Here is a 56,979-nt window from a genome sequence, read left to right as displayed (position 1 = left end):
GCTGGATACGCAGGTCGGCAATGCCCGGCACATGTTGCAGGCGGCGCTCAAGCTCTATGGCATACGCACGGTTTTCGGCATCGTTGCGCCCGGAAATTTTCACGTCCAGCGGGGCGGGTGCGCCGAAGTTGAGGATCTGGCTGCTGATGTCGGCGGGCAGGAAGGCGAAGTGGCTGCCGGGGAAGCTTTGCGGCAGCGCTTCACGCAGTTTTTTCACGTAGTCGGCGGTGGGCGCGTGGTGTTGTTTAAGGCTGACCTGGATGTCGCCATCCTGGGGGCCGATGGTGCCGCTGCTGCTGTAGGCCATGTCGATGCCGCTGAGCGGGATGCCGATGTTGTCGACGATGGTATCCAGTTCTGCGGCCGGGATTACTTCGCGGATCCGCGCTTCTATGCGGTCGAAGACGGCGGCACTTTCCTCGATGCGCGTGCCCAGCGGCAGGCGCACGTGAAGGGCGAGAGCGCCGGCGTCGGTGGCCGGGAAGAAGTCCTGGCCCAGGCTTGGCAGCAGCAGGAACGACGCCAGCACGCAGGCCAGGAAGCCGATGATAAAGCGCTTGCGATGACCCAGTGCCAGGGTCAACAGGCCGTGGTAAGTGTCGCGGGTATTCGAGAAATGGCGCTCGAAACCCTGCTGGAAATTCAGCACTGCTTGCAGCGCGCGATGGCGTGGTTGGGTGTGCTGCTCGCCCTCATGGTGATTGATGAAGTCGTCTTCCGGATGATGCCCGGCACCTTGCTCCGGCGTGTGTGGCTTGAGCAGGAACATCGCCAGCGTCGGCACCAAGGTGCGCGAGAGGACGAAGGAACTGGCCATGGCAAAAATCACCGCCAGGGCCATCGGCCGGAACAGGTAACCGGCGATGCCCTGCAGCATGAACATCGGCACGAACACGATGCAGATGCACAGCAGCGACACAAACGCCGGGCCGACAATTTGCGCGGCGCCGTCGAGGATCGCGGTCTTCACCGCCTTGCCTTGTTCCAGGTGCCAGTTGATGTTCTCGATGGTCACCGTGGCGTCATCCACCAGAATCCCCACCGCCAGCGCGAGACCGCCGAGGGTCATGACGTTGAGGGTTTGCCCGCTGACAGCCAGCAGCGCGATTGCCGAGAGCACTGCCAGGGGAATCGAGGCGGCAATGATCAGGGTCGAGCGCCAGCTGCCGAGGAACAGCAGGATCATTGCACTGGTCAGCAGTGCGGCGATGATGCCTTCCTGGGCGACGCTGCCCACCGATTGTTTGACGAATACCGAGGCGTCGCCCAACAGGGACGTCTTGAGCGACGGTGGCAGCGTCTCATTGATGCGCGGCAGCATTCCACGGATACCGTCGATGATCGACAGGGTGGAGATGCTGCCGTTCTTCAGCGCCGGCATCAGCACGGCGCGATGGCCGTCGACACGCACGATGTTGGTCTGCGGGGGCGAACCGTCGCGCACGTGGGCGACCTGGCCGATGGTGATCAACGCGCCGTCGACGGTCTTGATCGGCAGGTCGTTGAGTTCATCGATGGCCTTGGGGCTGTTGTTGAGCAGGATCGTGTATTCGTTGGGGCCGAGCTTGGCGGTGCCCACCGGGATGATCTGGTTCTGCAGGGCCAGGGCATTGCCCACGTCCTGCGCCGACAGGCCTTTGGCCGCCAGCGCCTGCGGGTCAAGGTCGAGGGTAATCTGCCGCTGCTTGCCACCCATCGGCGTGGGCATCGCCAGGCCGGGCAGGGCGCTTAACGGCAGGCGAATGTTGTTCTGCACCAGGTCGCGGATCCTGGCTTCCGACAGGCTCGGGCTGGAAAAGGCCATTTGCAGGATCGGCACCGTAGATGCGCTGTAGTTGAGGATCAGCGGCGGCGTGATACCCGGCGGCATCTGCTTGAGTACGGTTTGTGACACGGCGGTCACTTGGGCATTGGCGGTGCGAATATCGACGCCGGGTTGGAAGAATATTTTCACGATGCCCATGCCGGGCAGGGATTGCGATTCGATATGTTCGATGTCGTTGACGGTGGTGCTCAGGGAGCGTTCGTAGGTGTAGATCACCCGGCCGGCCATGGCGTCCGGCGACAGGCCGTTGTACTGCCAGACCACGGCGACCACAGGGATACCGATATCGGGGAACACGTCCGTGGGGGTACGCAGGGCCGCCATCGGCCCGATGATGCAGATGAATATGGCCAACACGATAAACGTGTAGGGCTTGTGCAGTGCGGTCTTTACCAGCCCGAGCATGCGTGAACCTCCGAGGGAGCAGGATTGCAAACCCCGGCAGTCTTGCCCGACCCACCTAACACGCACCTTTCAGCCAGGTGAAGGAACATTTAGGTACGGGCTGAAGATCGTTTCATATGGATTCATTTGTTCTACACAGGGCTGCTGGCCAAGCTTGTCACCCATCGGACACATCGTCTTTTTTGGAGCCCTGCCATGTCACTTAAACCACTGTTGTTGATCCCTGCTCTAGGTGCCGTATTGCTGTTGTCGGCGTGCGCCGGCCCGATCCCCAAGGCGGACCCGAGCGAGGCCTGGATTGGTCTGAGGGAGGAGGCGCCGAATGATTTGCTGGCCGAGCGCGTGGACGGCAAGCGCGTGGATGACGGGCGCTATTTCGAAGTGACGCCGGGGGATCATCGTCTGGACGTGACGCTTTACGAAGAGGAGCCGGGCGACGACAACCAGCGGGACTGCCAGGGCCGGGTCGAGTACCAGGGCTTCAAGGCGGGTGAACACTACACGCTGGTGGAGTCGAGCCTGGGCACGACCGTGCGCGCATCCTTGAAGGATGACCACGGCAAGGAAGTCGCGGCGACTCAGGACTTCAATTGCATGCCTGGCTAGGCGTGGTGTATCGCAGCCTTCAGCGGCTTGGCCGGTTTGACGTGGGGATGATGGTGCCGACGGGTAATGCGTAACACCCCCCACAACATGGCGCCGGCTACCGCCAGCCAACCGCAGATCAACATCACAATCGTTGTTGCAAGGCTCATTCAGGCCTCCTTTTACCCCGCAGGGGGCACACACAGTCTTCTCAATGGACAGTCTAGCTACCCGGCGGTTGCCTGCTATTGACCAATGGTCGTGTTCGTCCAACTTGTTTGCTCTATCCCAGGCGCCAGACCCCGGTTTTGGGCTATACCCGCGTGGCGTGGCGCCCTATGATCAGGACCCTTACCGGCAGTTGATCAAGAGAGTACAAAATTGCGGTTACGGTCGAACGTTAAATCATCCCTGTTGCTGGCCTGCGCCATGGGCCTTGCGGCCTGTTCCGGGCATCCGTCGAAACTGCCGGGCTTGCCGGAGCGCGTCGAACTCAATGGTGTGCCGACCTTTCGCAGCGAGGCTTATCAGAGCGGACCTACGGCGTTAGCCAGCATGCTGTCGCAACAAGGCATTGTCATGACACCGGGCTTGCTGGATAAACCACTGCGGTTACCGGGCGGCGAAGCGGACCTGGAGCGCAACATGCAGGTGCTGGCCCGTGAGTACGGGCTGATGGTGTATCCGCTGGATGCCAGGCTGACGGCCGTACTGGCGCAGGTGGCGGCGGGTTATCCGGTGATGGCGCGCGTCGGCGGCGGGCTTTGGTCGGATGCTCACTATGTGGTCGTGGTGGGCTTCAATCAGCAGAAAAGCACGGTGCTGCTGCGCTCGGGCATGGACCGGCGCTTGTTGATGAGCTTCAGCGACTTTGAATCGAAGTGGGCAAGCGCGGGGCATTGGGCGATCCTCACCCAGCGTCCGAGCCAGTTGCCGGCGAATGTGGATACCCAGCGCTGGCGCGACGCGGCGAATGCCACCGCCCAGGCCGGGCAGGAACGGGCGGCGGCGCAGGCGCTTAAAGTGTTGTCAGAAAGAAAGTAAAAAAAACGGCGCTCGATGCGCCGTTTTTTTATGCGCGGGTTATCGACGCACTTCTGCGGCGTTCGGGCGGTTCTTCAGATTCTTGTCGGCCTTGTAGCGCAACGCCACGTCCGGCACCGAGCCGCCTTTGCCGGTCTCGACCCAGCTGCGAATACGGCTGGCATCGGCGAAGTGGGTGAATTTGCCGAACGCATCCAGGATCACCAGCGACACCGGGCGATTGCCCATGCTGGTCACCAGCACCAGGCAATGGCCAGCCTGGTTGGTGAAGCCGGTCTTGGTCAGCTTGATGTCCCAGTTGGCGCGGTTGATCAGGTGGTCAGTGTTGGAGAAACCCAAGGTGTAGTTGGGCTTGCGGAATGCAACGGTCTTTTCCTTGGTGGTGCTCAACTGGCTGAGCAGCGGGTAGTGGCGTGCGGCAGCCAGCAGCTTGCTGAGGTCGCGGGCGGTGGACACGTTGTGGATCGACAGGCCAGTGGGCTCAACATAGTGAGTGCTGGTCATGCCCAGCGCCTTGGCCTTGGCGTTCATCGCCGCGATAAACGCCGGGTAGCCGCCCGGGTAATGGTGGGCCAGGCTGGCGGCGGCGCGGTTTTCCGAGGACATCAGGGCGATCAGCAGCATTTCCTTGCGGGGCATTTCGCTGCCGATTTTTACGCGAGAGAACACGCCTTTCATTTCTGGCGTGTCCTTGATGTTGATGTCGATGTACTCGTCCATGTTCTGCTTGGCTTCGAGCACGATCAGGCCGGTCATCAACTTGCTTACCGACGCAATCGGCACCACTACATCGGGGTTGCTGGCATAGATGACTTTATTGGTTTGCAGGTCGACCAGCATGGCGCTGCCGGACGCGATCTGCAGTTTGGACGGATCGCGCGGTGCCTGGGTGGATTCGGCGGCGTGCGCAAAGGTGCCTGTGAAAGCAAAAAATAGGCTGACGATAGAAAGACGAATTTTCACGCGGATGAACTCGCTAAAAAGTAGGAAATACCGTTGAGTAACGGTTTTTTTGATAAATGCCGTTACATTTTAGGAGTATGGACGATGGACTGTCGAATGTTCTTCTAAAACCAGACGAAAGTGCTTAAAAACTAAGAAAAAACAGGTTTTTTTCGGGCAATAAAAAGCCCTGCGATAAGGCAGGGCTTTTTCAGTACGCCTGGTTATTAACCGTGGAGGGTTTCTGCGGCGTACAGGGTATTTTCCAGCAGGCAGGCACGGGTCATCGGGCCAACGCCGCCGGGCACCGGGGTGATCCAGCCGGCGCGGGGCAGGGCAGTTTCATACACCACGTCGCCTACCAGCTTGCCGTCTTCCTGGCGGTTGATGCCCACGTCGATAACAATCGCGCCTTCCTTGATCCACTCACCCTTGACCAGGCCCGGCTTGCCGGCGGCCACGACGACCAGGTCCGCGCGACCAACGTGGCCGGCCAGATCCTTGGTGAAGCGGTGGGTCACGGTCACGGTGCAGCCGGCCAGCAGCAATTCCATGGCCATTGGGCGGCCGACGATGTTGGAGGCGCCCACGACCACGGCGTCCAGGCCATAGAGGTCGACACCGGTGCTTTCCAGCAGGGTCATGATGCCTTTTGGTGTGCACGGGCGCAGCAGCGGGATGCGCTGGGCCAGGCGGCCGACGTTATAAGGGTGGAAACCGTCGACGTCTTTGTCCGGGCGGATGCGCTCCAGCAACTTGGACGCGTCCAGGTGCTCGGGCAGTGGCAGTTGCAGAAGGATGCCGTCGATCGCCGGGTTGTCGTTGAGGCCATCGATCAGGTCGGTGAGCGCCTCTTGGGTGGTGGCGGCAGGCAGGTCGTAGGCCTTGGATATAAAGCCGACCTCTTCGCAGTCTTTACGCTTGTGCGAGACATAAACCTGAGAGGCAGGATCGCTGCCGACCAGGATCACCGCGAGGCCCGGTGTGCGCAGGCCTTGCTGGCTGCGCTCGGTGACTCGTTTGGCGATCTGCTGGCGCAGGCTGGCGGCGATTGATTTGCCGTCGATAAGTTGTGCAGTCATTACGCGTGATTAACCATCGAGAGGGGGAGGAAAAGTGCGCGCATTCTCGCACGCCACGGCGCGAGGGCAAAGGCGCTTGGTCTGCAAATTGGCCTAACCCCTTAAATAAAATGAATTTTTTTCAAAAAAGATTTGACGGGTTTCCAGGCCCTCTATACTATTCGTCGCACTTGTCGGGCACAGCCTAGCACTGGTTAAGAAGGTCGAGCAGAATTGTTGTACTGCGAGGCTGGAAGCACTTAGTTTGTAATCCTCCAAGAGTACAGATTAATAAGGCGCCCGTAGCTCAGCTGGATAGAGCATCCGCCTTCTAAGCGGATGGTCGCAGGTTCGAGTCCTGCCGGGTGCGCCATTAGGCAGCTTTGGCACAAGTAGCGTTATATGGTGGGCGTAGCTCAGTTGGTAGAGCACGGGATTGTGACTCCCGTTGTCGAGGGTTCGATCCCCTTCGTCCACCCCATATTTTGAAAAGGCGCCAGATTAATCGTCTGGCGCCTTTGCTTTAAGAGCTTCAAGCGCGGATGTGGTGGAATTGGTAGACACACTGGATTTAGGTTCCAGCGCCGCGAGGCGTAAGAGTTCGAGTCTCTTCATCCGCACCAATTAAAGCTTTGCCAGGCCGTCAGGCGAGGTAGGGTTCAACAAAGAAGATGTTCGAGTTCTTTGTTAATGCAATATGGTGGGCGTAGCTCAGTTGGTAGAGCACGGGATTGTGACTCCCGTTGTCGAGGGTTCGATCCCCTTCGTCCACCCCATATTTGAAAAGGCGCCAGATTAATCATCTGGCGCTTTTTTTTGCATCCGAAAAAGCTGGGGCTCGTTTCTGCGGGCATTTGCGGGCATTGAGCCGCGTGAGGATTCGCGGATTCCGGGTGTCAAGAAAAAAACAAGCATTCTCAATGCCTTGGCGTTAGAATCGTTGCCGGTTTTGAACGTGTAGAACTGATGCTCGGCTATATAGAGGTCAGCACCGCTATTAAATAGCGATAACGGCGCAGTACCTGAAAAAGGGCTGTGCCGTTTTTGTTTGAGCGTTTCGAGTTTCCAGGGCAGGGCGCTTCGTCGTATTTGTGTTTCGCGATGCTGCGGCCGGCCTGTCGGTCTTGCTTGCAAGGTCGGCGGTCAGGGTTTGTTTGCGCACCCTTCTATATATAGAAGGGCTGGCGCAGAGCCCTGGCTTGATGAGCTGTATTTGCTAATGGGCGCAGGTGCATGCGTGCACTTGAACCTACAAATGGCCTGCTGTTTTTTTACCCGTTTCCAGTAGGGTGACTTCTTGAGTTTGACCCTCTAGAATGCATGCCCTTGATTCTGGGGTCGGAAACGGCCGGCTAACGTCTGTGCAACGAGGAATATTCATGCAAGTTTCTGTTGAAAATACTACTGCTATTGAGCGCCGCCTGAGCATCACCGTGCCGGCAGAGCGTATCGAAACTGCGGTCAACAAGCGTCTGCAGCAGACTGCCCAAAAGGCCAAAATCGCTGGTTTCCGTCCGGGCAAAGTGCCAATGAGCGAAATCAAGCGCCGTTTTGGTGCCGATGCGCGTCAGGAAGCGGTAGGTGACGTGATCCAGGCTTCCTTCTACGAGGCCGTTGTTGAACACAAGCTGAACCCGGCTGGTTCGCCTTCGATCGAGCCTAAGTCCCTGGAAGCTGGCAAGGACCTGGAATACGTTGCCGTATTCGAAGTGTTCCCAGAGTTCGAAGTGGCCGGCTTTGACGGTATCGAAATCGAGCGCCTGAGCGCCGAAGTTGCTGATTCCGACCTGGACAACATGCTGGAAATCCTGCGCAAGCAGAACACCCGTTTCGAAGTGGCCGATCGTGCCGCCCAGAACGAAGACCAACTGAACATCGATTTTGTTGGCAAGGTTGACGGCGAAGTATTCGCTGGCGGCTCCGCCAAGGGCACTCAGCTGGTGCTGGGTTCCAACCGCATGATTCCTGGTTTCGAGGACGGCCTGGTTGGCGCCAAAGCCGGCGAAGAGCGTGTTCTGAGCCTGGCTTTCCCTGCTGACTACCAGAACCTGGACCTGGCTGGCAAAGCTGTCGAGTTCACCGTGACTGTCAACAGCGTTTCCGAGCCTAAGCTGCCCGAGCTGAACGAAGAGTTCTTTGCTCAGTTCGGTATCAAGGAAGCCACTCTCGAAGGTTTCCGCACCGAAGTTCGCAAGAACATGGAGCGCGAGCTGCGTCAGGCGATCAAGTCCAAGGTCAAGAACCAGGTCATGGACGGTCTGCTGGCCGCCAACCCGATCGAAGTGCCTAAGGCTCTGCTGTCCAACGAAGTGGATCGCCTGCGCGTTCAAGCGGTTCAGCAGTTTGGTGGCAACATCAAGCCTGACCAACTGCCGGCCGAGCTGTTCGAAGAACAAGCCAAGCGTCGCGTTGTGCTGGGTCTGGTCGTGGCCGAAGTGGTCAAGCAGTTCGACCTCAAGCCTGACGAAGACCGCGTTCGCGAAATGATCCAGGAAATGGCTTCGGCCTACCAGGAGCCTGAGCAGGTTGTGGCTTGGTACTACAAGAACGACCAGCAACTGAACGAAGTACGTTCGGTTGTGCTGGAAGAACAAGTTGTGGATACTGTTCTGCAGAAGGCTAAGGTGACCGATAAAGCGGTCTCTTACGAAGAAGCAGTCAAGCCGGCGGAAGCAGCACAAGCCGACTGATTGTCCAACTCGTTGGAAATTCAACCATAAGCCAGCCTCGCGCTGGCTTATGCGTTTTCAAGACATGACTATTTGGGAGTAACTGCAGAGCATGTTCCGTAATTCCTATATTCAGCAGAACTCTGATATCCAGGCCGCAGGCGGCCTGGTCCCGATGGTTGTCGAGCAGTCCGCTCGTGGCGAACGCGCCTACGACATCTACTCGCGCCTGCTCAAGGAGCGAGTGATCTTTCTGGTGGGCCCGGTAGAGGACTACATGGCCAACCTGATCTGTGCGCAGCTGCTGTTCCTTGAAGCGGAAAACCCGGACAAGGACATCCATCTCTACATCAACTCGCCGGGCGGTTCGGTAACAGCAGGCATGTCGATCTACGACACCATGCAGTTCATCAAGCCGAATGTCTCGACGACCTGCATTGGCCAGGCCTGCAGCATGGGCGCGTTCCTGCTGACGGCGGGTGCCGAGGGCAAGCGTTACTGCCTGCCGAACTCGCGTGTGATGATTCACCAGCCACTGGGCGGCTTCCAGGGCCAGGCGTCGGACATCGAAATCCATGCCAAGGAAATCCTCTTCATCCGCGAGCGTCTCAACACGCTGATGGCCAAGCACAGCGGGCATACCCTCGAAGAAATCGAGCGCGACACCAACCGCGACAACTTCATGAGCGCCGAAGCCGCACGTGCATACGGGTTGATCGACGCAGTGATCGAAAAGCGCCCCGCTTAATATAAGCCGCTCAAAATAGGGCTGGTCGGCGTGTCCGATCATCGGCGGGCTTGAAAAAGCCCGCATAAGCCTTCATCTTGTGTTGCAAGCCTATCGGATTTGGATCGAACGAATGACTGACACCCGCAACGGCGAGGACAACGGCAAGCTGCTCTATTGCTCCTTCTGTGGCAAAAGCCAGCATGAAGTACGCAAGTTGATTGCCGGCCCCTCGGTCTTTATCTGCGACGAGTGCGTCGACCTGTGCAATGACATCATCCGTGAGGAGGTGCAGGAAGCCCAGGCCGAAAGCAGCGCGCATAAATTGCCTTCGCCTAAAGAAATCAGCGGCATCCTTGATCAATACGTGATTGGTCAAGAGCGTGCAAAGAAGGTTCTGGCCGTAGCGGTGTACAACCACTACAAGCGTCTGAACCAGCGTGACAAGAAAGGCGACGAAGTCGAACTCGGCAAGAGCAACATCTTGCTGATCGGTCCTACAGGCTCGGGTAAAACCCTGCTTGCAGAAACCCTCGCTCGTTTGTTGAATGTTCCGTTCACCATCGCCGACGCCACCACCCTCACCGAGGCTGGCTACGTGGGTGAGGACGTTGAGAACATCATTCAGAAACTGCTGCAGAAGTGCGACTACGACGTAGAGAAAGCCCAGATGGGTATTGTCTACATCGACGAAATCGACAAGATCTCGCGCAAGTCTGACAACCCGTCGATCACTCGGGATGTTTCCGGTGAAGGCGTGCAGCAGGCCCTGTTGAAACTGATCGAAGGCACGGTAGCTTCCGTACCGCCACAAGGCGGCCGCAAGCACCCGCAGCAGGAATTCCTTCAGGTAGATACGCGCAACATCCTGTTTATCTGTGGCGGTGCATTCTCCGGGCTGGAAAAAGTTATCCAGCAACGTTCTACCCGGGGCGGTATCGGTTTCAGTGCAGAAGTGCGCAGCAAGGAAGAAGGCAAGAAGGTGGGCGAGTCCCTGCGTGAAGTCGAGCCTGACGATCTGGTCAAGTTCGGTCTGATCCCCGAATTCGTTGGCCGTTTGCCGGTCCTGGCCACGTTGGACGAGTTGGATGAGGCTGCTCTGATTCAGATCCTCACTGAGCCGAAAAACGCCCTGACCAAGCAATATGCCAAGCTGTTTGAGATGGAAGGTGTGGACCTTGAGTTCCGTACTGACGCACTCAAGTCGGTAGCCAAGCGAGCGCTGGAGCGCAAGACCGGTGCACGTGGTCTGCGTTCTATCCTTGAAGGCGTGTTGCTCGACACCATGTATGAAATCCCCTCGCAGTCCGAGGTGAGTAAAGTGGTGATCGACGAAAGCGTTATAGAAGGTAAGTCCAAGCCACTGTATATCTACGAAAACAGTGAGCCGACTGCCAAGGCTGCGCCAGACGCGTAAGCGTTTCGCAGTTTCGGTACAAACAAGGGGCCCCTAGGGCCCCTTTGTTTTTTGCGCGAGTTTTTATCCTGACGCGTTTACTGCGTTTAACTGCTGGCAATAAGCTTGTTTTTTTTGCATGCAGCCCCCATCTTGGTTTCAAGCTTATTTTTGAACTGTCATAGAGGCGAAATCATGAAGACAACCATTGAATTGCCTCTCCTGCCGTTGCGTGATGTCGTCGTCTATCCGCACATGGTTATCCCGCTGTTCGTGGGGCGCGAGAAGTCTATCGAAGCCCTTGAGGCAGCGATGACGGGCGACAAGCAGATCCTGCTGTTGGCCCAGAGAAATCCTGCTGATGATGATCCAGGCGAAGATGCCCTGTATCGCGTCGGTACCATTGCCACCGTTCTGCAACTGCTGAAACTGCCTGATGGCACCGTCAAGGTGCTGGTGGAAGGCGAGCAACGTGGGGCGGTAGAGCGTTTCATGGAGGTGGATGGTCACCTGCGCGCCGAAGTGGCGCTGATCGACGAAGTCGAAGCCCCTGAGCGCGAATCCGAGGTTTTTGTACGCAGCCTGCTCTCGCAGTTCGAGCAGTATGTGCAGCTGGGCAAGAAAGTCCCGGCTGAAGTCCTGTCTTCCCTCAACAGCATTGATGAGCCAAGCCGCCTGGTCGACACCATGGCCGCGCACATGGCGCTGAAGATCGAGCAAAAGCAAGACATCCTCGAAATCATCGACCTGTCGGCCCGTGTTGAACACGTGCTGGCGTTGCTGGATGCGGAGATCGACCTGTTGCAGGTTGAAAAGCGCATCCGTGGTCGTGTGAAGAAGCAAATGGAGCGCAGCCAGCGCGAGTACTACCTGAATGAGCAGATGAAGGCCATTCAGAAAGAGCTCGGCGACAGCGAGGATGGCCACAACGAAATCGAAGAGCTGAAAAAGCGCATCGATGCCGCCGGCCTGCCGAAAGACGCCCTGACCAAGGCCAATGCCGAGCTGAACAAGCTCAAGCAGATGTCGCCGATGTCCGCTGAAGCCACTGTGGTGCGTTCGTACATTGACTGGCTGGTGCAGGTGCCGTGGAAGGCTCAGACCAAGGTGCGTCTGGACCTGACCCGTGCCGAAGAAATTCTCGACGCCGATCACTATGGCCTCGAAGAAGTCAAAGAACGGATCCTCGAATACCTCGCCGTGCAAAAGCGTGTGAAGAAAATTCGTGGTCCGGTGTTGTGCCTGGTTGGTCCTCCGGGGGTCGGTAAAACCTCCCTGGCCGAGTCGATTGCCAGTGCCACCAACCGCAAATTCGTACGCATGGCCCTCGGTGGTGTGCGTGACGAGGCGGAAATCCGTGGTCATCGCCGGACTTACATCGGTTCGATGCCAGGAAGATTGATTCAAAAGATGACAAAAGTGGGAGTGCGCAATCCGCTGTTCCTGCTCGATGAAATCGACAAAATGGGCAGCGACATGCGTGGCGATCCGGCATCGGCGTTGCTGGAAGTGCTCGACCCTGAACAAAACCACAACTTCAACGACCATTACCTGGAAGTCGACTACGACTTGTCCGACGTAATGTTCCTGTGCACCTCCAATTCCATGAACATTCCACCGGCCTTGCTGGACCGGATGGAGGTGATTCGTCTGCCGGGCTACACCGAAGACGAGAAGATCAATATCGCGGTCAAATACCTCGCGCCCAAGCAGATTTCGGCCAATGGCCTGAAGAAGGGCGAGATCGAATTTGACATCGAAGCGATCCGCGACATCGTGCGTTACTACACCCGCGAGGCCGGTGTACGGGGCCTTGAGCGCCAGATCGCGAAGATTTGCCGCAAGGCGGTCAAAGAGCACGCGCTGGAAAAACGCTTCTCGGTGAAGGTCGTGGCCGACTCCCTGGAGCACTTCCTGGGCGTGAAGAAATTCCGCTACGGCCTGGCCGAGCAGCAGGATCAGGTAGGGCAGGTGACTGGCCTGGCGTGGACCCAGGTGGGCGGCGAGTTGCTGACCATCGAAGCCGCGGTGATTCCGGGTAAAGGCCAATTGATCAAGACCGGTTCCCTGGGTGACGTGATGGTCGAATCCATCACCGCCGCGCAGACCGTGGTGCGCAGCCGCGCCAGGAGCCTGGGGATTCCCCTGGACTTCCACGAGAAGCACGACACCCACATCCACATGCCGGAAGGGGCGACGCCTAAAGACGGCCCCAGCGCTGGCGTAGGCATGTGCACGGCGCTGGTGTCGGCATTGACCGGCATTCCGGTGCGTGCCGATGTGGCCATGACGGGGGAAATCACCTTGCGTGGTCAGGTATTGGCGATCGGTGGTCTGAAAGAGAAATTGCTTGCCGCACATCGGGGTGGTATCAAGACCGTGATCATTCCTGAAGAGAATGTTCGCGACTTGAAGGAAATTCCTGACAACATCAAGCAGGATCTTCAGATTAAACCGGTTAAATGGATTGACGAGGTCCTGCAAATTGCGCTGCAATACGCGCCGGAGCCCTTGCCGGATGTGGCCCCGGAGATAGTTGCCAAGGACGAAAAACGAGAGTCTGATTCCAAGGAAAGAATTAGCACGCATTAATGTGAATAAGCCTGGTGGCTTCCTTGACAGCTTTTTAGAGCCCTTGTTATAAAGCGGCTCTTAAGTGTCTGTAGGCCATTCAGCACTGATTTTTGCTGTTTACCAAAAAACTTAGAATCATACTCAATAGATATATAAGGGGACTTAGAGTGAACAAGTCGGAACTGATTGATGCTATCGCTGCATCCGCTGATATCCCGAAAGCTGCTGCTGGCCGTGCGCTGGATGCAGTAATCGAATCCGTCACTGGCGCTCTGAAGGCCGGCGACTCCGTGGTACTGGTAGGCTTCGGTACTTTCTCTGTGACTGACCGCCCAGCTCGCACTGGCCGCAACCCACAGACTGGCAAAGCACTGGAAATCGCTGCTGCCAAGAAACCAGGTTTCAAAGCCGGTAAAGCCCTGAAAGAAGCCGTCAACTAAGCTTCGATCAAGCCTTTGCTACCCGGGTCGGACGCAGGTCTGGCCTGGCAGCGGAGCGGCAGCTGACCCACCTATCCATTGGGTCGCCACGCCGGGGGTGCAGGTTCAAACCCCCGTCCGCTCCGCCAGTTACGAGAAGGCGCATCCTCGGATGCGCCTTTCTTCTATCCGGACTCTACCCACGCTCCACGGTTGCCAATTTTTGAAGTTCAACCGTTTCTGGGGGACGCATGCTGCAAAATATCAGGGACAATTCACAAGGCTGGATTGCCAAGACCATTATCGGGATCATCGTCGCATTGATGGCGTTCACCGGTATCGAGGCCATTTTCCAGGCTTCGGGTAATAACAAGCAGGACGTGGCCAAGGTCAACGGTGAAGAAATCACCCAGACCGAGCTGAGCCAGGCCGTCGACATGCAACGTCGCCAGCTGATGCAACAGTTGGGCAAGGATTTCGATGCTTCGCTGCTGGACGAAAAACTGCTGCGCGAAGCGGCCCTCAAAGGCCTGATCGATCGCAAGCTGCTGCTGCAAGGCGCCGCCGATTCCAAGTTCGGTTTCTCTGAAGCTGCATTGGACCAAGTGATCCTGCAAACGCCGGAATTCCAGGTCGACGGCAAGTTCAGCGCCGAACGCTTTGACCAGGTGATCCGTCAGTTGGGCTACAGCCGTCTGCAGTTCCGTCAGATGATGACCCAGGAAATGCTGATCGGCCAGGTTCGCGCAGGCATTGCCGGCAGCGGTTTCGTCACCGATGCCGAAGTGCTCGCATTCGCCCGTCTGGAAAAACAGACCCGCGATTTCGCCACCGTCAACATCAAGGCCAACCCTGCGGCGGTGAAACTCACCGACGACGAGGTCAAGGCTTACTACGACCAGCACGCCAAAGAGTTCATGACCCCGGACCAGGTGGTCATCGACTATCTGGAATTGAAGAAGTCTTCCTTCTTCGACCAGGTCAACGTCAAGGACGATGAGCTGCAGGCTGCCTACGAGAAGGAAACCGCCAACCTCGCTGAACAGCGTCGTGCCGCGCACATCCTGATTGAAGTCAATGACAAGGTCACCGAGGCGCAAGCCAAGGCCAAGATCGAAGACATCCAGGCGCGCCTGGCCAAGGGTGAGAAGTTCGAAGCCCTGGCCAAGGAGTTCTCCCAGGACCCAGGTTCGGCCAACAATGGCGGTGACCTCGGCTTTGCGGGCCCCGGCGTTTATGACCCGGACTTCGAAACCGCGCTGTACGGCTTGAAGCAAGACCAGGTGTCGGCGCCAGTGCGCACTACCTTCGGTTTGCATCTGATCAAGTTGCTGGGCGTTGAGGCGCCTGAAGTGCCATCGTTCGCCAGCCTGAAAGACAAGCTGACCCGCGAGCTCAAGGCACAGCAGGTTGAACAGCGTTTTGTCGAAGCGACCAAGCAATTGGAAGATGCGGCATTCGAAGCGTCGGACCTGGCTCAACCTGCCTCCGACCTGAAGCTGACCGTGCACACCTCCGCGCCGTTTGGCCGTGAAGGTGGCGAAGGTGTTGCGGCCAACCGTGCCGTGGTCACCGCAGCGTTCAGCCCGGAAGTGCTGGATGAAGGTGCCAACAGCACCGCCATTGAGCTGGACCCGGAAACCATCATCGTGCTGCGTGCCAAAGAGCACCGCAAACCGGCGCAACTGCCGCTGGAAAGCGTTGCCGCGGCAATCCGCACCCAGATGGCCAAGGAGCGCGCCAGCGCGGCTGCCAAGACTCACGCTGACGAGCTGATCGCCAGCCTGCGTGATGGCAAGACGCCGCTGAACCAACCGGTTGACGGCCAGGCGTGGAAAGTCACTGAAGCGGCTAGCCGCAGTGCGGAAGCGATCGATCCTGCCGTGCTGCAAGCCCTGTTCCGCATGCCTAAGCCTGCGGCCAAGGACAAGCCGACCTTCACCACCGTGACCCTGGCTGACGGTAGCCTGGCGATCGTGCGCTTGAACGGTGTGAATGAAGCTGCAGCCCCATCGGACGAAGAAAAGGCGCAATACCGCCAATACCTCGCTTCCCGTGTCGGCCAGCAAGACTTCGCGGCGTACCGCAAGCAGTTGGAAACCCAGGCTGACATCAAGAAGTTCTGATGGCGGTTTGAATAAAAAACCCCCGGCCTGAAAAGACCGGGGGTTTTTTATGTCCACTGTTTTATCGGTGCTTGGCCACGGCCAGGAGCATCAATCCCACCACCGCCCACGGGAACGCACTGACGCCCCAGCGCTGCAGCAGGAGGCCGCCTATCAGGCCGCCGCCAGCAATTCCCAGGTTCCACACGGTCACCAGCATCGACTGCGCGGCATCCGCCGATTCCCCTGCTGATTTGGCCAGCGCTGTTTGCAGCAAAGCCGGCAGACCGCCGAACGCCAGGCCCCATAACGCGACAGCGATGTAGACCGCCACCGGCACGTCGATCCAGACCACCAGCGCCAAGCCGATCAGGCCAAACAATGCGCAACTGATCAGCAGCAGTGTGCGCAGCCACCGGTCAATCAATACCCCGGTCAGCCAGATGCTCAGCAGCGCGGCGAGGCCAAACACCAGCAGCACCCGGTCGATGTCGGTGGCAAGTGCGGCGGGCACCAGCAATGGAGCGATGTAGGTATAGAGAATGTTGTGGGCCAAGACGTAGGTAAAGGTCACCCACAACACAGGGCGGATGCCGGGCAATGCAAGTACTTGGCGTAATCCCAGGCGCTTGCCCGTCGGTTGACCCGCGAAGTCGGGCAGTTGCCAGCGAGCCCATATCAGCAGCAGCAGCGTGAGGCCGGTCATGATCGCAAAGCTCAGTCGCCAGCCAACGGCCGCACCGAGCCAGGTTCCCGCTGGCACGCCCAGGGACAAGGCCAGTGGTGCGCCGAGCATTGCCACGGCGATTGCCCGGCCTTGCAAATGTGGCGCGACCATTCTGCTGGCGTAACCCGCCAATAGCGCCCAAAGCAGCCCGGCAAACACCCCGGCAAAAAAACGCGCCACCAGCGTCAGCCCATAGTGGCTGGAGAAGGCCGTTACGCTGTTGACCAAGGCAAAGCCGCCGATGGCGATCAGTAGCAGCGGACGTCTGCGCCAACCTCGGGTCAGCAGCGTGAGTGGGATGGCTGCCAATAACGATCCAAGGGCGTAGAGGGTGACCAGTTGGCCAACCAGTGCTGGCGACACGCAGAGGCCTTCGCCCATCTGCGGTAGCAGCCCGGCGGGCATGGCTTCGGTGAGGATGGTGATGAATCCCGCCGAGGCCAGGGCCAGCAGGCCGCCCAAAGGCAGGGATTCGTGTCGGGCTGTGGCGGCGGCATCAGCCAGTGAAGCGTTAGAGCTCATAGCGCTGTTTCCATGCGAAAGGGCAAGCCAGCAGAGTAGGGGGCTGTGACCGATGGAAAAACAGGCTAAGGTTCCGAACTTATCGGACGTGGATGTCCGTAATCAGCTGAGGCAGGATCATGGACAGTTTGGGCAGCCTGTCGGTATTTGTGCAGGTGGCGGAGACCCGCAGCTTTACCGTCGCCGGGCGGCTATTGGGTGTGTCGTCTTCGGCCGTGGGCAAAAGCATTGCGCGGATGGAAGAGCGTCTGGGTGTGCGGCTGTTTCATCGCAGTACACGCAGCATTACCCTGACGGGAGAGGGCGCGCTGTTCCTTGAGCGTTCACGGCGGATTCTGGCCGAAGTCGAAGCGGCGGAGCGCGAGTTGACCGAAGCCAGTGCCACGCCTCGGGGCAAGTTGCGCATCAGCGTGCCACAAGTGCGCGGCCTGCTGATGCCGGTGCTCAGTGACTTCATGCGTGCGTACCCGGATATCGAGCTGGATGTGGATTTTTCCGACCGCATGGTGGACGTGATCGAGGAAGGGTTCGATGCGGTAATTCGTACCGGCAAGCCGGAAGATTCGCGCTTGATGGCCCGTCATCTGGGGCATTACCAACTGGTGCTGGTGGGCACGCCGGCGTACTTCGTGCAGCACGGCACGCCGCAACAACCCCAGCATTTAAATGGACACGCCTGCCTGCGTCACAAGTTCTGCGCCACCGGTAAGCTGGAACCCTGGCCGTTGCGCCTGGAGCCCGGTGCTGGCGAACTGACGTTGCGCACTTCGCTGGCCAGCACCACTATTGAGTCGCTCAACCATGTGGTCCACGAAGGGCTGGGGATTGCTTGCCTGCCCGACTACATGGTCAACCAGGCGGTGCGCGAGGGACGACTGCAACGGGTGCTGGATGATTATCTGGAGCACCGTGGCAGTTTCTGGATGTTGTGGCCATCAAGTCGCCATGCTTCGACCAAGTTGCGCGTGTTTATAGATCATATGTGCGCAGGGCTTTTTCCTACAGTCGCCATGCTGTAGCCCTGTGACGTTTTACCGACAGGAATGTGCGCGCCAAGGCCTCGTTCTGTTGCACAATACCGCCCGGACTGTTTTCTTCAGGATTATCGATGTCGACATCATTTCACTTGCGTAGCCTCGGGCTGGCGCTGGTGTTGGCGGGCGCCGCGGGCTGCTCGTCACCCAAACCCGCTATTTATGAACATGAGAGTTTCGACGACTCCGGCACGTTTTCCAGGGATTACCCGGTCAGTGATGCCGCGGCGTGCGAAGCGGCCCGGCGTGCCTTGCTGAGCCAGGGCTACATCATCACCAGCAGCGATCCCAAGGTCGTCGTCGGTAACAAAAGCTTCCAGCAGACCGGCGAAACCCATCTGCAGATCAGCTTCAACGTGGTGTGTGCCGACGATGGCAAAGGCACCAACCATTCGACGATGTTCGCCAACGCCCTGCAGGACCGTTACGCGCTGAAGAAGGTCAACAACTCCGCGAGCCTGGGTGTGGGCGTACTGGGATCGGTGTCGATGCCGATCGGCTCCACCGATGACTCGATGGTCAAGGTGGCCAGTGAGACGGTGTCCGCGCCGAAGTTCTACGAGCGTTACTTCGCGCTGGTGGACGTGTTCCTGCCCCAGGAAGTGAAGAAGGCCGAGCATATTCCCGAGCAGCCCAAGGCTGACCTGGGTGTGCCGGAGCCCAAGGCGGCACCGCTGGTCGAGAAGGTCGAGGCGCCAAAGGAAGAGCCTGCTGCGTCGGAACCGGTGGCACCACCGGCAGAGCCTGCGCCCATTGCGCCGCAGGAAGAGCCGGCACCGACGCCAACGCCAGCACCGACCCATCCGGACCTGCCGGCACCGACCGAAGCCATTCCGCCCCTGCCGACGCCTGCGCAGTAGATCAGACTGCTACGGGGTCGGCCTTGTCGACGTTGATCCCGTAGCGCTTGATCGCCTCACTGACTTTATCGCGACCGATCACGTTGTCATCGGCCAGTGCCTTCAAGGCTGCCAGCGCGACGAAATACCGGTCCACCTCAAAAAACTCCCGTAGTGTTTCCCGGGTGTCCGATTGCCCGAAACCATCGGTGCCCAACGCGATAAAGCGCCGTCCCGGCACGAACGGACGAATCTGATCGGCGAACAGTTTCATGTAGTCCGTCGCCACCACCACTGGCCCCGTTTGCCCGGCCAGGCATTGCTCTGCATAACTTACGCGCGGCTCACTTTCCGGGTGCAGCAGGTTCCAGCGTTCGGCCGCATGCCCGTCACGGCGCAACTCGGTGAGGCTGGTCACACTCCACACATTGCTTTGCACGCCGAAGTCGTTGGCCAGCAGTTCAGCGGCGGCGATCACTTCTCGCAGGATCGAGCCACTGCCCATCAGTTGTACCTGTGCCTGAGGGCTGGCGCTGAGCAGGTACATGCCCTTGAGAATGCCGTGTTCCACGCCCTCGGGCATCGCCGGGTGCGGGTAGTTTTCGTTGAGCAGGGTGATGTAGTAGTAAATGTCTTCCTGCTCGACGTACATGCGCCGCATGCCCTCGCGAATAATTACCGCCAGTTCGTAGGCAAAGGTCGGGTCATAGGAGATGCAGCACGGAATCACCGACGAGAGGATATGGCTATGTCCGTCGTCATGCTGCAAGCCTTCGCCCATCAGCGTGGTGCGTCCGGCGGTGGCGCCCAGCAGGAAACCGCGTGCCCGTGCATCGCCTGCCGCCCAGGCCAGGTCGCCGACGCGCTGGAAACCGAACATCGAATAGAAGATATAGAACGGCACGGTCATCAGGCCGTGGTTGCTGTAGGACGTACTGGCCGCGATCCACGAGGAAATCGCGCCGGACTCATTCAGACCTTCCTGCATGATCTGTCCGTCCTTGCTCTCCTTGTAATAGCTCAACTGGCCGGAGTCCTGTGGGGTGTAGAGCTGGCCGACGGCGGAGTGGATGCCGATCTGACGGAACAGGCTTTCCATGCCGAAGGTGCGCGACTCGTCCGGCACGATAGGCACGATCAGCTTGCCCAGGTGCGGGTCCTTGAGCAGGGTGCCGAGGATGCGCACGAAGGCCATGGTGGTGGAAATCGCGCGCTCACCAGTGTCCTTGAGTTGAGTGGCGAAGGCGCTCAGTTCGGGGATCTGCAACGATTCGACCGCAGTGTGGCGCGCGGGTACATACCCACCCAGGGCCTGGCGCCGTGCGGCGAAGTAGCGGGCTTCTTCGCTGTCGGCTGGGGGCTTGAGGTACGGAATATCAGCGAGTTGCTCGTCCGGCACTTCCAGGCCGAAGCGGTCGCGGAAGGCCTTGACGGCATCGGCGCCCATCTTCTTAAGTTGGTGGTTGATGTTCTGGCCTTCGCCGGCTTCGCCCATGCCAAAGCCCTTTACCGTTTTTGCCAGGATCACCGTGGGTTGGCCACTGTGACGCACGGCGGCGGCATAGGCGTTGTAGACCTTGTCCGGGTCATGGCCGCCCCGTGAGAGTTTCCAGATATCGTCATCGGACAGGTCCGCAACCAGTGCCAGCAACTCCGGGTATTTGCCGAAAAAGTGTTCGCGTACGTAGGCGCCGTTCTGGGATTTGTAGTTCTGATAGTCACCGTCCACGCATTCCATCATGCGTTGGCGCAACAGACCGCTTGTGTCCTTTTCCAGCAATGCATCCCAGCCGCCGCCCCAGATCACTTTGATCACATTCCAGCCGGCGGCGCGGTACAGGCTTTCGAACTCCTGGATTACCTTGGCATTGCCGCGTACCGGGCCATCCAGGCGTTGCAGGTTGCAGTTGACCACGAAGATCAGGTTGTCGAGCTTCTCGCGGCCGGCCAGGGAGATAGCGGCCAGGGATTCTGGTTGGTCCATTTCGCCATCACCGAGAAATGCCCACACCTTGCGGCCCTGATGTTGCTTGAGGTCACGAAACTCCAGGTAGCGCATAAAGCGCGCCTGATAGGCCGCCGTGATTGGCCCGAGCCCCATGGACACAGTGGGAAATTGCCAGAAGTCCGGCATCAGGCGTGGGTGGGGGTAGGACGAAATACCTTCGCCACCGGCTTCGCGGCGGAAGTTGTCCAGCTGTGCTTCGCTGATGCGGCCTTCGAGGTAGGCGCGGCCGTAGATGCCCGGCGACGAGTGTCCCTGAATGTACACCAGGTCGCCGTCGAAGCTGTCGGTGCGGCCACGGAAGAAGTGGTCGAAACCGACGTCATACAGCACAGCGGCTGACGCATAAGTAGCAATATGCCCACCTACCCCGGAGTGTTTGCCTGCGCGCAGCACCATGGCCATGGCGTTCCAACGGATAAACGCATTGGTGCGGCGTTCGATGGCCAGGTTGCCGGGGTAGGGCAACTGGCGATCCACCGCGATGGTATTGACGTAAGGCGTGGTCACCCGCCCGTAGAAGTCGCCATGCCGCGCTACGTCGAAGTCCAGCAACTGATCGATCAGGTAATGGGCACGCGGGCGGCCTTCGGCGGACAGCACCGACTCGATGGACTCCAGCCACTCGCGGGTTTCCTGTGGATCTGCGTCGCGTCCGACTGCGTTATTCGGGGTCATGTGAGGCTCCAGGATAGGCGGATTTCAAGTGGCGGGCTCCTTGTGGGAGCGCCGCCAAAAGTTGTTGCAATTGCAACTACATGGGCGAATTTAGCGCGGGATGAGCTACTATTGCAACCTTCTTGAAATCCACCGGATGGTGTTGCATGTCGTCGAAAGAGCCCGATGTATGGTTCCGTTTTGTCAGGGCCCACAGGACGGTCATCCGTGAAATCGAGCGCCGGCTGGCCGCGGCGGACCTGCCGCCGTATGCCTGGTATGACGCCTTGTGGGGCATGGAAAGCGGCCCCGACGGCACCCGCCGCATGCACGAACTGGCCGATGTGCTGGCTATTGAGCGCTATAACCTCACGCGCCTGGTAGACCGCCTGGAAAAGGACGGCCTGGTGGTGCGTTCGCGCTCCGACGGCGATGGCCGCGCGGCATTTGCGTCGATCACCGATGCCGGCCGAGCGTTGCGCAAAAAAATGTGGAAGATCTACGAAAGTACGGTGGACGAATTGTTCCTGTCGCAGATCGAACCGGAGCAGCGCCAGGGGTTTGCAGATGCATTGGAGCGCGCCGCCGGAATGGCGATGGAGGCGGGTGTTCAAAACCGTGGCCGAGGTAAGTCCGAAACGTAATGCAGATCCAGTGTGGGAGGGGGCTTGCCCCCGATGGCAATCGCGCCTCAACACCTCAGTGCTAAATCCGAATAACGCTGCTACGTTTAATCCTGGAGTGCAGGAACGTCATGACGTCGACATTTTTTCGTCATGACGGCACTTTAGGCTGGCTGTGCAGGTCATTTACTGGCAGCCGCTTTTAATTCAAGACAAGGAGCCCACTATGGACGATTACCAGGAAGAACTGCTTGAGTACCACGCGATTGAGCTGGACCCGCTGGAACCTGCAGACGACGCAACAGAGCTGTAAGACCGACGTCAGGCGGAATGCCGCTGACTGCGGCGAAATTCCCCTGGGGTCTGGTTGTTCCATCGCCTGAAGGCCCGCTGGAACGCTTGGGCTGAGGCAAAACCGAGCAAGTAGGCGATCTCGCCGAACACCAGTTCCGTATCGCGAATGTAGGTCATGGCCAGGTCGCGGCGGGTATCGTTGAGAATCGCCCGGAACTGAGTGCCTTCTTCGGCCAGTTTTCGGCGCAGTGTCCAGGTTGGCAGCTTCAAGCGTGCCGCCACTTCTTCCAGGTCGGGTTCCCGACCGCCATTGAGCATCGGCCCGAGCAACCGCGTAATGCGCTCGCGCAGGCTGAGGGTGCGGGTCAACTGCTCCAATTCCCTTTCACACAGTTGCAGTAGCAGTTGCCAGGTACTCGGGCAATGCTGGGGGTTGCGCAGGCCCAGGGTCGATTGACTCAGGCGCACCTGGTTGGCTTCGGCGCCGAAGTGCACCGGGCTCGCGCCCAATTGGCTGTACTGCTCGCTGTAGTCGGGGGCGTCAAACTCGATCTCGATGCGTTGCGCCTGCAGCGGTTGTTGAGCCAGGCTGGCGAGTTGATGCAGCCAGCTGGAAATGATCGAGTCCACCACAAAGCGGTTGTAGGCGTTGTAGGGGCTGATGGAATAAAAACGCAGCCAGGCGCCTTCGGCATCCTCGTGAAAACTCGATTGCCCGCGATAGTTGGCGCCATACAGCGGCTCAAAGCGTGTCAGTGTGCGGGCGGCTTCGCGGACGTTGGGCGCCTGGGCGGCAGTGACGCCGGCCAGGCCCGCCTGGCTCATGCGGCTGAGTTGACCCATGCGCAAACCCAATCCAGGGTTGCCGGTCAGTTGGATGGCCGCATGGCCCAGGCGCATATAACGTGGGATCGACAAGCGCGCGCCGGCTTCGGCGAGGCGCGCCGGGTCGAGGCCGTATTGCAGCAATAGCGGCTGCGGATCCAGGCCGTGGCTGTGGATCGCATCGGCCAGGGTATGTACGAAGCCTACCGACAGATCCCCCAGGCGCACCGGCTTCACCGCGTTACAGCCAGATATTCAGCAAGCGCGCGCCACGGGCGTCGCCGTCGGCGCTGATCTGCCCGTTGTGGCTGAGGAAGCTTTGCCCGGCAGTGCCCAGGTCCCAGAACTGCCCGCGCAGGAATACGCTCATGCCGGCGCTGGCCTGGCTGATCGGTTGCTGGCTGATCAAGGTCAGGCGGCGCCACGCTTCGCCTTCGCTGAGTTCCTCGGGCTTGAGGCTGATTTCCTGGGGTGTGGAGACACTTTTAAAACCACGCCATGGACGTTCCCAGGTGTCGCGGCCGAGCACAAAGGCTGGCACCGCGATCAGCTGCGCGCCTTGTTCGTTAAGCTTGCGGTAGTTGTCCGGGTACCAGCTGTCACTGCCCACCAGCACGCCGAGGCGCCCGGCCGGGGTGTCGACCACGCTGATGACATTTTCATCACCGGGCTCGATAAAGCCGCGCTCGTCGTAGATCGGGTAGAGCTGGCGTTGCAGATCGCCGACGGGCAAGCCATCCGCCGCAAACACCACGCTGGCGTTGTACAGCGCGCCATGGCCGACCTGGAGTTGCCCCTGGCTCACACTCGGGTTGGGCAGGGCGATGGAGCCGGCCACCACCGTGACCCCGAACTCCTTGGCCAGGCCGCCGAACAGCACCTGGTAGTCACGCGCCATGGCCGGGGCTTTCATGCGCAGGTAGGCGTCGTTGGTGCGGTCATCGCCGGTGGCGCTGATCCAGGCTCGCAGGAACTGCAGCGGATTGCTGATCGACAGCCAATGCATCGCGTCCTTCACATGCAGCGCCTGGTACACCTCGTTTTTCTCGCCAGTGAGCATCAGCCAGGTGCCAATGTGTTCAGGTAACACCACGATGGTCTTGTCGTTGATCAGGCCTTGGTCACGGGCGTTTTGCAGGTAGGCCGCGAGCTTCAGGTGCAGGCGTTCCAGGCTCTGGTAGTCGGCGGGGAACAGCTCCGGCTGGATGCCCAGCAGGTTGCCGCGATCGGCAGGCTGGCCTTCGTTGACGGCGACGGTGCTGCGCAGGTCCGACAGGTAATGCGCCACGGGGCGCTCCTGGGTCCAGACCAGATAGGCGGCGATGGCGGCAACCAGGGCCAGGGTGACGGTAAAAGCTAGAAGTTTACGCATGGGGGAACAGACAACAGACCGGGTGCAGGGTTCGCTGACTAGGGTAGGGCCCCTGCAGAGGCTTGCCAAGGGGCGCTGTGCATTTGGATCAATAAGTTGTGAGTTTCGGTCATTGAGCGGTAGGGGATGGCCTCTTAGTCTGTGGGACATAAACCGATGGCAGGCCATTCGAGCCTTCCACGTCCCGTGATGATCCGTTGTGGAGCTGTACCATGACCGCTGCTGCCTACCCGCACCTGCTGGCCCCGTTGGACCTGGGTTTTACCACGCTGCGCAACCGTACCCTGATGGGCTCGATGCACACCGGCCTGGAAGAAAAACCCGGTGGTTTCGAACGCATGGCCGCTTATTTTGCCGAGCGCGCCCGTGGCGGCGTGGGCCTGATGGTCACCGGCGGGATTGGCCCGAATGATGAAGGCGGCGTGTACGCTGGTGCGGCCAAGCTGACCACCGACGAAGAAGCACAAAAGCACAAGATCGTCACCCACGCGGTGCACGAGGCGGGCGGCAAGATCTGCATGCAGATCCTCCACGCCGGGCGTTATGCCTACAGCCCCAAGCAGGTCGCGCCCAGCGCGATCCAGGCGCCGATCAACCCGTTCAAACCCAAGGAGTTGGACGAAGAGGGCATCGAAAAGCAGATTCAGGATTTTGTCACCTGCTCGCTGCTGGCTCAGGTCGCCGAGTACGACGGCGTGGAAATCATGGGCTCCGAAGGTTATTTCATTAACCAGTTCCTCGCCGCCCACACCAACCACCGCACCGACCGTTGGGGTGGCAGCTACGAAAACCGCATGCGCCTCGCCGTGGAAATCGTGCGCCGTGTTCGCGAAGCGGTCGGCCCGAAGTTCATCATCATCTTCCGTTTGTCGATGCTCGACCTGGTGGAAGGCGGCAGCACCTGGGAAGAAATCGTGCAGTTGGCCAAGGCCATCGAGCAGGCCGGTGCGACCCTTATCAATACCGGGATCGGCTGGCATGAAGCGCGTATCCCGACCATCGCCACCAAAGTGCCACGCGGCGCGTTCAGCAAAGTCACGGCCAAGTTGCGCGGTGCGGTGCAGATCCCGTTGATCACCACCAACCGCATCAACACCCCGGAAATCGCCGAGCAGATCCTCGCCGAAGGCGATGCGGACATGGTCTCGATGGCACGGCCGTTCCTTGCCGACCCGGAGTTCGTCAACAAAGCCGCCGCCGGCCGCGCCGATGAAATCAACACCTGCATCGGCTGCAACCAGGCCTGCCTGGACCACACCTTCGGCGGCAAGCTGACCACCTGCCTGGTCAACCCCCGCGCGTGCTATGAGACCGAGCTCAATTACCTGCCGGTCAAGCAGATCAAGAAGATTGCGGTGGTCGGCGCCGGCCCGGCGGGTCTGGCTGCGGCCACGGTGGCGGCTGAGCGCGGTCACCAGGTGACGCTGTTCGATTCGGCCAGCGAGATCGGCGGCCAGTTCAACATCGCCAAGCGTGTGCCGGGCAAGGAAGAGTTCTTCGAAACCCTGCGCTACTTCAAGCGCAAGCTGCAGACTACCCACGTTGAGCTGTGCCTCAACACCCGTGTGGATGTGGCGCAACTGGCGGCTGGCGGCTACGACGAGATCATCCTCGCCACCGGCATCGCACCGCGTACCCCGGCGATTCCCGGCGTGGACAATGCCAAGGTGCTGAGCTACCTGGACGTGATCCTCGAACGCAAGCCAGTAGGTAAGCGCGTCGCGGTGATCGGCGCAGGCGGTATTGGTTTTGACGTATCCGAATTCCTCGTCCACCAGGGCGTGTCCACCAGCCTGGATCGCGAAGCGTTCTGGAAGGAGTGGGGCATCGACACTCAACTGCAAGCCCGTGGCGGCGTGGCCGGGATCAAACCCGAGCGCCATGCGCCGGCACGTGAAGTCTTCCTGCTGCAACGCAAGGCCTCCAAGGTCGGCGACGGCCTGGGCAAAACCACCGGTTGGATTCACCGCACCGGCTTGAAGAACAAGCAGGTGCAGATGCTCAACAGTGTCGAGTACCTGAAGATCGACGATGACGGTCTGCATATCCGCATCGGCGCCGAAGGTGAGCCAAAGCTGTTGGCGGTGGACAACATCGTCATCTGCGCCGGCCAGGACCCGTTGCGCGAATTGCACGACGGCCTCGTCGCTGCCGGCCAGAACGTGCACCTGATCGGCGGTGCTGACGTGGCGGCCGAGCTGGATGCCAAGCGTGCCATCAACCAGGGCTCGCGCCTCGCCGCCGAGCTGTAAAACCCCGAGCGGGGCGGTGTTAGACTACCGCCCCGTTTTTCATACAGTTCCCGTCCGATGGGCCCCTTCGATTGGCTTCCCTATGCACCCCTTGAACCTTTGGCGCTGGATTGGCTGAACGGCGTCGAGTTGGCCGTGCTGCGCCTGGACCGCATCGACCCGCTGATCAGCGGCAACAAGTGGTTCAAGCTCACCGAACACCTGGCCCAGGCGCAACGGGCCGGGGCCAGCGGCGTTATCAGCCTCGGCGGTGCCTACTCCAACCATCTGCACGCACTGGCGGCGGCGGGCAAGCGTTTTGGCTTTGCCACCGTCGGCCTGCTGCGCGGCCATCCGCAAGACACGCCTACCGTCCAGGATTTGCAGGCGTTCGGTATGCAGCTGCATTGGCTCGGTTACGGTGGTTATCGCGCGCGCAATGAACCGGGGTTTTGGTTGCCTTGGCGTGAGCAATATCCCCAGCTGTATCCCGTGCCGGAGGGCGGCGGCGGGTTGGAGGGGGCAATGGGCTGCGGGGTGCTGGTCGAGCAGGCCCGTGCGCAATTGAGCAAGCTGGGCTGGGCCGATTACGACGGGTGGTGGCTGGCAGCGGGCACCGGCACCACGCTGGCGGGTCTGGTGCTGGCAGAGGCGGGCGCCCATCCGGTGTACGGCGCACTGGCCGTGCCGGATGGTCATGGTGTGGCGCAAAACGTGAGTGCCCTGGTGGCGGGCGGCTATCACTTGCTAGACGCCAGCCGGGGCGGCTTCGCCAAGGTCGACCCGTTGTTGCTCGACTTTATCGAGGCCACGCAACAAGCCTGCGGCGTGCCGCTGGAACCGCTCTACACCGGCAAGGCATTACTGGCCTTGAAACAGCAGATCGAGGCCGGCCACATCGCGCCCGGCACTCGCCTGATCTTCGTGCACACCGGCGGCCTGCAAGGCCGGCGAGGGTTTACAGACTAGCGCGCTTACCCGGCATCATCCGCAGCGCCGTGTTATCGCGCATCACATAATGATGAAAGATCCCCGCCACGGCATGCAGCCCGATCAGCCAGTAGCCGATCTTGCCGAACAGCACGTGCCAGCTTTCAATCTCTTTGGCCAGGGCCTTGTTCTCGCCAATCAGCGGCGGCAATTCCATGCCATAGAACATCACCGAATGCCCCTCGGCGCTGACAATCAGCCAGCCCGCAATCGGCATGCCGATCATCAGGGCGTACAGCGCGGCGTGCATCAGGGTAGCCAGCAGGCGTTGCCATTGCGGCGGTGCCGGTAGGATTTTCGGCGCTACCCCCAGGCTGCGCGCAAACAGGCGCAGCCACACCAGCACAAACACCGTGAGACCGAACATAAAGTGCATCTCGACGATCAGCGTGCGGGCGCCGCTGCCTTTGGGGAACTGGCCGCGTAACTCTATGCAGGCGTAGACCAGCGCCAGCAGCACCACCATCAACCAGTGCAGCGCAATCGACATAGTGCTGTAGCGCGTATCGGAATTTTTCCACGGCATCGCTGGGTTCCTCGTTCATCAGGGCAAGCCTCCGTTCTTTGGCGACGGAGTCCTTTTACTCTATGCCTGTTTTGAACGATTTGCCCTACGCGAATGCCGTTGTGTTGACCTCTATCAGTGGCTTTGCGGCATTTCACCGCGTGCCAGGCGCTGGTTGATATCGGCGATCACTGCCGGCAGGTCGGTGATGGTGTCGATCAGGTAATGCGGGCGCGAGCCTTCGAACATCGCTTCGATGCGCGTGCGTTCGCTGGCCAGGGTGGTGGCATCCAGGGCTTGGAACTGTTCATGGGTCAGGCCCAGGGCGTTGCCGGAGCAGGTCAGCGCGACGGTCCACATCCCGGCGCGACGCCCTTCAAGGATGCCGGGCACGGTGTCGTCGACCTTCACGCACGCTGCTACATCGTCAATCCCCAGTGCAATCACGTTGGCCAGGGCCTGGGCTGGCCAAGGGCGGCCGTTGGGCACTTCGTCGGTGGCGACGACATGGTCGGCGACGTAGCCATTGGTGGCAGCCAGGGCGACGACCTTGTCCATTACCTGCTTGGGATAGCCGGAGCAGGAGCCGATCCTGATGCCTTGCTTGCGCAGTTGCGCAAGGGTGTCGAGGGCGCCAGGAATCAGCACCGAGTGTTCGGCGATCTTCTCGATCTGCAACGGCATGAAGCGTTGGTAGATGGCGGTGACGTCGTCGTCAGTGGGCGTACGGCCGAACGCCTTGCGGTAACGCTCGGCAACTTGCGGCTGGTCGCAGAGGGTGCGGATGTGGTCCCACTTGCCCATGCCCATCGGGCCGCGGGCCTCTTCGATAGAGACTTGCACGTCGAACTCGGCAAAGGCCTCGACAAAAATCTGGGTTGGCGCGAAGGAGCCGAAGTCGACCACGGTGCCGGCCCAATCGAGGATGACGGCCTGGAGGGTGTTGGGGTTTTGATAGTTCATGCGGGCGCTCCAATGGATGTAAGGGTGATGCCCATGGCCTGCAAAGCCTCAGCGATTGCACTGACGGCGGCGCCCATGTCGGCGGCGTCGACGTGACCGATGCAGCCGACGCGGAAGGTCTCCACCTGGGTCAATTTGCCGGGGTACAAGATGAAGCCCTTGGCCTTGACCCGTTCATAGAAGTCCTTGAACTGGTAGTGCGGGTCTTGCGGGGCGTGGAAGGTGACGATGATCGGCGCCTGGATGGCGGCCGGCAGGAAGCTGCGCAGACCGAGCTCGGCCATGCCGTCCAGCAGCGCCTGGCAGTTGTCGGTGTAGCGTTGGTTTCGAGCAGGCAGGCCGCCTTCTTCCTGATATTGCAGCAGCGCCTCGTGCAGGGCGGCGACCACGTGGGTCGGCGGGGTGAAGCGCCATTGGCCGGTCTTGACCCTGTAGCTGTGCTGGTCGAACAGGTCCATTGCCAGGGAATGGCAGTTGCCTTGGGCGGCGGCCAGTGCCTGCTTCTCGGCGAAGACAAAACCCATGCCGGGCACGCCTTCCAGGCATTTGCCCGAGGCGGCGATCAAGGCTTCGAACGGCACGTCGCGAGCATCAATGGGCAATGCGCCGAAGGAACTCATGGCGTCGATGATCAGGCGTTTGCCGTGGTTTTTGACGACCTGGGCGATCTCCGGTAATGGATTGAGAATGCCCGTGCTGGTTTCGCAGTGGATCAAGGCGACGTGGGTGGTGCCCTTGTCGGCTTGGAGCAAACGGTCCACATCGGCGGCAGTGGTGGGTTCATTTTCAGCGGTTTCAAAGGTGCTGAAGTCGCGGCCCAGCACTTCGCAGATCTTCGCCAGGCGCTTGCCGTAGGCGCCGTTGATCAGCACCAGTACCTTGCCGTTGCGTGGAACCAGGGTGCCGATGGCCGCTTCGACGGCAAAGGTGCCGCTGCCTTGCAAAGGCACGCAGTGATGGCTGTCCGCGCCGTTGAGGACTGCCAGCAGTCGCGTGCAGACGCTGGCGGTGAGTTGGTTGAAACGGTCATCCCATGAACCCCAGTCCACCAGCATTGCCTGACGGGTGCGGCTGGATGTGGTCAGGGGGCCAGGGGTCAGCAGGATCGGCGCGGCAGTGTTCATCGCAAGTTCTCGCAGGCATCGGGGGGTGAAGCTACGGGGCCTAAATTGCAGTTTGGCTTGTTATCAATCAAATTGTTTGTTGTTATGCGAGCTATCAGTGAGGCCGATAACCATGAACCTGTTTCAATTACGCGCATTCGATGCGGTAGCCCGTGAAGGCAGCTTTACCCGAGCTGCGGCGCGGCTGTTTATCAGTCAGCCGGCGGTGACCGGGCATATCAAGGCGCTGGAGGAGTACTACCAGATTCCCCTGTTGCGCCGTACGGCACGGCGGGTGGAATTGACCGAGGAGGGCGCACGCCTGGCGGCGATCACTCGGGCGATCTTCGGCCTGGTGGACGAAGCGCAGGCGCTGTTGGAGGCCAATCGGCAACTGCTCACCGGCCGCCTGGAAGTGGCGGCGGACGGTCCGCACCTGGTCATGCCGATGATCGCCAGCCTGCGTGCGCGCTACCCCGGCATCACGGTCAACCTGCGCCTGGGCAATGCCCAGGAAACCCTCGCGGCCTTGCTGTCCGAGCATGCGGATGTGGCGGTGCTGACTGAAGTGGAACCGCGCAATGGCCTGCATTTGCAACCTTTGAGCGAGTCACGCATTTGCGCGCTGGTGCCGGCCGGGCATCCGTGGGCGACGCAGGCCGAGGGCATTGCGCTCAAGCAACTGCACGAAGTGATCATGGTGCTGCGCGAGCCCAACTCCATCACCCGTCGTACCTTCGACGATGCGTGCCTGGCTGCCGAGGTTCAGCCCAAGGTGTTGCTGGAACTGGACAGCCGCGAGGCGGTAACCGAGGCCGTCGCCGCCGAGTTGGGTGTGGGCGTGGTGTCGTCGATGGAGGTCAGCCAGGACCCGCGGGTGCGCGCGGTGCCGATCCAGGGCGACGGGTTGCTGAACCGGCACATGCTCGGCTGCATGGAGCGACGCCGGTCGTTGCGTTTGATTCAGGCGTTTTTCGAGTTGGCGCCCTGAGGGTTTTTTGGTGGAACGATGCGTTCTCGCGCTATAAACTCTGCCCCCAAAGCGCCGGCCAGTAGACGTCTCGGCGCTATGGATATCAGAGAGTGAGTCATGGGCGCACAGTGGAAAGTCAAACATAAAGAAGCGGCATCCAATGCCAAGGGCAAGATCTTCGGCAAGCTGGTGAAAGAAATCACCATCGCCGCCCGCAACGGCGCCGACACCGCGACCAACGCTCACTTGCGTCTGGTGGTGGAGCAGGCCAAGAAGGCCTCGATGCCCAAGGAAACCCTGGACCGCGCGATCAAGAAGGGCGCCGGTCTGCTCGGTGAAACCGTGCAATACCACCGCGTGACCTACGAAGGGTTTGCCCCGCACCAGGTGCCGTTGATCGTCGAGTGCGTGACCGACAACATCAACCGCACCGTGGCGGAAATCCGCGTGGCGTTCCGCAAGGGCCAACTGGGTGCTTCGGGCTCGGTCGCCTGGGACTTCAACCATGTCGGCCTGATCGAAGCCTCCCCGGATACCCCGGACGCCGATCCGGAAATGGCCGCGATTGAAGCCGGTGCCCAGGACTTTGAAGACGGCGAAGAAGAGGGCACCACCCTGTTCATCACCGAAACCACCGACCTGGACGCGGTACAGAAAGCGTTGCCGGAGCAGGGTTTCACCGTGCTGTCGGCCAAGCTGGGCTACATCGCGAAAAACCCGGTGAGCGGGTTGAGCGATGAGCAGATGGCTGAGGTCGAGGCGTTCCTGGAAGGCCTGGACAACCATGATGACGTGCAGGATATGTTCGTCGGCCTGGCTGGCTGATTGGACTTATTGCTGGACAACTGTGGGAGGGGGCAAGCCCCCTCCCGCAATGTTCAGGGGTGCTGGCTGGCTGTCAGCAAGGCCTCGATTTCTTCGAAGTTCGGTCGCGCCAACACATCCGGCTGACAGCATCTTCTTTGCAGTTCCAACAGTTCACCGCTTGCCCCACCCTCAACCCGCTCCAACAACTCTCCCAGCAACACCCCGAACGCCCGCACTTCAATTCGCTGCAACGCCCGTGTCTCCAAGGTATCGGCCTTGGCATGGAACGACGCCGCGCCAAAATCCCCGAGCAGGCAATCCCCTGCGTCATTCCACAGAATATTGTGGCCGTACAAGTCGCCATGGGTGATGCCGTGCCGGTGTAAATGTGCCGCCACCGAGGCGATGCCCCGTGCCATGCGCAAGGCCACATCGGCACTGAAACGAGCGGATGGTGCGTAGATGTCGCGGGTGCACGACGCCAGGCTCGGCAGGGCGGCGAGGTTGCGGTAGCTGGGGTCGATCAGGTCCATCACCAGGGCGGCCTGGTCGTCCGGGTGGTCGACCACGCGGCCCTCGATCTTGATCAGGTTGGGGTGCAGGCCGGCGGCAATGCAGGCCTGCATTTCGTGCAGCGGCGAGCCGTCGCTGGTGATGGTGCCTTTGTAGAGTTTGACGGCAACCGGCTTGGCTTGTGCTTTCCATAGGGCCTTGCGGATCACCCCCGAGGCGCCTTCGCCCAGCACTTCGCCCAATTCCAGGTCTGTCCACGCAATAGCCGGTGTTGCGACGTCTGCCGTCACCTCCACGGCCATTTCCACGGGGTTACCGGCATAGGCCAGCCAGGTCAGGCTTGGCAGGGCTAACAACCATTGCGGCAGGCGGGTCAGGCAGTTGGACGCGATGCGAAGCAATTCGAGATTGTGACAATTGGCCAGGCTTTCCGGCAGGGCCGCGAGCTGGTTGCCGGCCAGCATCAGTTTTTGCAGCAGTGGACGCTCGCCCAATGCGTCAGGCAATTGGCTGATGCGGTTGTCGGTGAGGATCAGCCAGCGCAGCAACGGCGGTAAAGCGGCGGCAGGCACGTGGCTGATCTGGTTGGCCTTGAAGCCGATCATGCTCAACTTTGCGCATTGGCCCAGGCATTCCGGCAGTTCGGTAAAGGCGTTGTCCGAGCAGAACAGCACACGTAGGTGTGGCAGGCGGTGGAGGTCGTCGGGTAGGCGGCTCAGGGCGTTACCGCTGAGGTTGAGAACTTCCAGGGAGTCGGCCAGCCCGAAGATTTCTTCAGGGAATTCGGTGAGCCCGCAGGACAGGTCCAGGCGCGTAATGCCGGCCAACTGGCCGGCCTTGAGTTGGGCGAGGGTATTCATAAACGGCGCGGTCACTCGGTAAAGGGGCGTGAATGGCGCTCATGATACCGGGTCGTGGATGGGTTGCGGGCTGGCTTGTTGCAGTTGGTTCAGGCGGCTGGCGGTGCGCGCCAGGTCGATGGCCTGGCCGCTCATCGCCTGCTCCAGCGTGTGTTCGCCGATCAGGATCAGGTGCTTGTCCTTGTCATAGAGCACGTCGACCAGGTTGATAAACCGTTGTTGCACGGCGATCGGGCACTCGGCCAGGTGCGGCAGGCCGTCGATGATCCAGTGATCGAAATCCTCGCACAGCAGCAGGTAGTCCATCACAGCGGTCAGTTGTTCACAGAGGTCGCTGAAGGTGAAGGCGATGGTGCGGGCGTCATGCTGGCGGCAGATGAGTTGTCGGTTGCCCACTGTCAGGTGCTGCGCCGGGCCATCGGTGGCAGGCAGGCCGAGCGCCGCCCGCTGGGCCGATGTGCCCGGCCACACGTACCGACCGGTGGTAAAACGCTGCACGGCATGGGCCTGGGGCAGGCTGCGAAAATCCTGGGGCGAGCTGACTTCCAGCACTTCCATGCGTGTGGCGATCAAGTCGATCACCGGCTTGAACCGTTCGTGGTACAGCGGGTTGGGCAACAGCTCTCCTGGCGCATAGTTGGAGGTGACCAGCACCAGCACGCCCCTTTGGAACAGCGCCTTGAACAGCCGCGTGATGAGCATCGCATCGCCGATATCGTGCACATGGAACTCGTCGAAACACAGCACTCGACAGCCATCGAGCAGTTCATCCAGGGTCACGCCCAGCGCATCGTCGGCCTGCTGGTGGGTGAACATGCCTCGGTGCAACCGGGCGAAGAATTCATGAAAGTGCACGCGCTGCTTCTCGGCTATGGGCAGCGCCTGGAAGAAACCGTCCAGCAGCCAGCTTTTGCCGCGACCTACCGGACCGTGCAGGTACAGGCTGCGGGTGGGTTGGCCGGCGAGCAGGTGCCGGGTTGCGCGGGCCATGGCGGCGATTGCCTGGGCCTGGCCGGCGCTGAGGGTGTAGCCCTGTTGCCGGGCTTTGGTGTCAAAGAACGTCTGGATGGGCGAGTCGTCGTGGCCATCGGTGGGTTTACCGAGCAAACGACGGATCAAGGCAAGCACGGCCAATGGAAGTCACTCTGTGTGTCGAAGTCGCTTACTTTAGGGCGCTCGCCGCGATTTGACCAATGCACAAGGGCGCGGCCAGCCATCTCGAAAAGGCATGGAATGCAGGAAATCCTGTCCAGACTGGCAGATTCTTCCTCAGTGACTACCCTTCTACACAGCAGTCACCCCTGTATAAGGATTTGGGGCAGTGAAGGGACGAGCAGTATTGACAGTGATGTGCGCAATGCTCTGCAGCACGGTTTACGCAGCGCAACTGCAAGTGATGGTGCGCATCGACGTGCAGCGCGGCTGCCAGTTGGTGGGCATCACCCGCAGCGCTGGCATCGAGCAACTGGGCGTATTGGACTTCGGCAGCGGCCCGCGTCTGGATGACCCGGCCGGGCCCTTGAGTGCGGCGCTGATCAGCCAGCGCCAGCCGCGCCTGGAATGCAACCCCGACACCCCGTACCAGATGCGCGTCGATGGCGGCCTGAACGGCGGCACCGGCGAAGTGCGTTACCTGAGCACGGGCATCCCCTCCGGCAGACCCATTCCTTATCGCATTTATGCCGACGCCGCGCGGCGCATCCCCTTGCCGGTGAATGTGCCGCTGAGCGGCCGTGTACCGGACTCCGGTTCCGTCGATCTGCCACTGTATGGCCGGATCGAACCGCTAAAAGACATCCCCGCGGTCGGTCGTTACACCGACTTGCTCAAGGTCACGGTCACATGGTGAGCCGGGGCTGGACCCTGGTGGCCATGGGTGGCTTGTTGCTGCTGGCCGAAGATGCCCGCGCGGCGGTGGCCAGCGGGTTTATCCAGGCGCGCATGGTGATCACCGCCAGTTGCGAAGTGAGCAAGGGTAACGAAATCGCCCCGGTCAGCCCGACGGGCGGCACGGCCATGCTGGACTTCGGCAGCCAGGGGCCGACGTGGAGCAATCCCTTGGCGGCGGGTGTTTCGGACGGCAGTAATGCGCCGCTGACCGTCTCGTGCAACCCGACGGTCGCCAGTTTCACCGTAACCATCGACGGCGGCACCAATGCCGTCGGCACCACCCGGCGCCTGAGCAACGGCCGCCAGACCATCCCTTATCAACTGATGGCCGACCCGCTGGGGCGTATCCCTTACACCATCGGCCAGCAACGCAGTTTTGTAGCCACCAACGGCACGCAAATGACCATCCCGGTGTGGGGCGCCGTGGTGGCCAATACCACGGCCCTCCCGGCAGGAACCTATACCGACACTTTGACGGTGACATTGGACTGGTAAATCAAAAGGATGACGATCATGCATGCACGTGTATCTCGACTCGGCGTTTGCGCACTGGGTCTGGCGATGGCCTCCAGCCTGAATGCGGCCACCACGGTGACCGGCCAGATCACCTCCAGCCTGACACTGATTGCCAGTTGCCAGGTCAACGGTTCCGGAGCGGCCACCGGCCTCAACTTCGGTAGCCTGAACTTCGGTACCACCAACAGCCTTTTCACCAATGCCGACGCCCAATTGCTCGGCGGCACCGGCACCGGGGGCGCGCTGTCGATCCTGTGTTCCAGCGGCACCACGCCAGCGGTGAAGGTGCGTGCCGGTGCGAATGATGGTGCGTCTGACGGGGGCACCCGTGCGCTGGCCGACGGCGCGGGCAACTTCGTGCCGTACGACTTCTACACCGACAGCGGCCACTCGGCGCTGCTGGCGATTGACGGCGTGATCACCCTCGCCACCAGCACCGGCGTGGCGCAAACCGTGAACCTCTATGGTCGGGCGGTGGGCAAGGCCGGGCTGCCGGCGGGCACGTACTCGGACACCGTGGCTGTTGAACTGACGTTCTGATGCGCTGGCTTTGCGCCTTGCTGGCCTGTGGGCTGGCGGTGCCGCTGCCGTTGTCGGCGGTGACCAGCCAGAGCTTTCAGGTGAGCGCGACGATTACGCCGGGCTGTTTGATCGTTGGCGGCAGCGCCAATTACGGCGCACTGAATTACGGCAGTTACTCGGCTCTGGCCACCAGCACCGTGACTGCCGCGCTGACCGGCGGTGTGACCCTGCAATGCACGCCGGGGGTGGCGTTGAGCATGAGCGTCGACGGCGGCCTGCATAACAGCAGCGGGCGCAACTTGCAGCTCAACAGCGGCAGTGCGCGGGTGGCGTACCAGCTGTTTCGGGACGCGGCGTTCAGCCAGAGCCTGGGGGTCAGTCAAAGCGTCAGCGTGACGTACAGCGATGCAAACACCATCAGCCTGCCGATCTATGGGCGGGTGGTATTACCGGGCAATCAGCCTGGGGGGACGTACAGCGACACGTTGCAGGTGCAACTGACGTGGTAGGGCTTATCGGTATAAGGAGTGGTTTTATGCGTTCACCTTCCCGGCGGCTGTGGGCCGCGGGCATGGCCCTGGGGGCGTTGTGCACGGCGGGGTTGGCGCAGGCCGCCAGCTCGGTGCTGATCTGGCCCATCGACCCGGTGCTGGAAGCGGATCAACAGGCCAGCGCGCTGTGGCTGGAGAACCGCGGCACGGAAACCGCGAGCCTGCAGATTCGCGTATTTGCCTGGAGCCAGAGCGGCTTCGACGAGCAGTACCAGAACCAGCGCGATGTGATCGGCAGCCCGCCGGTGGCCAGGATCGAGCCGGGGCAGAAGCAACTGGTGCGCCTGACCCGCACGCGTGAAGTGCCGCCGGGCCAGGAGCTGGCCTATCGCATCATCATTGATGAAATCCCCTCGCCGTTGCAGGTGCCCACGCCGCCGGAAGGCAAGAACACGGCCGCCGCCATTCGCTTCCAGATGCGCTACTCGGTGCCGTTGTTCGCCTACGGCGCGGGGCTGTGGAGCAAAGAGGACGCCACGCGTCAGCGCGATCCGGCAGGCGCGGGCAAGCCGGACCTGAGTTGGCACAAGGTCACGGTGGCGGGGCGCAACTACATCGAGGTGCGAAACCAGGGCGCCGTGCATGCGCGGCTGACCGATGCGTCGTTCAAACAGAGCGGGCAGCCCCGGCCGCTGGTGGAGGGGTTATTGGGGTATGTGCTGCCCGGCGCGACCATGCGCTGGCCGGTTCCGGATGCGGTGTCGGCTGATCAGCCGTTGCAGGTTCGCGTCAACGGTGCAGCGCAGTTGGAGACCCTTGCGCCGAAGCGTTGAGGGTGGTGTAGCGGGGCTCGGAAGCTCCGGGTGTTAAGCGGATGGAGATGTCCATTGAAGGACACAACGCCATGGTGAGTCGTGGTCGGGCTCGTCATCTATGGCTGTCGGTGGTGGTCAGCGGGCTGTGGGGCGCGGCAGTGGCGGGCGACTTGCCGCCGCCGCCGAGCAGTATGGAGGCTGTCGCCGATGCACAGCTGTTTCTGGAGTTGGTGGTCAACCAGATGGACACCGGCCGCGTCATTGCCGTCGACCAGCGCGCCGGGCAGCTATATGTGCCGGCGGGGGCGCTGCAGGACGTGGGCATGAAGCTGCCCGGTGAACTCAGTGGCAGCGTGGCGCTGGACGCAATCCCCGGTCTGCACAGCGATTACGACAGCAACGGCCAGCGCCTGCTGATCGACGTACCGCCGTCGTGGCTGCAGGAGCAGTTCATCGGCAACCGCAACACCTATCCGCGCACCCAGGCCATGAGCAGCTTTGGCGCCTTGCTCAACTACGATCTGTATTTCAACGACACCGATGAAGGCGGCAGCTACCTCGCGGCCTGGAACGAAGTGCGGCTGTTCGACAACTGGGGCACGTTGTCCAACACCGGGCAGGTCCGCCAGACCCTGGCCGACGGTATCAACGACAGTACGCTCAACAATGGCTACCGGCGTTACGACACCACCTGGCGTTTCTCTGATGATGAACGGATGCTCACCTATGAAGCGGGTGATGTAATCAGCGGTTCGCTGCCCTGGAGCAGCTCGGTGCGCTTGGGCGGGGTGCAGTTTTCGCGCGACTTTGCGGTGCGCCCCGACCTGGTCACTTATCCCTTGCCGCAATTTGCCGGCGAGGCGGCGGTGCCGTCGTCGGTGGATTTGTTCATCAACGGCTACAAATCCGAAAGCGCGTTGCTGCAACCTGGCCCTTACACCCTGACCAACGTCCCATTTATCAACGGCGCGGGTGAAGCGGTGGTGGTGACCACCGATGCCCTGGGTCGCCAGGTGTCGACCACGGTGCCGTTCTACGTCACCAGCACGTTGCTGCAACAAGGCTTGACGGATTTTTCGGTGGCGGCCGGGACGTTGCGCCGCGACTACACCGTGCGGGATTTTTCCTATGGGCCAGGAGTGACCAGCGCGACGTTGCGTTACGGCTATTCCGACAACCTGACCCTGGAAAGCCACGCCGAAGCGTCCAGTGACCTGACCCTCGGCGGGCTGGGCGGCAACGTGCGACTGGGCCATTTCGGCGTGCTCAACACGGCCCTCAGCCAGAGCCAGTTCGAAGGCCGCAACGGCCAGCAACTGAGCCTGGGTTATCAGTACAACAGCAGCCATTACAGCCTGTCCTATCAACGGGTCGAACGGCGCGCCGACTACGCCGACCTGACGCTGGTCGACACGCCCTACGCGAGTTTGAGCAAGCGCAGTGAACAGGTGACATTGAGCCTTAATCTTGAGCGTTTCGGCAGCCTGGGCCTGGGCTATTTCGACGTGCAGGCCGCAGACGACTCGCGCACGCGGCTGCTCAACCTGAGCTGGAGCAAACCGTTGTGGCGCAACACCAGCTTCTACCTGTCGGCCAACCGCGAGATCGGCGACAGCAACTGGGCCATGCAGGCGCAACTGGTCATCCCGTTCGACCTCAACGGCAGCCTTGCGCTGAGCACCGAGCGTGGTAAGGACGGCACTGGCCGCCAGCGGGTCAACTACAGCAGCGCCGTGCCCAGCCAAGGTGGGTTCGGCTATAACCTGGGCTATGCCCGGGGCGACGCACCCAGCTATCGACAGGCTGACTTGACCTGGCGTTTGCAGTCGGTGCAACTGCAGGCCGGCGTGTATGGCAGCAGCGATGCCGAGACGCGTTGGGCGGATGCCAGCGGTTCGTTGGTGTGGATGGGCGGCGACACCTTTGCCGCCAACCGCATCAATGATGCGTTTGTGGTGGTGAGTACGCAGGGCTTTGCCGGGATTCCGGTGCGTTACGAGAACCAACTGGTGGGCGAGACCGACCGCAACGGGCATTTGCTGGTGCCCTGGAGCAGTGCGTATTACCGGGGCAAGTATGAAATCGACCCACTGAACCTGCCGCTCAATGTGCAGAGCCCCAACGTGGAACAACGGGTCTCGGTGCGCCGTGGCGCGGGTTATCTGCTGGAATTCCCGCTGCGCCGCGTGCTGGCGGCGAGCGTCACGCTGGTGGACAGCCAGCACCAGGAATTGCCCCTGGGCAGCCTGGTGGTGCATGAGCAAAGCGGCCAGCAGGCGGTGGTGGGCTGGGATGGTTTGGTATACCTGGAAAACCTGTCGGCCCATAACACCTTGCAGGTGACGCTGGGGCCAGGACGTACCTGCCAGGCGACTTTCGATGTGGATGAGCAACAACAAGGCGTGCCGCTGATCGGGCCGTTGGTGTGCCAGTGAGGGGCAAGGCATGCCTGCTGCTCGGGCTGCTGCTGTCAGGCCCGGCGATGGCGGCGTGCTCGGTGGTCACCAGCGCGCCGGCCAGTTTCGGCTCGATCAGTTCGATGACGGTGCGCACGGCCGCGCAAACCAGTTCGACCACCAACGCCGGGTTGCGCTGCACATCGGCGCTGATTTCGCTGCTGGTGCCGTCGGACCACTTCTACGCCACCATCACCTCGACCCAGAGCGGCATGGTCGGGCCGACCGGTGACGTGATCGGCTACACAATCTACGGCAACAACAGCAGCAGCTATCCGATCACCCGGGGCACGCAGTTCGATTTTGGTGGCGCCGGGGGGATTGCCCAGGTGTTGGGGTTGATCGCGGGGCCCGGGGCGAAAACCGTGCCGCTGTACCTGAGCAGCATCACCGGCAGCAACGTGGCGGCGGGCCTGTATACCGAGACGTTGAACATTGCCTGGAACTGGAATTATTGCTCGGGCATCGGCGTTGGCGGGATCTGCCTGGGGCGTGATATCGGCAATGCCGTCGCGACCCTGACAGTCAGCATGACCGTCACCAACGACTGCCAGATCACCGCGCCCAATATCAGCTTTGGCAGCGCCCCGGTGGTCAGTGGGTTCACGGCCGTAACGGGGCAGACTATCAATATCGCCTGCACCAAAGGCAGCGCCTACACCGTGGGCCTGAGCGATGGCCAGAACCCGCTGAGTGTGGGCGGGCGGCGGCGCATGATCTCGGGCAGCAACTACCTGGCCTACGACATTTTCAAAAGCGCCGGCACCACGCGTTGGGGCAGTGTCGGCGCGGCGCGGCGGGCCAGCTCCACGGCCGAGGTCAACCCCGGTAATGGCTTGGGCACCGGCAGCCAGGTATTCAACTACAACGCAAAAATCTACACCGACCAGACCACGCCACCCGCCGGCACCTACCTCGACAACGTGGTGCTGGACGTGGGGTTCTAGAACGGCTGCATGGACGGCGGCGGCTGATCCGTGGGGCTGACCACCGCATAGTTGTAGCCGCCGCCAGACCAGTATTGCGCCTGCAACCCATCCGCCGAGCGCTGGCCACGGGGCAGGAAACCGTTGTTCGGGCCCGGTGGGCGAATGTAGAAACTGATGCGCCGACCGTGCGGGTCTTCGTACAGCACCATGGCGGCGGCGCCTTGCTCGGTGGTGAGCAACCGGCCGCTGACCGGCTTGAAACCTGACTGGCTCAAGTCCGGCAGGCGATGGGCCTGGTTGAAGTAGCGGTCGAGCCAGGCCTGCATGGTGCCACTGTCCTGGCCGTTGTAGTCGGCGGGCATGATGCCTTCCTGGGCAAACAGACGGAACGCTTGCATCGCGTCGGCCATCGGCAACATCGACGTTTGCGTGGCTTCGCGGGCGTGCCAGCCGCCGAGGCCGCCGAGGCTCACGGCAATCAGCAACACCGCCGCCGTGGCGAAGTGACGGCGCGATTGCTGCTTGATGCGCTGGCGGATCAGCGCCGGGTCCAGCGCCGGGTTGGCCGGCTGTTGCAAGGCGCCGCTGAGTGACGCGCGCAGCAATTGCGCGTCGTGCTGCCAGGCCTGCACCTGGGCCGCGACCTCGGGGTGAGCGGCCAGATAGGTGTCGAGTACACGGCGATCGCTCTCCAGGAGTTGGTGATCGACGTAGGCATGCAGGTCGCGTTCGCTGGGGGGCAGGCTGATCATTTGAGTATCCGCAGGGAAGGGCTGGCAATTTCGCCATCGCTGAGTTGGCGCAAGGCTTGGCGTGCCCGGGACAAGCGCGACATCACGGTGCCCATGGGCACGTCGAGGATGTCGGCGACTTCCTTATAGCTCAAGCCTTCTACCGACACCCATAACAGCAGGGCGCGCTGTTCGGTGTTGAGCTGATCGAAGGCTTGCAGGGTCGACTGGGCGATCACCGTGCGCTCCACCGATGGCTGTGCATCGTCGCGGCCGGTAAAAAATTCCAGCATGCGTGCATAGCGGCGGGTGCGGCGGTGGGCGTCGAGGAACTGCCGGTAGAGGATCGAGAACAGCCACGCGCGCAGGTCGCCCTCGATGCGCTTGTCGGCCCAACGGTTGATTGCCCGCTCCAGGGTGGCCTGCACCAGGTCGTCGGCGCTGCTGGCGTTACGGGTCAGGGACACGGCAAAGCGCCGCAGCCTGGGGATGAGTTCACGTAACGGTTCGTCGAGTTCATGCATGGGTATCTGGCTGGTCACTACGCTGGGACTAGAGAGACGTCCGGCGGTAAGGGTTATTCCAGGCGGCGAAAAATAAATCCACGGCCTGGGAATAGAGCCGGTTGGCATTCGTCTCAATGCTCCGACCTTATGTTTCAACCCCCTAAGGCCTCTGGCCCTGGAGTCTGTTCATGGTAGATCACTCATCACCGCCTCGTCCCGCGCTGAGTACGGCGAGCCTGATTGCGCGCCTCGCCGGCATTGGTGCCGTGGTCGCGGTCGTTGCCGGGGCCTTTGCCTACGTCAACGGCACGCTCGACCCACAGCGGCTGCGGCCGAAAACCTTGGTCAATGCCTTGGAAACCAATAACGGCGTACACCCTGGTTTTCGCCGTAACCATGCCAAGGGCGTATGCGTGGCCGGTTATTTCGAGAGCACTCCCGAGGCGCGTGCGTACTCCAGTGCCCAAGTGTTCAGCGAGGCCAAGACGCCGCTGGTCGGGCGGTTTGCCTTGCCGAGTGGTAATCCTTATGCGCCGGACAGCAGTGTGCCGATCCGCAGCTTCGCTGTGCAATTCAGCCAGGCCAATGGCCAGCAATGGCGCACCGGCATGAACAGCATGCCGGTGTTCCCGGTGGGCACGCCCGAGGCGTTCTACCAGATGCTCAAGGCCGGCGCGCCCGACCCGGCCACCGGCAAGCCGAACCCGGCGAACATGCCGGCATTTTTTGCCTCTCATCCCGAAACGGCGGCGTTTTTGGCGTGGGTCAAGACCGCGAAACCATCGGCCAGCTATGCCACCGAAACCTACAACGGCATCAACGCGTTTTACCTGGTGAGCGCTGATGGCACGCGCCAGGCCGTGCGCTGGGGCGTAGTGCCGCAGAGCCAGGACGCGGCGGGAGATGCAGCGCCGGCCGCTGCTGACTTTCTTGAGAAAGACCTGGTGCAGCGCCTGGCGTCAGGGCCGTTGCGTTGGCAGTTGAACATGACCCTGGCCAACCCCGGCGACCCGCTCGACGACGCGAGCAAGACCTGGACCGGCGAGCACAAGGTGTTGAACGCCGGCACCCTGGTGCTGCAAAGCAGCCAACCACAGGCCGACGGTGACTGCCGCGACATCAACTTCGACCCGTTGATTCTGCCCAGTGGCATCGAAGCCTCCAATGACCCACTGCTGGCCGCCCGTTCGGCGGCGTATGCCAGTTCATACCTGCGCCGTGCCGGTGAAGTCAGCCCGTTGCACAGTGCCCCTCAGGAGTCGAAACCATGAATGCCCAGCCTCGGTTTTTTGCGCCCTTGGCACGCCTGCTGCACTGGTTGATGGCCCTGCTGGTCATCGCCATGTTGTTTATCGGCGCAGGCCTGGCGGCGTCGGTGTCAGAGCGCCATGAGTGGTTGATCCACCTGCACAAGCCGCTGGGGATTGCGATCCTGGCGTTGGTGATCGTGCGTCTGGCGGTGCGCTTTTCCACCCGTCAGCCGCCATTGCCGTCTGACTTGCCGCTGTGGCAAGTGCTGGCGGCCAAGGCATCGCATCTGGTGTTGTACGCATTGATGCTGGTGTTGCCGCTGCTCGGCTGGGCGATGATCTCGGCGGCGGGCGACCCGGTGATGCTCAGCAGTTCGGTGCAACTGCCGGCGCTGGTCGGGGCCAATGCGCCGCTGTTTGCGCTGCTGCGCAAGGCCCATGGGTTCCTGGCCTACCTGCTGTTTTTGACGGTGCTGGTGCACCTGGCGGCGGCGTTGTTCCACGGGCTGATTCGACGGGACGGCGTGTTGCAGAGCATGACCGGCACCAAGGACTGATGCCGGCTGGGCAGGATGGTCAGCGCAGGGCCGTGACCATATCGGCCACCGTACTCAGCACATCCTTGCCCAGTTGCTTGGAGCGCTCACCCGACCAACCGGTTTTCGGGTTGGGGCTGTCGTCGTTGTCCTTGAAGGGCATTTCCAGGGTCAGGGACAGGCAGTCGAACTTCGCGCCGACGGCATTACAGGCCAGGGTCATATTGGCTTCGCCCGGCAAGTCTCGGGTGTAGCCGTGGACGGTCTGGAAGTCGCGGGTCAGTCCACTCAAGTGCTTGCGGAAGTGCTTTTCCAGCGCTTCGATGCGCGGCGTATAGCCGGGGTTGCCTTCGCAGGCGGCGGTGAACACGTAGGGGATTTCTTCGTCGCCGTGGATATCGAGGAACAGGTCGACACCGTAGCGTTCCATCTGTTGCTGCACAAACAGCACTTCCGGGCTTCTGTCTTGGCTGGCGCTTTGCCAGGCACGGTTGAGGTCCTGGCCCATGGCGTTGGTGCGCAAGTGCCCGTGGAAGGCGCCGTCGGGGTTCATGTTCGGCACCAGGTACAGGTCGGCAGCGGCCAGGAGTTTTTTCATCTCTGCATCGCCGTCCTGTTGCAGGCGCTCGATGATGCCTTCCATAAACCATTCGGCCATGTGTTCGCCGGGGTGCTGCTGGGCGATGATCCAGACGTTGCGACGGTCTTCGCCACCTTTGCCGCGCCGCAACAGCTGAATATCGCGGCCTTCGACGCTTTTACCGGTGGCCAGCAGTTGAGTGCCTGCGTATTTCAGCGCCTGATCGATCAGCCAATCATGGCGTGCGCGGCTGTAGGGTTCGAAGTAGGCAATCCAGGCGTGTTTCTTGCTGGTTTTGAGGCTGATGTGCAGGATCTCGCCGTCAAAGCGCGTGGGGACTCGGAACCAGTCGGTGTGGTCATAGGACGCTACAGCGTCGTAACCGCTCCAGGCATGACTATACGAGGAGCCTCCCGCGTTGCTCAGGCGAAACGTGTGGGTGTGGCCCACGTGCATGCCTTCGGCCTTGAAGTGGAACCATTGGAAATGATGGCTCTGCGTGTCGGGTTTGATTGCCAGCAGTAACTGATAGGCATCGCTGGCGTCGAGCACCTGGATATTGCCACTGTCGAAGTCGGTGCTGATCTTGATGGAGGTCAAGGCCACGGTCATAGTCTGGCTGCCTGAATATGAGTGTTGTGGCAGCTATATTACACAGGAGTCCGGTAAAGCCTGGATGCAAAATTGTTGCAGGGAGGAGGGGGGCGTCGTCCATGACGCAGCCGCAGGTTAGAATCTATGAGATTGATTCTCAAGCGCTATTTCGCAGAGATGTGAACCAGAGCGCCCGACTGACTTTCTTTCGGCGATGGTCTTTTGCTACCATGCGCGCCATCAAGCAACACACAGTCTTCATTAGCCTGAAGCCATGCCAGGGAAACTGGCAAAAAAAAGACCCGGCCAAAGAGCCGGGTCAAAAACCGTGATTAGCCTGATGAGGAGATATTCCAAGAGTCCGACCTAAGGTCCCTTGGTCTATCGACTGATCTCGCGATCAGCTGGGTCCAATAATAATCATTATCATTTGCAAGTCAAATGTTTTTATCCATGGGATAGAAATATTTTTCTTACGCGCCTGTTATCCGTTCGCCCGGGCTTCTGGCCTTTGCAACGATCGCTCCACCATCGCCTTCGCCATATCAATCAAATACACCACTGAAAACGCCAGTTCGCGCTGATTGCCCTGGTGGTTGCTCGCCGATTCATAGGCGGTGGCAGCAGCGCTGCGCAACAGGTCTGAGGCGTGCACCAGGGCTTCTTCGTAGCTGATGCCTGGCTTGATGTCGAAAAAACGCTCTTGCGGGGCTGGTGCCGACATATTTTCTTTCAAGTAAAAGTCCAGCGCACGCTGTGCTGCACCGCTGCTGCGCAGGTTGTACACGTCATCATTTTCAGGTGTTTCGGGCAGTAGATACGGGCTCGTCGTCATAAGGGGCGATACTCTGTGTGGGGGGCGAAAACCTTATGCCTGATGATAGTACTTATCGTATTCATGTCGTTTTATGGATTACTACAAACTGTTTATTGCCCTGGAAAATAGCTGCCGTATTGTCTGGCGCCATGGATAATTGGATCGCGTTGGTCAAGGCCAACATGAAAGACCGCAAGGTCACACAGAGTGAGCTGGCTGAACGCTTGGGCATGTCCCAGGGCGGTGTAGGCCATTGGCTCAGCAAGCGCCGGGTGCCGAGCCTGGCGGATATGAATCGGGTCCTGGAAGAACTGGGGCTGGGCGACTTGGAAGTGGTGCAGGAGGTGCGTGAAAAAACCGACGACGCACTGATCCCGGCTAAACAGTACAACCCGTATTTTCGTTACCCGGTCGGCGAGTGGAGGGGCCTGTGCGAAGTCCGCGAAGAGCGCCCCGCTTATGGCGCCGTGCGCTTCGAATTGACCGACTACCACGCCCACGGCAACGCCTTCTGGCTCCCTGTGACGGGGGACGCCATGACAGCGCTCAGTGGCCTGAGCATCGCCGCCGGCATGCTGATCCTGGTGGACCCAGCCCTCGCTGCCGAACCCGGCAAACTGGTGGTTGCCCAATGGGCCGACAGCCCACAGGCAACTTTTCGCCAGTTGATGGAAGAAAGCGGCGAACGCTATCTGGTGCCGCTCAACCCGACCTATCCGAAACGGCTGTTCACCGACGATTGCCACATCCTGGGTGTGGTCGTACAGGCCACGGCGAAGTTCTAATCGGCGGCGTCGAGCTCCACCAGCACGCAACCTTCGGCAACCATTTCGCCTTCCAGGCAGAACAGCGCCTTGACCACTCCCGCCTGGGGGGCGCGGATGCTGTGTTCCATTTTCATCGCTTCGAGCACCACCAGTTGTGTGCCGGACTCAACCGCCTGGCCAACGTCTACCAGCACCCGCACGATGCTGCCGTTCATCGGCGCCGTGAGGCCGCCCTGGTGAGACGGGTTCGCCTCCACAGCGGCAATCGGGTCGAACAGGCTCACGCCATGCATCTCGCCATCCCAACGCAAGAACACGCTGCCCTCGCGGCGTACTGCCAGGTGCGAGCGACGCACGCCTTGATGTTCGATCAGCAGGTGTTCCCCACGCAGTTGCGGAGCCTCGTCACCCAATGTCACCCGGCGATCCTGCTCGTTGCAGCGCAAATGCAGCGAAATTTCGGCGGGCAGGCCTGCACGAAATCCACGGCTGTCAGCCCAAGGCCCTTCACCCGCCGGCAAGCTCTGAATGAAGGCCGCACCCGCCGCCTGCCAGAATTCGTCGCTCAACTCACCAGGCATCGGCAGCAATTGATCCTGATAACGCGGAATAAACCCGGTATCCAGCTCGGCTGCGGCAAATGCCGGATGGCCAATGATGCGCCGCAGGAAACCCAGGTTAGTCTTCAGCCCACCCACGGCAAATTCATCAAGCATGCTCAGCAAGCGCAGACGTGCCTGCTCGCGGTCCTCGCCCCAGGCAATCAGCTTGCCGAGCATCGGGTCATAGAATGGCGACACACGGTCCCCTTGCTCGACGCCGCTGTCCACCCGGCGTCCCGGGCCTGACGCAGATTCGCGGTAGAGCGCCAGGTGCCCGGTGGCAGGCAGAAAATCATTGGCCGGGTCTTCGGCATACAAGCGCACTTCAATTGCATGGCCGATCAGCGGCACCTGTTCCTGAGTGATCGGCAGCGCTTCGCCCTGAGCCACACGAATCTGCCAGGCCACCAGGTCCAGGCCGGTAATGGCCTCGGTTACCGGGTGTTCCACCTGCAGCCGCGTGTTCATCTCCATAAAGAAGAACTCGCCGCGCGCATCCAGCAAAAACTCCACGGTACCGGCGCCCACGTAGCCAATGGCCTGTGCCGCACGCACGGCAGCTTCGCCCATGGCCCTGCGCTGTTCAGCGCTCAGCCCCGGTGCTGGCGCTTCCTCGACGACTTTTTGGTGCCGACGCTGGATCGAGCAATCTCGCTCATTGAGGTACAGGCAATGCCCTTGCTGATCGGCAAATACCTGGATCTCCACATGGCGTGGCTTGAGCAGGTATTTCTCCACCAGCATCTGGCCGTTGCCAAACGACGACAGCGCTTCACGCTGGGCCGACGCCAGGGCTTCGGCGAGTTGGTCAACGTGCTCAACCACCTTCATGCCCTTGCCACCACCGCCCGCCGTGGCTTTGAGCAGAACCGGGTAGCCAATACGTTCACAGGCGGCGCGGAAGGTCTCCAGGTCCTGGGCTTCGCCGTGATAACCCGGCACCAATGGCACACCCGCAGTTTCCATCAGTGCCTTGGCGGCGGATTTGCTACCCATGGCGTCGATGGCCGAGGCGGGCGGGCCGAGGAAGATCAGGCCGGCGGCTTCGATCGCTCGGGCGAAACCGGCGTTTTCCGACAAAAAGCCATAACCCGGATGAATCGCCTGGGCGCCGCTGGCGAGGGCGGCGGCGATGATCTTGTCGGTTTGCAGGTAACTTTCCGTGGCCTTGCTGCCGCCCAGGTCGACGCGGATATCCGCCTCGCGACTGTGCCGTGCATCGCGGTCGATGGCGCTGTGCACGGCCACCGTGGTCAGGCCCATGGCTTTGGCGGTGCGCATCACCCGGCAGGCGATTTCGCCCCGGTTGGCCACTAGCAGCGTCGTTAGAGTGCTCATGGGCGCGGCTCCTGGGATTGCCAGTTCGGTGATCTTTTTTGCAGGAACGCCCTCAACCCTTCCTGGCCCTCGGCGCTGACGCGAATCCGTGCGATGGCATTTTCGCAGTAGCGGCGCAGCGCCGGGGTGAGGGCGCCGTTGCCCACTTCACGCAGCAGGTCTTTGCTGGCGCGCATCGCCGCCGGGCTGTTTTGCAACAGGTTGGCGATCCACTGCTCCACCTGGGTATCCAGCTCACCGGCAGGGTAGCTTTCCGCCAGCAGGCCGATCTCCCGCGCACGTTGGCCAGCAAAGCGCTCGGCCGTCAGGGCATAGCGCCGCGCCGCACGTTCGCCAATGGCCTGCACTACAAACGGGCTGATCACCGCCGGTGCCAGGCCAATGCGCACTTCCGACAGGCAGAACTGCGCATCGTCGGCGCCTATCGCCATGTCGCAGCAACTGATCAAGCCCAGCGCCCCCCCGTAGGCCGCGCCTTGCACCACCGCCAGGGTCGGGATTTTCAGCTTGGCCAGGTTGTACATCAGCTCGGCGAGTTCGCGGGCGTCGTCCAGGTTGGTGTGGTAATCCAGCTCGGCCGACTGCTGCATCCAGGCCAGATCCGCACCGGCGCTGAAGTGCTTGCCGCGTCCGCGCAGCACCAGAAAGCGCAGGGCTGGGTCGCTTTGCACGTGGTCGAGGGCAATGATCAGTTCGCGGATCATTTCGGCGTTGAACGCATTGTTCTTGGCTTCACGACTGAGCCACAGCGTGGCAAAACCACGGCTGTCGGTGACCAGTTCGAGGGTATTGAAATCGCTCATGGGGTACAGCTCCAATTACATGCGGAACACGCCGAAGCGGCTCGGCTCGATAGGGGCGTTCAAGGAGGCGGACAGCGCAAGGGCCAGTACCTCGCGGGTCTGCTGCGGGTCGATGACCCCGTCGTCCCACAGGCGGGCGCTGGAGTAGTAGGGATGGCCCTGGGTTTCGTATTGATCGAGGATCGGCTGCTTGATCGCGGCCTCTTCCTCAGCGCTGAACGCATTGCCCGCACGCTCGGCCTGCTCGCGCTTGACCTGCACCAGCACGCCCGCAGCCTGTTCGGCGCCCATCACGCCGATGCGCGCATTCGGCCACATCCACAAAAAGCGCGGGTCATAAGCGCGGCCGCACATGCCGTAGTTACCGGCACCGAAGCTGCCACCGATGATCACGGTGAACTTCGGCACCTTGGCACAGGCCACGGCAGTGACCAGCTTGGCGCCGTGCTTGGCGATACCGCCGGCTTCGTATTTCTGGCCAACCATAAACCCGGTGATGTTCTGCAAAAACAGCAGTGGAATCCCGCGCTGGCAAGCCAGCTCGATAAAGTGCGCGCCTTTTTGCGCGGCTTCGGCGAACAAAATCCCGTTGTTCGCCAGAATGGCAATCGGGTAGCCGTGCAAGTGCGCAAAGCCGCAGACCAGCGTGGTGCCGAACAGCGCCTTGAATTCATCGAACACCGAACCGTCCACCAGCCGCGCAATCACTTCGCGCACATCGAACGGCTGCTTGGCATCGGCCGGGATCACGCCGTACAGCTCATCGGCGCTGTACAACGGGGCTACCGGTGCGCGCTGCACCAACTGGCCCTGCTTGCGCCAATTGAGGTTGGCCACACTGCGGCGGGCCAGGGCCAGGGCGTGTTCGTCGCTGTCGGCGTAGTGGTCGGCCACGCCGGAGATTTTGCAGTGCACATCGGCACCGCCCAGGTCTTCGGCGCTGACCACTTCACCCGTGGCCGCCTTCACCAGCGGCGGGCCGGCGAGGAAGATGGTGGCCTGCTGACGCACCATGATCGCCTCATCGGCCATGGCCGGTACGTAGGCGCCACCGGCGGTGCACGAGCCCATCACCACGGCGATCTGCGGGATGCCTTGGGCGCTCATGTTGGCCTGGTTGAAGAAGATCCGCCCGAAGTGCTCGCGGTCGGGAAACACTTCGTCCTGACGCGGCAGGTTGGCGCCGCCCGAGTCCACCAGGTAGATGCACGGCAGGCGATTCTGCTCGGCGATGGTCTGGGCGCGCAGGTGTTTCTTTACCGTCAGCGGATAATAGGAACCGCCTTTCACCGTGGCATCGTTGGCGACGATCATGCATTCGACACCTTCCACGCGGCCGATCCCGGCAATCACCCCGGCCGCCGGCACGTCTTCGCCATACACCTGATGAGCGGCCAATTGGCTGAGTTCAAGGAACGGCGAACCTGGATCGAGCAGGCGATTGATGCGCTCGCGGGGCAGCAATTTGCCGCGTGAGGTGTGCCGCTCCTGTGCCTTGGCGCCGCCACCTTGTTGCACATGGGCGAGCAGGGTGTGCAGGGCGTCGACCTGTTGGCGCATCGCCGCGCTGTTGGCGGCAAATTCCGCCGAGCGGGGGTTGAGTAGGGTATGCAGGGTGGCCATGGGCGCGCTCCTTCAGCGGGTTTCGTTGAAGAGTTCGCGACCGATCAGCATCCGTCGAATCTCACTGGTGCCGGCGCCGATTTCGTACAGCTTGGCGTCACGCAGCAGACGCCCGGCAGGGAATTCATTGATGTAGCCATTGCCGCCGAGAATCTGGATCGCGTCCAGGGCCATTTGCGTGGCGCGTTCGGCGCTGTAGAGGATCACCCCGGCGGCGTCCTTGCGCGTGGTCTCGCCACGCTCGCAGGCCTGGGCCACCGCGTAGAGGTAGGCGCGGCTGGCGTTGAGTTGGGTGTACATGTCGGCGACCTTGCCCTGGATCAGCTGGAATTCGCCGATGCTCTGGCCGAACTGCTTGCGGTCGTGGATGTAGGGCACGATCAGGTCCATGCAGGCCTGCATGATCCCGGTAGGGCCGCCGGACAGCACCACACGCTCGTAGTCGAGGCCGCTCATCAGTACTTTTACGCCGCCGTTGAGCACGCCGAGGATATTTTCTTCGGGCACTTCGACGTCATCGAAAAACAGCTCGCAGGTGTTAGAGCCGCGCATGCCCAGCTTGTCGAACTTGCTGCTGCGGCTGAAGCCTTTCCAGTCCCGCTCGACGATAAACGCGGTGATGCCGTGGGGACCTTTTTCCAGGTCGGTCTTGGCATAGATCACGTAGGTGCTGGCGTCGGGACCGTTGGTGATCCAGGTCTTGCTGCCGTTGAGCACGTAGTGGTCGCCGTGTTTGTCGGCACGCAGTTTCATCGAGACTACATCGGAGCCGGCGTTCGGCTCGCTCATGGCCAGGGCGCCGACATGTTCGCCGCTGATCAGTTGCGGCAGGTACTTGAGTTTCTGTGCGTGATTGCCGTTGCGGTTGATCTGGTTCACACACAGGTTGGAGTGGGCGCCGTAGGACAACGCCACCGATGCCGAGCCACGGCTGATCTCTTCCATGGTCACCACGTGGGCCAGGTAACCCAGGCCAGCACCGCCGTATTCTTCCGCGACGGTGATGCCCAGCAGGCCCATGTCACCGAACTTGCGCCACAGGTCGGCGGGGAACAGGTTGTCACTGTCGATCTGAGCCGCGCGGGGCGCGATCTCCTTGGCCACGAAGGACTGCACCTGGTCGCGCAGCATGTCGATGGTTTCACCGAGGGCGAAGTTCAGGGACGGGTAACTCATGGACAGGCACCTTAATGTGAGCTTTGTTGTTGTGTAGATGGCGCGCCAGGGAAGGGCGCTCACCTTTACGTTAACGTAAGCTCGCGTTGCGGTGCTGTCAATCGTCGTTTACGTATACGTCAACCTAAAAAAACAACAGGGGTGAGTCAGCCAGATAAGAAACTGCAGAAAGCACAAAGGGAACCCGAAGGTTCCCTTTAATTTGTCGTTACGTGCTCTTTTTTTATTATTGAGGGGCGGTCTATTGTTGTTTTTGGCAACCGTTACCCTTTACCGCTGTTTTTTTGCGACCCCCATTCAGGGTCAAGAGCAAACGTATTTTTTTGAGCGCTGATCTGCTTCTTCGCACGCGATCCAACCAGTGGGTAGCTACCTGAGGTAGTTTTATTTTTCTCTAACCGGTTGCGGGTTTCGGCACGCCGTACCCTGCAAAGCACATCTTCTCCAAAAAAATCTGTTAGCTGCGTCTCTGCCGTGTTGTTTTTGTTATGTCAGAGTCGTTTCGTCTTATTTTTATTAGGTTTGGCGCTTTTTATTCTTGTTATGCCATAGAGATAGCAGAAGCCGTGCCAACTTTAAAAATCCCTTTAAAATCAATGCTTTGATTTTTTCGTGGGAAATGTCTGGCGGTAAACACTACAAAATATGTTTCCGTGTTACTCGATGTGTAGGCGTGCGGTAACACATTGTCACGGCTACGCTACTCAACCGGCTAACCGCGCCTTGGCCACCCGTGAACCGGTTGGGCGACCCACTACTTTGCTGATTTGCAGCCCCGCACGAATCAAGGCCTCCAAGTCGATACCGGTGTTGATCCCCAGCCCGTCGAGCAGGTACACCACATCCTCGGTGGCGACGTTACCGCTGGCGCCCTTGGCGTAAGGGCACCCGCCGAGGCCCGCGATAGAGCTGTCGAACACGCTGATCCCTTCCAGCAGGCTGGCGTAGAGGTTCGCAACTGCCTGGCCGTAGGTGTCGTGGAAGTGGCCCGCCAACCTGTCCCTTGGCACCTTGGCACCTACCACCTCGAACAACCGTCGCGTGGCGCCTGCAGTGCCGGTGCCGATGGTGTCGCCCAAGGACACTTCATAGCAGCCCATCTCGTACAACTCCCGCGCCACCGCCGCCACCTGTTCCGGGGCAACCGTGCCTTCGTACGGGCAGCCCAGCACGCAGGACACATAACCACGCACACTCACGCCATGCAGCTTGGCCGCCGTCATGATTGGGGCAAACCGCTCCAGGCTTTCACTGATGGAGCAGTTGATGTTGCGCTGGGAAAACGCCTCGGACGCCGCCGCAAACACCGCGACTTCCTTTACGCCAGCCGCCAGCGCGTCTTCAAAGCCGCGCAGGTTGGGGGTCAGCGCGCCGTACGTCACACCGGGTTTGCGCTGGATCTGGGCGAAGACCTCGGCAGAGCCGGCCATCTGCGGCACCCACTTGGGCGAAACAAAACTGCCGACCTCGATATAACTCAAGCCAGCGGCGCCGAGCGCGTCGACCAGTTGCACCTTGTCGGCCACGCTGATGGGCTGGGCTTCGTTCTGCAAACCGTCGCGCGGGCCGACTTCAACCAGGCGCACGTGTGAAGGGAGAGACATGACAGTTAACTCCTGATCAATGGCCAACCTGGCTCATGGTGTCTGCCAGGGCCTGTGTGCAGCGCTCTTCGGCGGTGTCCAGTTCGAGTTTCATCTGTTCGATATCCAGCAACTGTTGCTCAAGCTGCTCACGGCGCTCGGCGATTTTGGACAGCATGCTGTTGAGCTGGATGTGATTGCCGCTGGTGGGGTCGTAGAGTTCGATCAGTTCGCGGCATTCGGCCAGGGAAAAGCCGATGCGTTTGCCACGCAGGATCAGCTTGAGGCTGACCTTGTCCCGCGCCGAGTAAATGCGCTCCTGGCCCCGGCGTTCCGGGGCCAGCAGGCCTTGTTCTTCGTAGAACCGAATGGCGCGGGTGGTGATGTCCAGCTCGCGGGCGAGGTCGGAGATGCTGTAGGTGGTGCTCATGGCGGCGCTCAATAAAGTCTTGGCGCTAAGCTACTGTCAGGTTGACGTAAGCGTCAAGCAAATCGCCACCCATCCTCAAGCTTGCTTGCCATCCAACTTCTTCTCATGAGCCGTCACCTGTTGGCACAACTCGATCATCTGCTCACGCATCCAGCGGTTGGCGGGATCCTGATCGGTGCTTTCGTGCCAATACAGGTGGGTTTCCACCGGCGGTACGTCATTGACTGGCAGGTTGACCCAGTGCAACTCATGGCGCCTGGCGAAGCGCTCGGGCACGGTCATCACCATGTCGGTCTGTTGCAGCACTTGGGAGGCCATCAGGTAATGCTGGGAGCGCAGCGCGATCTTGCGTTGCAGGCCCATCTTGCCCAAGGCCAGGTCGACATGGCCCAGGCCGTTGCGTCGGCTGGAGATGTGGATATGGGTCAGCCCCAGGTAATCATCGAGGGTCAGCTTGTCCTTGCCCGCCATCGGATGGCCCTTGCGCATGGCGCATACGTAGCGATCTTCCATCAGCTTGACGTGGCGCACTTGCGGGTCGGTGTTGAGCGGCGCGTCCACGGCAAAGTCCAGGCGCCCGGCGGCCAGTTCCTTGGTGGTCTCGCGGCGTTTGGACAAGAAACTCTCGATGACGACAGTGGGCGCAAGGCGCCGCAGGCGCTGGAACAGCAGCGGCAGAATCACCGCCTCGGTGAGGTCGGTCATGCTGATGCGGTAAGTCTTGGCGGCCTGCTGCGGGTTGAAAATCCGGCTTTCCTGCACCGACACCCGCAGCAATGACAGCGCATTGCGCACCGGGCCAATGATGTTCTGGGCCATCGGCGTGGGTACCATGCCTTGGGCGGTGCGCACAAACAGCGGGTCGTTGAAGGTCTCGCGCAGTCGGGCCAGGGCGTTGGACACGGCTGGCTGGGTAATGCCCACGATCTGCCCGGCGCGGGTCAGGTTGGCTTCGGTGTAGATCGCGTCGAAGACAATAAAGAGGTTGAGGTCGACCTTGCTCAGATTCATTTCGTTGCGCTCTTATTGTTAGGTGTTCATACGCCGATCATATATCGGTGATGAATGTTAATACACGCCGAGAATAGGCTAGGTAAATTATCAACGCTGTTCTAGCATCGATTGCATGACCTAAACAACCTCTCAAAGAAGGGAGCTGCTCATGGATTTCGCCTATTCGCCCAAGGTTCAGGAACTGCGTGAACGCGTCACTGCGTTTATGGATGCTTACGTTTACCCGGCTGAGCCGGTGTTCGAACGCCAGGTCAGCGAAGGTGACCGCTGGCAGCCCACCGCCATCATGGAAGAGCTGAAAGTCAAGGCTAAGGCCGAAGGCTTGTGGAACCTGTTCCTGCCCGAATCCGAACTGGGCGCCGGCCTGACCAACCTCGAATACGCGCCGCTCGCCGAAATCATGGGCCGCTCGCTGCTGGGCCCGGAGCCGTTCAATTGCTCGGCGCCGGACACCGGCAATATGGAAGTGCTGGTGCGCTACGCCAACGAAGAGCAGAAGCAACGCTGGCTTGAACCGCTGCTGCGCGGCGAGATCCGCTCGGCCTTCGCCATGACCGAACCGGATGTCGCCTCCTCGGACGCCACCAACATGGCCGCCCGCGCCGAACGCCAGGGCGACGAGTGGGTGATCAACGGCAAGAAGTGGTGGACCTCCGGCGCCTGCGACCCGCGCTGCAAGATTCTGATCTTCATGGGCCTGAGCAACCCCGACGCGCCGCGTCATCAGCAGCACTCGATGATCCTAGTACCGGTGGACACCCCCGGCGTGAAAATCGTGCGTCCGCTGCCGGTGTTCGGCTACGACGACGCGCCACACGGCCATGCCGAAGTGCTGTTCGACAACGTACGTGTGCCGTATGAAAACGTATTGCTGGGTGAAGGGCGTGGCTTTGAAATCGCCCAGGGTCGCCTTGGCCCAGGCCGCATCCACCACTGCATGCGCTCCATCGGCATGGCCGAGCGTGCGCTGGAATTGATGTGCAAACGCGCGGTCAGTCGTACCGCGTTCGGCAAGCCGCTGGCCCGTTTGGGCGGCAATATCGACAAGATCGCCGACTCACGCATGGAGATCGACATGGCGCGCCTGCTGACCCTGAAAGCGGCGTACATGATGGACACTGCGGGCAACAAAGTGGCGAAAAGCGAGATCGCCCAAATCAAAGTAGTGGCGCCAAACGTGGCGTTGAAGGTGATCGACCGCGCGATCCAGATCCATGGTGGTGCTGGGGTGTCCAATGACTTCCCACTGGCCTACATGTATGCCATGCAACGCACCCTGCGCCTGGCCGACGGCCCGGATGAAGTACACCGCGCGGCAATCGGCAAGTTTGAGATTGGCAAGTATGTGCCTAAAGAACTGATGCGCAGCGGGCAGTAATTGTGGTGAGCGGGCTTGCCCCGCGCGGGGCAAGCCC

The 56,979-nt window shown here is 60.9% G+C and carries 50 protein-coding genes and 4 tRNA genes (1 of these 54 only partly in view); 30 read left to right on the top strand and 24 right to left on the bottom strand.

Annotation, left to right across the window (positions count from 1 at the left end; all coding sequences use genetic code 11):
• Positions 1-2,230 carry the 5' portion of an efflux RND transporter permease subunit gene (locus tag EJD88_RS03365; RefSeq protein ID WP_158876811.1) on the bottom strand. Its footprint begins 992 nt before the window's first position, so 2,230 of the gene's 3,222 nt are visible here — the first part of the coding sequence; its start codon is at positions 2,228-2,230; its stop codon lies beyond the left edge, outside the window.
• 195 nt (positions 2,231-2,425) lie between these two features.
• Here EJD88_RS03365 and EJD88_RS03360 point away from each other — a divergent pair, with 195 nt between their 5' ends.
• A complete protein-coding gene (locus EJD88_RS03360; RefSeq protein WP_158876809.1) occupies positions 2,426-2,836 on the top strand; it encodes a hypothetical protein in 411 nt (136 codons plus the stop codon).
• Here EJD88_RS03360 and EJD88_RS26965 read toward each other — a convergent pair.
• The gene (locus EJD88_RS26965) at positions 2,833-2,985 is read right to left on the bottom strand and encodes a hypothetical protein (RefSeq protein WP_178075418.1); all 153 of its coding nucleotides are present in this window, start codon (positions 2,983-2,985) and stop codon (positions 2,833-2,835) included. The genes EJD88_RS03360 and EJD88_RS26965 overlap by 4 nt on opposite strands.
• A 211-nt stretch (positions 2,986-3,196) precedes the next feature.
• Between EJD88_RS26965 and EJD88_RS03355 the strand changes: the two genes are divergently transcribed.
• Entirely contained in the window at positions 3,197-3,859 is a 663-nt protein-coding gene (locus EJD88_RS03355) for a C39 family peptidase (RefSeq protein WP_112196015.1), read from the top strand.
• A 39-nt stretch (positions 3,860-3,898) separates the two neighbouring features.
• Here EJD88_RS03355 and pbpG read toward each other — a convergent pair whose 3' ends face one another.
• Positions 3,899-4,822: a D-alanyl-D-alanine endopeptidase gene (gene pbpG / locus EJD88_RS03350; RefSeq protein ID WP_099586641.1), complete on the bottom strand. Its 924-nt coding sequence runs from the start codon at positions 4,820-4,822 to the stop codon at positions 3,899-3,901.
• Positions 4,823-5,028: 206 nt separating this feature from the next.
• Positions 5,029-5,883: a bifunctional methylenetetrahydrofolate dehydrogenase/methenyltetrahydrofolate cyclohydrolase FolD gene (folD, locus tag EJD88_RS03345; RefSeq protein WP_095184382.1), complete on the bottom strand. Its 855-nt coding sequence runs from the start codon at positions 5,881-5,883 to the stop codon at positions 5,029-5,031.
• Positions 5,884-6,158: 275 nt separating this feature from the next.
• On the opposite strand from folD, the gene EJD88_RS03340 reads away from it, so the two are divergent.
• The 10 genes from EJD88_RS03340 (at position 6,159) to EJD88_RS03295 (ending at position 15,773) form a co-directional block, all read left to right on the top strand.
• A tRNA-Arg gene (locus EJD88_RS03340) sits at positions 6,159-6,235 on the top strand.
• A gap of 32 nt (positions 6,236-6,267) precedes the next feature.
• A tRNA-His gene (locus EJD88_RS03335) sits at positions 6,268-6,343 on the top strand.
• 57 nt (positions 6,344-6,400) lie between these two features.
• Positions 6,401-6,485, top strand: a tRNA-Leu gene (locus EJD88_RS03330).
• Positions 6,486-6,562: 77 nt separating this feature from the next.
• Positions 6,563-6,638: transfer RNA gene (locus EJD88_RS03325), tRNA-His, on the top strand.
• Positions 6,639-7,241: 603 nt separating this feature from the next.
• Complete coding sequence (gene tig, locus EJD88_RS03320) at positions 7,242-8,552, top strand: trigger factor (protein ID WP_099586642.1); 1,311 nt, start codon at positions 7,242-7,244, stop codon at positions 8,550-8,552.
• Between the two features lie 91 nt (positions 8,553-8,643).
• A complete protein-coding gene (gene clpP, locus EJD88_RS03315; RefSeq protein WP_083357884.1) occupies positions 8,644-9,279 on the top strand; it encodes an ATP-dependent Clp endopeptidase proteolytic subunit ClpP in 636 nt (211 codons plus the stop codon).
• A 112-nt stretch (positions 9,280-9,391) separates the two neighbouring features.
• Positions 9,392-10,675: an ATP-dependent Clp protease ATP-binding subunit ClpX gene (clpX, locus tag EJD88_RS03310; RefSeq protein ID WP_003238279.1), complete on the top strand. Its 1,284-nt coding sequence runs from the start codon at positions 9,392-9,394 to the stop codon at positions 10,673-10,675.
• A gap of 174 nt (positions 10,676-10,849) precedes the next feature.
• Positions 10,850-13,246, top strand: a complete 2,397-nt coding sequence (gene lon / locus EJD88_RS03305; protein WP_122306535.1) for an endopeptidase La — start codon at positions 10,850-10,852, stop codon at positions 13,244-13,246.
• A gap of 149 nt (positions 13,247-13,395) precedes the next feature.
• Positions 13,396-13,668 carry an HU family DNA-binding protein gene (locus tag EJD88_RS03300; protein WP_099586644.1) on the top strand — a complete coding sequence of 91 codons (273 nt, stop codon included), beginning with the start codon at positions 13,396-13,398 and terminating at the stop codon, positions 13,666-13,668.
• Positions 13,669-13,898: 230 nt separating this feature from the next.
• Complete coding sequence (locus EJD88_RS03295) at positions 13,899-15,773, top strand: SurA N-terminal domain-containing protein (protein ID WP_112196014.1); 1,875 nt, start codon at positions 13,899-13,901, stop codon at positions 15,771-15,773.
• 61 nt (positions 15,774-15,834) lie between these two features.
• On the opposite strand, the gene EJD88_RS03290 is transcribed toward EJD88_RS03295, so the two are convergent.
• On the bottom strand, positions 15,835-17,001 hold the full coding sequence (locus EJD88_RS03290; protein ID WP_158876807.1) for an MFS transporter: 1,167 nt from the start codon (positions 16,999-17,001) through the stop codon (positions 15,835-15,837).
• 119 nt (positions 17,002-17,120) lie between these two features.
• Between EJD88_RS03290 and EJD88_RS03285 the strand changes: the two genes are divergently transcribed.
• Positions 17,121-18,020: a LysR substrate-binding domain-containing protein gene (locus EJD88_RS03285; protein WP_158876805.1), complete on the top strand. Its 900-nt coding sequence runs from the start codon at positions 17,121-17,123 to the stop codon at positions 18,018-18,020.
• An 89-nt stretch (positions 18,021-18,109) separates the two neighbouring features.
• Positions 18,110-18,895 (top strand): DUF2242 domain-containing protein, encoded by a 786-nt coding sequence (locus tag EJD88_RS03280; protein WP_158876803.1) that lies wholly within the window; start codon positions 18,110-18,112, stop codon positions 18,893-18,895.
• A 1-nt stretch (position 18,896) separates the two neighbouring features.
• Here the strand turns inward: EJD88_RS03280 and aceE are convergent, their stop codons facing one another.
• The gene (gene aceE / locus EJD88_RS03275) at positions 18,897-21,557 is read right to left on the bottom strand and encodes a pyruvate dehydrogenase (acetyl-transferring), homodimeric type (RefSeq protein ID WP_158876801.1); all 2,661 of its coding nucleotides are present in this window, start codon (positions 21,555-21,557) and stop codon (positions 18,897-18,899) included.
• 146 nt (positions 21,558-21,703) lie between these two features.
• On the opposite strand from aceE, the gene EJD88_RS03270 reads away from it, so the two are divergent.
• Positions 21,704-22,180, top strand: a complete 477-nt coding sequence (locus EJD88_RS03270) for a MarR family winged helix-turn-helix transcriptional regulator (RefSeq protein WP_158876799.1) — start codon at positions 21,704-21,706, stop codon at positions 22,178-22,180.
• 300 nt (positions 22,181-22,480) lie between these two features.
• Here the strand turns inward: EJD88_RS03270 and EJD88_RS03265 are convergent, their stop codons facing one another.
• On the bottom strand, positions 22,481-23,515 hold the full coding sequence (locus EJD88_RS03265) for an AraC family transcriptional regulator (protein WP_158876797.1): 1,035 nt from the start codon (positions 23,513-23,515) through the stop codon (positions 22,481-22,483).
• Between the two features lie 4 nt (positions 23,516-23,519).
• Positions 23,520-24,650 (bottom strand): carbon-nitrogen hydrolase family protein, encoded by a 1,131-nt coding sequence (locus EJD88_RS03260; RefSeq protein WP_112196008.1) that lies wholly within the window; start codon positions 24,648-24,650, stop codon positions 23,520-23,522.
• A gap of 212 nt (positions 24,651-24,862) precedes the next feature.
• On the opposite strand from EJD88_RS03260, the gene EJD88_RS03255 reads away from it, so the two are divergent.
• Together EJD88_RS03255 and EJD88_RS03250 are read left to right on the top strand one after the other, a co-directional pair.
• Positions 24,863-26,902 carry an NADPH-dependent 2,4-dienoyl-CoA reductase gene (locus EJD88_RS03255; protein ID WP_112196007.1) on the top strand — a complete coding sequence of 680 codons (2,040 nt, stop codon included), beginning with the start codon at positions 24,863-24,865 and terminating at the stop codon, positions 26,900-26,902.
• A gap of 57 nt (positions 26,903-26,959) precedes the next feature.
• Positions 26,960-27,850, top strand: coding sequence for a 1-aminocyclopropane-1-carboxylate deaminase/D-cysteine desulfhydrase (locus EJD88_RS03250; protein WP_158876795.1), 891 nt, complete (start codon positions 26,960-26,962; stop codon positions 27,848-27,850).
• Here the strand turns inward: EJD88_RS03250 and EJD88_RS03245 are convergent.
• The 3 genes from EJD88_RS03245 to EJD88_RS03235 form a co-directional block, all read right to left on the bottom strand.
• Complete coding sequence (locus EJD88_RS03245) at positions 27,840-28,397, bottom strand: cytochrome b (protein ID WP_158876793.1); 558 nt, start codon at positions 28,395-28,397, stop codon at positions 27,840-27,842. The genes EJD88_RS03250 and EJD88_RS03245 overlap by 11 nt on opposite strands.
• Positions 28,398-28,511: 114 nt before the next feature.
• Complete coding sequence (phnX, locus tag EJD88_RS03240; RefSeq protein ID WP_158876791.1) at positions 28,512-29,339, bottom strand: phosphonoacetaldehyde hydrolase; 828 nt, start codon at positions 29,337-29,339, stop codon at positions 28,512-28,514.
• Positions 29,336-30,463 (bottom strand): 2-aminoethylphosphonate--pyruvate transaminase, encoded by a 1,128-nt coding sequence (locus EJD88_RS03235; protein ID WP_158876789.1) that lies wholly within the window; start codon positions 30,461-30,463, stop codon positions 29,336-29,338. Before EJD88_RS03235 ends, phnX begins: the two co-directional genes overlap by 4 nt.
• A 112-nt stretch (positions 30,464-30,575) precedes the next feature.
• Between EJD88_RS03235 and EJD88_RS03230 the strand changes: the two genes are divergently transcribed.
• Positions 30,576-31,433 carry a LysR substrate-binding domain-containing protein gene (locus tag EJD88_RS03230; RefSeq protein WP_099586658.1) on the top strand — a complete coding sequence of 286 codons (858 nt, stop codon included), beginning with the start codon at positions 30,576-30,578 and terminating at the stop codon, positions 31,431-31,433.
• A gap of 99 nt (positions 31,434-31,532) precedes the next feature.
• The gene (locus EJD88_RS03225; protein ID WP_099586659.1) at positions 31,533-32,240 is read left to right on the top strand and encodes a YebC/PmpR family DNA-binding transcriptional regulator; all 708 of its coding nucleotides are present in this window, start codon (positions 31,533-31,535) and stop codon (positions 32,238-32,240) included.
• A 53-nt stretch (positions 32,241-32,293) separates the two neighbouring features.
• Here the strand turns inward: EJD88_RS03225 and EJD88_RS03220 are convergent, their stop codons facing one another.
• A complete protein-coding gene (locus EJD88_RS03220; RefSeq protein ID WP_158876787.1) occupies positions 32,294-33,595 on the bottom strand; it encodes a protein kinase in 1,302 nt (433 codons plus the stop codon).
• Between the two features lie 39 nt (positions 33,596-33,634).
• The gene (zapE, locus tag EJD88_RS03215; protein ID WP_158876785.1) at positions 33,635-34,729 is read right to left on the bottom strand and encodes a cell division protein ZapE; all 1,095 of its coding nucleotides are present in this window, start codon (positions 34,727-34,729) and stop codon (positions 33,635-33,637) included.
• A gap of 223 nt (positions 34,730-34,952) precedes the next feature.
• Here zapE and EJD88_RS03210 point away from each other — a divergent pair, with 223 nt between their 5' ends.
• From EJD88_RS03210 to EJD88_RS03180, 7 genes are all read left to right on the top strand, one after another.
• Positions 34,953-35,444 carry a spore coat U domain-containing protein gene (locus EJD88_RS03210; RefSeq protein WP_178117172.1) on the top strand — a complete coding sequence of 164 codons (492 nt, stop codon included), beginning with the start codon at positions 34,953-34,955 and terminating at the stop codon, positions 35,442-35,444.
• Positions 35,438-35,980, top strand: coding sequence for a spore coat U domain-containing protein (locus EJD88_RS03205; protein WP_099586662.1), 543 nt, complete (start codon positions 35,438-35,440; stop codon positions 35,978-35,980). The genes EJD88_RS03210 and EJD88_RS03205 overlap by 7 nt, the downstream gene beginning before the upstream one ends.
• 18 nt (positions 35,981-35,998) lie before the next feature.
• Positions 35,999-36,541, top strand: a complete 543-nt coding sequence (locus EJD88_RS03200) for a spore coat protein U domain-containing protein (RefSeq protein WP_099586663.1) — start codon at positions 35,999-36,001, stop codon at positions 36,539-36,541.
• Positions 36,541-37,032 carry a spore coat U domain-containing protein gene (locus tag EJD88_RS03195; RefSeq protein WP_099586664.1) on the top strand — a complete coding sequence of 164 codons (492 nt, stop codon included), beginning with the start codon at positions 36,541-36,543 and terminating at the stop codon, positions 37,030-37,032. Before EJD88_RS03200 ends, EJD88_RS03195 begins: the two co-directional genes overlap by 1 nt.
• A gap of 26 nt (positions 37,033-37,058) precedes the next feature.
• The gene (locus EJD88_RS03190; protein ID WP_158876781.1) at positions 37,059-37,847 is read left to right on the top strand and encodes a molecular chaperone; all 789 of its coding nucleotides are present in this window, start codon (positions 37,059-37,061) and stop codon (positions 37,845-37,847) included.
• Between the two features lie 71 nt (positions 37,848-37,918).
• A complete protein-coding gene (locus EJD88_RS03185; protein WP_158876825.1) occupies positions 37,919-40,264 on the top strand; it encodes a fimbria/pilus outer membrane usher protein in 2,346 nt (781 codons plus the stop codon).
• A gap of 47 nt (positions 40,265-40,311) precedes the next feature.
• Complete coding sequence (locus EJD88_RS03180) at positions 40,312-41,232, top strand: spore coat U domain-containing protein (RefSeq protein WP_158876827.1); 921 nt, start codon at positions 40,312-40,314, stop codon at positions 41,230-41,232.
• Here the strand turns inward: EJD88_RS03180 and EJD88_RS03175 are convergent.
• Together EJD88_RS03175 and EJD88_RS03170 are read right to left on the bottom strand one after the other, a co-directional pair.
• Complete coding sequence (locus EJD88_RS03175) at positions 41,229-41,966, bottom strand: anti-sigma factor (protein ID WP_099586667.1); 738 nt, start codon at positions 41,964-41,966, stop codon at positions 41,229-41,231. The two genes, EJD88_RS03180 and EJD88_RS03175, sit on opposite strands and share 4 nt — an antisense overlap.
• Entirely contained in the window at positions 41,963-42,469 is a 507-nt protein-coding gene (locus tag EJD88_RS03170) for a sigma-70 family RNA polymerase sigma factor (protein ID WP_099586668.1), read from the bottom strand. Before EJD88_RS03170 ends, EJD88_RS03175 begins: the two co-directional genes overlap by 4 nt.
• Before the next feature lie 170 nt (positions 42,470-42,639).
• Between EJD88_RS03170 and EJD88_RS03165 the strand changes: the two genes are divergently transcribed.
• On the top strand, positions 42,640-43,722 hold the full coding sequence (locus EJD88_RS03165; RefSeq protein WP_112195996.1) for a catalase family peroxidase: 1,083 nt from the start codon (positions 42,640-42,642) through the stop codon (positions 43,720-43,722).
• The gene (locus EJD88_RS03160) at positions 43,719-44,258 is read left to right on the top strand and encodes a cytochrome b (protein WP_099586673.1); all 540 of its coding nucleotides are present in this window, start codon (positions 43,719-43,721) and stop codon (positions 44,256-44,258) included. The genes EJD88_RS03165 and EJD88_RS03160 overlap by 4 nt, the downstream gene beginning before the upstream one ends.
• 19 nt (positions 44,259-44,277) lie before the next feature.
• On the opposite strand, the gene EJD88_RS03155 is transcribed toward EJD88_RS03160, so the two are convergent.
• Positions 44,278-45,429: a M14-type cytosolic carboxypeptidase gene (locus EJD88_RS03155; protein WP_158876779.1), complete on the bottom strand. Its 1,152-nt coding sequence runs from the start codon at positions 45,427-45,429 to the stop codon at positions 44,278-44,280.
• A 466-nt stretch (positions 45,430-45,895) separates the two neighbouring features.
• Positions 45,896-46,246 (bottom strand): DUF6124 family protein, encoded by a 351-nt coding sequence (locus EJD88_RS03150; RefSeq protein ID WP_158876777.1) that lies wholly within the window; start codon positions 46,244-46,246, stop codon positions 45,896-45,898.
• A 131-nt stretch (positions 46,247-46,377) separates the two neighbouring features.
• On the opposite strand from EJD88_RS03150, the gene EJD88_RS03145 reads away from it, so the two are divergent.
• On the top strand, positions 46,378-47,013 hold the full coding sequence (locus tag EJD88_RS03145; RefSeq protein WP_158876775.1) for a LexA family transcriptional regulator: 636 nt from the start codon (positions 46,378-46,380) through the stop codon (positions 47,011-47,013).
• On the opposite strand, the gene EJD88_RS03140 is transcribed toward EJD88_RS03145, so the two are convergent.
• From EJD88_RS03140 to EJD88_RS03110, 7 genes are all read right to left on the bottom strand, one after another.
• Positions 47,010-48,935 carry an acetyl/propionyl/methylcrotonyl-CoA carboxylase subunit alpha gene (locus tag EJD88_RS03140; RefSeq protein WP_158876773.1) on the bottom strand — a complete coding sequence of 642 codons (1,926 nt, stop codon included), beginning with the start codon at positions 48,933-48,935 and terminating at the stop codon, positions 47,010-47,012. The two genes, EJD88_RS03145 and EJD88_RS03140, sit on opposite strands and share 4 nt — an antisense overlap.
• Positions 48,932-49,738: a gamma-carboxygeranoyl-CoA hydratase gene (locus EJD88_RS03135; protein ID WP_158876771.1), complete on the bottom strand. Its 807-nt coding sequence runs from the start codon at positions 49,736-49,738 to the stop codon at positions 48,932-48,934. The genes EJD88_RS03140 and EJD88_RS03135 overlap by 4 nt, the downstream gene beginning before the upstream one ends.
• A gap of 15 nt (positions 49,739-49,753) precedes the next feature.
• Positions 49,754-51,361 (bottom strand): carboxyl transferase domain-containing protein, encoded by a 1,608-nt coding sequence (locus EJD88_RS03130; RefSeq protein WP_158876769.1) that lies wholly within the window; start codon positions 51,359-51,361, stop codon positions 49,754-49,756.
• Positions 51,362-51,373: 12 nt separating this feature from the next.
• Positions 51,374-52,537, bottom strand: a complete 1,164-nt coding sequence (locus EJD88_RS03125) for an isovaleryl-CoA dehydrogenase (RefSeq protein WP_099586681.1) — start codon at positions 52,535-52,537, stop codon at positions 51,374-51,376.
• 704 nt (positions 52,538-53,241) lie between these two features.
• Entirely contained in the window at positions 53,242-54,141 is a 900-nt protein-coding gene (locus EJD88_RS03120; protein WP_158876767.1) for a hydroxymethylglutaryl-CoA lyase, read from the bottom strand.
• A gap of 16 nt (positions 54,142-54,157) precedes the next feature.
• On the bottom strand, positions 54,158-54,550 hold the full coding sequence (locus EJD88_RS03115) for a MerR family DNA-binding transcriptional regulator (RefSeq protein WP_099586683.1): 393 nt from the start codon (positions 54,548-54,550) through the stop codon (positions 54,158-54,160).
• A 75-nt stretch (positions 54,551-54,625) separates the two neighbouring features.
• Positions 54,626-55,561 (bottom strand): LysR family transcriptional regulator, encoded by a 936-nt coding sequence (locus tag EJD88_RS03110; protein WP_112195989.1) that lies wholly within the window; start codon positions 55,559-55,561, stop codon positions 54,626-54,628.
• Between the two features lie 151 nt (positions 55,562-55,712).
• On the opposite strand from EJD88_RS03110, the gene EJD88_RS03105 reads away from it, so the two are divergent.
• Positions 55,713-56,942, top strand: a complete 1,230-nt coding sequence (locus EJD88_RS03105; RefSeq protein WP_158876765.1) for an acyl-CoA dehydrogenase — start codon at positions 55,713-55,715, stop codon at positions 56,940-56,942.
• Positions 56,943-56,979: the final 37 nt, after the last annotated feature.

This window comes from Pseudomonas sp. PB105 (assembly GCF_009764655.1).
GTDB classification, from domain to species: Bacteria; Pseudomonadota; Gammaproteobacteria; order Pseudomonadales; family Pseudomonadaceae; genus Aquipseudomonas; species Aquipseudomonas cyclaminis.
The sequence above is the reverse complement of the archived record's forward strand: the minus strand, read 5'-3'. Positions and strand labels throughout refer to the sequence as shown.

Coding starts and splice junctions, on each gene's coding strand:
- EJD88_RS03360 (WP_158876809.1), top strand. CDS start 2,426: ATGTCACTTAAACCACTGTTGTTGATCCCTGCTCTAGGTGCCGTATTG.
- EJD88_RS26965 (WP_178075418.1), bottom strand. CDS start 2,985: ATGAGCCTTGCAACAACGATTGTGATGTTGATCTGCGGTTGGCTGGCG.
- folD (WP_095184382.1), bottom strand. CDS start 5,883: ATGACTGCACAACTTATCGACGGCAAATCAATCGCCGCCAGCCTGCGC.
- tig (WP_099586642.1), top strand. CDS start 7,242: ATGCAAGTTTCTGTTGAAAATACTACTGCTATTGAGCGCCGCCTGAGC.
- clpP (WP_083357884.1), top strand. CDS start 8,644: ATGTTCCGTAATTCCTATATTCAGCAGAACTCTGATATCCAGGCCGCA.
- clpX (WP_003238279.1), top strand. CDS start 9,392: ATGACTGACACCCGCAACGGCGAGGACAACGGCAAGCTGCTCTATTGC.
- lon (WP_122306535.1), top strand. CDS start 10,850: ATGAAGACAACCATTGAATTGCCTCTCCTGCCGTTGCGTGATGTCGTC.
- EJD88_RS03295 (WP_112196014.1), top strand. CDS start 13,899: ATGCTGCAAAATATCAGGGACAATTCACAAGGCTGGATTGCCAAGACC.
- EJD88_RS03290 (WP_158876807.1), bottom strand. CDS start 17,001: ATGAGCTCTAACGCTTCACTGGCTGATGCCGCCGCCACAGCCCGACAC.
- EJD88_RS03285 (WP_158876805.1), top strand. CDS start 17,121: ATGGACAGTTTGGGCAGCCTGTCGGTATTTGTGCAGGTGGCGGAGACC.
- EJD88_RS03280 (WP_158876803.1), top strand. CDS start 18,110: ATGTCGACATCATTTCACTTGCGTAGCCTCGGGCTGGCGCTGGTGTTG.
- aceE (WP_158876801.1), bottom strand. CDS start 21,557: ATGACCCCGAATAACGCAGTCGGACGCGACGCAGATCCACAGGAAACC.
- EJD88_RS03270 (WP_158876799.1), top strand. CDS start 21,704: ATGTCGTCGAAAGAGCCCGATGTATGGTTCCGTTTTGTCAGGGCCCAC.
- EJD88_RS03260 (WP_112196008.1), bottom strand. CDS start 24,650: ATGCGTAAACTTCTAGCTTTTACCGTCACCCTGGCCCTGGTTGCCGCC.
- EJD88_RS03255 (WP_112196007.1), top strand. CDS start 24,863: ATGACCGCTGCTGCCTACCCGCACCTGCTGGCCCCGTTGGACCTGGGT.
- EJD88_RS03250 (WP_158876795.1), top strand. CDS start 26,960: ATGGGCCCCTTCGATTGGCTTCCCTATGCACCCCTTGAACCTTTGGCG.
- EJD88_RS03245 (WP_158876793.1), bottom strand. CDS start 28,397: ATGCCGTGGAAAAATTCCGATACGCGCTACAGCACTATGTCGATTGCG.
- phnX (WP_158876791.1), bottom strand. CDS start 29,339: ATGAACTATCAAAACCCCAACACCCTCCAGGCCGTCATCCTCGATTGG.
- EJD88_RS03235 (WP_158876789.1), bottom strand. CDS start 30,463: ATGAACACTGCCGCGCCGATCCTGCTGACCCCTGGCCCCCTGACCACA.
- EJD88_RS03230 (WP_099586658.1), top strand. CDS start 30,576: ATGAACCTGTTTCAATTACGCGCATTCGATGCGGTAGCCCGTGAAGGC.
- EJD88_RS03225 (WP_099586659.1), top strand. CDS start 31,533: ATGGGCGCACAGTGGAAAGTCAAACATAAAGAAGCGGCATCCAATGCC.
- EJD88_RS03220 (WP_158876787.1), bottom strand. CDS start 33,595: ATGAATACCCTCGCCCAACTCAAGGCCGGCCAGTTGGCCGGCATTACG.
- EJD88_RS03210 (WP_178117172.1), top strand. CDS start 34,953: ATGCTCTGCAGCACGGTTTACGCAGCGCAACTGCAAGTGATGGTGCGC.
- EJD88_RS03205 (WP_099586662.1), top strand. CDS start 35,438: ATGGTGAGCCGGGGCTGGACCCTGGTGGCCATGGGTGGCTTGTTGCTG.
- EJD88_RS03200 (WP_099586663.1), top strand. CDS start 35,999: ATGCATGCACGTGTATCTCGACTCGGCGTTTGCGCACTGGGTCTGGCG.
- EJD88_RS03195 (WP_099586664.1), top strand. CDS start 36,541: ATGCGCTGGCTTTGCGCCTTGCTGGCCTGTGGGCTGGCGGTGCCGCTG.
- EJD88_RS03190 (WP_158876781.1), top strand. CDS start 37,059: ATGCGTTCACCTTCCCGGCGGCTGTGGGCCGCGGGCATGGCCCTGGGG.
- EJD88_RS03185 (WP_158876825.1), top strand. CDS start 37,919: ATGGTGAGTCGTGGTCGGGCTCGTCATCTATGGCTGTCGGTGGTGGTC.
- EJD88_RS03180 (WP_158876827.1), top strand. CDS start 40,312: ATGGCGGCGTGCTCGGTGGTCACCAGCGCGCCGGCCAGTTTCGGCTCG.
- EJD88_RS03175 (WP_099586667.1), bottom strand. CDS start 41,966: ATGATCAGCCTGCCCCCCAGCGAACGCGACCTGCATGCCTACGTCGAT.
- EJD88_RS03170 (WP_099586668.1), bottom strand. CDS start 42,469: ATGCATGAACTCGACGAACCGTTACGTGAACTCATCCCCAGGCTGCGG.
- EJD88_RS03165 (WP_112195996.1), top strand. CDS start 42,640: ATGGTAGATCACTCATCACCGCCTCGTCCCGCGCTGAGTACGGCGAGC.
- EJD88_RS03160 (WP_099586673.1), top strand. CDS start 43,719: ATGAATGCCCAGCCTCGGTTTTTTGCGCCCTTGGCACGCCTGCTGCAC.
- EJD88_RS03155 (WP_158876779.1), bottom strand. CDS start 45,429: ATGACCGTGGCCTTGACCTCCATCAAGATCAGCACCGACTTCGACAGT.
- EJD88_RS03150 (WP_158876777.1), bottom strand. CDS start 46,246: ATGACGACGAGCCCGTATCTACTGCCCGAAACACCTGAAAATGATGAC.
- EJD88_RS03145 (WP_158876775.1), top strand. CDS start 46,378: ATGGATAATTGGATCGCGTTGGTCAAGGCCAACATGAAAGACCGCAAG.
- EJD88_RS03140 (WP_158876773.1), bottom strand. CDS start 48,935: ATGAGCACTCTAACGACGCTGCTAGTGGCCAACCGGGGCGAAATCGCC.
- EJD88_RS03135 (WP_158876771.1), bottom strand. CDS start 49,738: ATGAGCGATTTCAATACCCTCGAACTGGTCACCGACAGCCGTGGTTTT.
- EJD88_RS03130 (WP_158876769.1), bottom strand. CDS start 51,361: ATGGCCACCCTGCATACCCTACTCAACCCCCGCTCGGCGGAATTTGCC.
- EJD88_RS03125 (WP_099586681.1), bottom strand. CDS start 52,537: ATGAGTTACCCGTCCCTGAACTTCGCCCTCGGTGAAACCATCGACATG.
- EJD88_RS03120 (WP_158876767.1), bottom strand. CDS start 54,141: ATGTCTCTCCCTTCACACGTGCGCCTGGTTGAAGTCGGCCCGCGCGAC.
- EJD88_RS03115 (WP_099586683.1), bottom strand. CDS start 54,550: ATGAGCACCACCTACAGCATCTCCGACCTCGCCCGCGAGCTGGACATC.
- EJD88_RS03110 (WP_112195989.1), bottom strand. CDS start 55,561: ATGAATCTGAGCAAGGTCGACCTCAACCTCTTTATTGTCTTCGACGCG.
- EJD88_RS03105 (WP_158876765.1), top strand. CDS start 55,713: ATGGATTTCGCCTATTCGCCCAAGGTTCAGGAACTGCGTGAACGCGTC.